Raw genomic sequence first — 57,671 nt, 5'->3', positions numbered from 1 at the left:
TCCGTTCGTATCCGCGGTGATGACATGGACAGTCAGCTCCTTGCTTAAAAAGCGGACCCTTTCCTCTACACCTTGGATCAGCTCGCCATCCACAGCGATCGTCCCATTAAAATCCAGCACAAGATGTTCAATGGCAAACCTGCCACGTCCCGGTACAGCGATAGTCAGCATGATGGGTTCCTCCGATAAATTAGTCAGGATAAAGGCGCCCAGCCTCTTTTTTAAAGGTGTACCACAATGGGCTCAAAGTCAACCTTTCCGTTTTCCCCTTTGTATAATATCGGCTGGATTTTGATGAAATTCCCTTCCAATGACCAGGGAATCGTCAGCCTTCTTCTTTCCAAAACCATGCCATTCTCCGTTTTCTTGCCAATTTTAGAATCCGATGTGCCGCCAATCAGCTGCTTGCCCTTGTCATTAAACAATTCCAATCGGACAGAATCGTGTTTCCCTGCTGCCGGATAGGATATGGAATATTCCAAAGCTGAAGATGATTTCCCGTCAATCCGCTTTTCCAGCTTCACCTTATAGCCATCCATCCTGCTTTCCTCCCCAAGCAGGATTGTTTCATGCGGCAATTGCTTGAGTGGGACATCGAAATTCCACTTCCCTTCTGCCTCTTTCCATCTGGCCCCGATTTTACCGATCTCGAGGAATTTCAACGGCAGGGTGGTTTCGGCTGGCAGCCCGCCCCTTGGATAGCTTAACTGGATATGTCCCTTATAGCCGCCATCGATTGGCAGCAGCTTGACCAATTCCTTCGTTTCCTGGATATGTGGATCGGCATGGAAAATTTCATAGAACGCATACATCTCTTTGCTGTCCCCCATGTCTCCTTTTACATCAAAGGTGACACCGATCATGGCACCGTCATAATAAGCATCCGTGACTGTAACATCCACACCGCCATAGCTTGCTTTTTCGTCCAGTTTTGTAATCAGCCTTTGGGACTCAAGGCTTGTTGCTACCTGATCGTGTTCATACAACTTTGCCAAAAACGGAATGTCAGCCATTACATGTGATACCACAGGAAAAATGAATCCTGAGAAAAACAAGGCGATAATGGCAGCTGCAGATATCGAGAAAACTTTGATACGCTTTTTGCGTTTTGCCCGCCATGAGCTGGCCGCTCCCTTCCTGATCCCGGTCTGGATGGCTTTCATGACATCTTCTTTTGGAACGTCAATTTTTCCGGCCTCTTCATGAAACGCATTCTTTTCCATTGCCGTCCTTCCCTTCCAATTTACTTTTCAATTCCTTCCTGCCCCGCTGCAGATACGTTTTAACAGTATTTTCTGGCACTCCCATCACACCTGCGATTTCGCAGATTGGCAGATCCTGATAGTAGAACAGGATAATCGCAGTACGGTGCTGCTCCTTCAACCCGGCGACCGCCTCGAGCAAATCAAGATTTTCAGCGATCAAGTTTTTATCATCGCAAGGAAAATCGCTCAATTTTTCCACCGGCAGCTCATGTTTCCGTTTCTTCAGCACATCATACGCAGAATGAATCATGATCCGTGTCAGCCATGTCAAAAAGTACTGTTCATTCTTTAACTGTCCAATCGCCATAAAACCTTTACAGGCCGTTTCCTGAACGATATCGAGGGCATCCTCCCTGTTTCCTGCATACAAAAAAGCAGTCCGGTACAGCCGGTCACTATGTAAAACCAACAGCTGCTCAAATGCCCTGCCATTTCCTTTCATCGCTCTCCTTACAAGCTTTATTTCATCCATTCGCTGCCCCCCTTTCATCCCTTAGAGAAACGCCATGATGAAAAAGTTTCATGTTGCCGCCAAAAAATTCATCTGATCCATACCACAACCCAATGAAAAGGATACTGCCATCTGCTGCAGTATCCTTTTCATTGGGTTGCTTTCAATTCGCTTTTTTTCAGGAAAAGCTCGATTTGGCGGGCTGCTTTCATCCCTGCGATGCTATTCAGATGGATGCCATCGGTCAGCAGCAGGTAGCCGTTCCCGCGTGAAATCCGGTCAAGGCTGTGGCCGTAGACGAAATGCTGGACAACCGCTTTCTTGTATAGCTTCAAGTCCTCCGGAAGTGGCCGGCCTCTTGTATGCCTCTTGCCCTTCAAGTGGGCCTTCAGCTTTTCATTGAGCGGCAGGTAGGAAACATTGTTCGTTTCAGCCACCTTTTTGATGACTTCGTTGTACTGGTCAATTTCTCTATTAGCTTTGGAAAATAGGTTTTCCCCGGCAATCGGGAGGGACAGCAAAGCGATGCGGGCAGACGTTTCCGTCTTCAAACGGCTCACGATCCGGGCAAGGTCTTGTTCATAGGCAATCAGCGGAGGCAATTCCTTTGGTTCATGATTCTGTTTCTTCGCCATATAAGGCGCTATTTTCACTGCCGCATCGTTCATACCGACCAGGATAATGGCGGCTTCAGGCTGAGCCATGATGACCGCATCCAAGCGCGCCAGCACATCGCGGACCGTGCTGCCATTGATGCCGGCGTTCATGAATTGATAGTGCTGGCAATCCTTCCTCCTGGCAGCGTCCTCGACAAAATTGTAGCTGATCGTTCCATGCACGAAATCTCCGCCAATAACCGCGACTAGCCTCTTCCCTTCCTGGCGGAGCCCATCCTGTAAAAAAGCTTCCGGATTAGTGGCTGTCAGCTCATTCATTCTTCTCTTCCGCTTGTGGAATAACCCTATGCCGGCCAGCATGACCAGCAAAAATACAGCGGACACGCCATAAAGCAGTTCCATACTCCAGCCCCCTTCCTTATTTTTGTCTCTGTTCAAAGGGGTTCCGCGACGGGCGTATCCCTTATGCTATAAAAAGGCTGCCATGCTCCTATAAAGGAGATTCGACGTTTACTAAAGAATATTCGACATTAACACATTAATTTCCTTTTCTGTTTTCCTGAAAAAACTTTTGTAAAGAGCCCAGTACTTATCATACGCCGCCAATTAGTGGGATGATACGAAAAATTCTAAAAATTGCTTTGCCACATGCCGTGATTTTAGGATAATATTAACGGTAGAGATTGGGAAAGGGGAATAAATACCTATGCTGAAAGCTAGGCTTTTTGATTTTTCATTGTTTTTCGCATCGATTGCTGTGGCTTTTGGATCAGGCGCTTTACCCATCGAGAAAAAAATCTTATTCACCGCTTTGTTCATCTATTGGTTCTTTTCATTGCTGTATAACCATTTGAGGATCACCGCGCAAAGCGGGACGGTGAAATTTGATTATGGAATCAATTACAGTTTGTCTTTTGGGATATTTGCCGGCCCTCTGGGGCTGTTTATTTTCGAGGCCGTTTTCCGTTTCATGGTTTATTTTTCACGGAAAAAGTCCAAAACAGCCGATAATGATGAATTTTTCGATACTTTTTATAATATAGGTGCCCATGCACTGATCTACTCTGCGGCGTTTTTCTTATACGGCCTGTTACACCCTTTTTTCGATCGCTTCCCTTTTGGATTCTGGGTGCTGATATTCCTGTTGGCTGTCGCCACGATGATGATTTCCTATACCTTCCTGTCCACAGCTTTTTACATCATGGGAGAAATCAAGACGGTCCGCCAGGCGATTCGGTTTTTCAAGGAAAGCAACAACATCCTTGACCTTGGCAAGACCGCTTTCACGAACGGCCTTCTTCTGCTTTTCCTCCAGGAGCAGAAATGGGAAATGATGATCAGCCTGTTCATCTTGAATTATCTCGTCAGCCGTTCCTTCCATTCTAAATCACAGTCTATCCAGCACAAAATCGAACGGGACAAGTTCGAGCAAATGGCCTATACAGACTTCCTGACAGGTGTCGCGAACCGAGCCCTCATGGACTTGAAAATGTCGGAACTGAATCAATCCGGCGAGAGACTCGGCATTGCCGTTATTGATATCGACGATTTCAAAAGCATCAATGATTCCTATAATCATGCTGTCGGCGACAGAGTGATCCAGCATTTCGCAGAAACCTTGAAGGCTTATTTATCAAAGGATGATTATATATTCCGCAGCGGAGGGGAAGAATTCACACTATTCCTTAGGAATAAGTCCGTCGATGAAACAATCGATCTCGTGGAAAGGATCCGCCTTGGAATCGAACAGAGCGCCGCTGTAGTGGATTATCAGTCAAGGAGCCACTCCGTATCGGTCACTGCCTCCTTCGGACTTTATTTCTTCAAAGTCAACGAGCAGATTACAATGGATAAAGGATATATCTATGCAGACCAGCTGCTGCTCCAATCGAAGGATCTGGGAAAGAACAAACTGACGTTCATAGAAGAAACAGCCATCCAGATTGGATAGACAGTCCCCTGTCTCTTCTTTTTATTGGGCTGTGTTCGATTTGATTGGTGATTTCTAGCGGTCGTTACAGGGAGTCTGCTGGGCGCTTGGAGCCTGCTGGGCGCTTGGCGCCTCCTAGGCCTCCCCGCTGCCTCTTACTTCCCCCCGGTGTCTTAGCCCCTTCCGCTCTAAACCAACAAATAGCCACAAATCAACACTGTTCTGTCAAGTAGCCTTTTATTAAAAATGCATGAACAAGTCTGCTGCCGCTGCTTCATTCAGGATCCATTTAGTTGGAACCTGTTCGGCAGGGTATAAAAAATCGATTGTGCCTTCCTTTTCAATGTCGACAGCATACAGCTCGACACCAAGCTCCACTGCCAGGCCAAGCATTTCATGGACAGTTGCGACCCCAAACTTCTCAAGGGCACCCGATAAGTATTCAATGTCCCTTGATGGGACGGGGACATACCTCCTATCCAGGATGTTTACCCCTTTGCCCGAGAATGCGAGGATGACTTCCGCCCCTGAGGATGCAGCGCCAACTGCAATATTCAGCGGAGGATACGCTGATTCCATTTCATCATGAAGAGCAAGGACAACCACTTTTCTTCCAGCCATGAACAAACCACCTCCATCAATAGCTTAAGACGGCATCTGCGCCATATGCTTCGGCCAGGAATGTCGCAACGCCTGCCAATTCCGCTCCTTCTACCATTTCAAGGCCATCAGCGATCAGGACATTCATCTGGCAGCCATAAAATCTGATGCCGATCTCGAGTGCCTTCCTCATCCATTCAGCCAGATCCATGTTATGGGTCCGCTCCATCACCTTCAAATACCTTTTATCGAGCACCCTTGCGCCGTCAAGGTCGAAGAAAATCGATACTTCCTCTTGCTGTTCGGCATTTTCGATCGCTTTTTTCAGCACGTATGGCACGTTGGAACTCAAGGTAACAAAATAGACGATCTTCTTTCTTGCCATTGCCATCCCTCCTTTTGCGAGGTATACAACTAAACAGTTTTTCCAGCACGGAATATATCCATTCCATTCTTCTTTCATTATATACCTATATGGGTATTTTTTAAAACAAAAAATAAACGGTTGAAATCTCAACCGCCACTCTCTTTTCCATTACATTTCAACCTGGGTCCCTGCTCCAGCTTTGACTGCTTTTTCATATACGGAAGCTGCCACAGCCAAGTCGAAATAAGCTGTTCCAACCGATTTAAAAAAGGTGATTTCCGTTTCATCCTCCCTGCCCGGAATTTGCCTGGATACCATTTCTCCAAGCTCTCCGTGCAGGCTGGAAAAATCCCACCTTCCAGCATTGGCTGGAACAAGGAGGTCACCTGCTTCTTCCTTTGCTCCCTGGACAGTATCCACAACAATCTTTCCAGCTTTCAACACTGTCGTTTCATCTACCTCTTGCATATGGGGCAAGTAGGATCCCACGCCGTTAATATGTGCACCTTGCTTCAGTGCTTCACCTGAGAAGACAGGAGTTTCCGAGCGTGTGCTGCAAATGACCATATCCGCTTTTGAAACAGCGTCATTCGCGTCCTTTTCAATTGTTATTTCCCCGCTGAATTCTGGATGCCATTGTCCAATTTTCCCAGCGAAGTTCCTTGCTTTTGCCTCTGTCCTGTTATAGAGCAAGATGGAATCGATTTTCCTCACCTCCATTACTCCCTTGAGCTGTTCCTCAGCCATGGCCCCGCAGCCAATCACCGCCACGGATGAAGCTGCTTTCCTTGCGAGATAGTCGGCCGCGATGGCGCTGGCTGCCCCGGTCCTCAGCCTCGTCAGGTAGGAAGCATTGATGCATGCGAGGTGGTCTCCATTTTCCGTATCCGTTAATAATATGACCCCCTGGGTTGTTTTCTTCCCATAAGAAGGGTTCTCTGGAAAAATCGTCACTACCTTGACGGCCGATTTCCGTATGGGTCCGATTGAGCTCGGCATGTATAAGGCCGAGGCTTTTTTCGCTGGATAATCGAAGACGGTACGGTGCGGATTGGCAATTTCCCCTTCAGTATTCCAAACAAGGGCTTTTTCCAAATCCTCGATTGCGTCCTTCATAGAGTAAATTTCTTTTATCTGGTTTTCTGATAGGATGATCATCATTTATTGCCTCCCGACAAAAAGGAATCGCAAGGCGCGATCCCTTTATTGGTTTCTTTCTTATTTCTTTCAGGCCGCTTCTGTATCAAGCTCCTCATTTTTACGATCGCGGACTGCTGCGACTGCAATCAACGATACAAAGGAGGTCAGGATGATATACAATGCCACCGGTACATAGGAATCATCATACGCGGTTAAAAGGGCCGTGGCGACTAGCGGTGCTGTTCCGCCTGCCAGGGCGGCGCCAATTTGATAGCCTAATGAAATTCCTGTATAGCGTACATTCGATTTGAAGATTTCCGAGAACATCGTTCCCAGAACGGCTGTAATCGGTGCCCAGATGATGCCGAGTCCAATGATCGTTGCCACAATCAGCAATGCTTCCGATTTTTGATCCAGCAGCCAGAAATAAGGGAAGGCATACAGGATCATCAGGAACGTGCCGCCGACATACAATTTTTTGCGGCCTATTTTGTCAGAAAGATTGCCCATGACGGGAATGAGAATGGTCGTGATGACCGTCGCAAGTGTGACGGCGTTCAATGTGACCGTCCGGGAGAAACCAAGCTGTGTCGTGGCATAGGAAACGATGAAGGTTGAAAATATGTAGAATGGTGCCGTCTCGACCACTTTCGCTCCCACGGCAATCAAGACTTCCTTCCAATGCGTCCGCATAGTTTCAAGGAAAGGAATTTTCGCGATTTCCCCTTTTTCCTGGGCTTTCTTGAAGGATGGGGTTTCGTCGATGCCTTTGCGGACCCATAATCCGAATAAAACCAGGAACGCGCTCAGGATGAATGGCACACGCCAGCCCCACGTCATGAATTGCTCATCCGGCAGCAGCGTCATGAGCGACAATGCCAGCGTCCCAAGCAGCATCCCAATGGTTACGCCCATTTGCGGGATGCTTCCAAATAAACCCCTCTTTTCCTTCGGAGCGTATTCAACCGCTAACAGAAGTGCCCCGCCCCATTCTCCGCCAAGCCCTACCCCCCTGGACCAGCCGCAACGTGATCAATAGGATAGGGGCAGCGATGCCAATCGCTTCATACGTAGGCAGGAAACCCATCAAGACAGTCGCTCCTCCCATGAGGGTCAAAGTGAGGACGAGTGTCTTCTTCCTGCCGATCCGATCCCCGATATGGCTGAAAATCACGCCGCCAATAGGACGGATGAAAAATGCCAATGCAAAAGAAGCATAGGCAAGCATCAGCCCGACTGCGGGATCATCACTAGGGAAAATAACCTGGTTGAATACTAACGCCGCCACAGTACCATAAAGGAAATAGTCGAACCATTCGATTGAACTTCCAATAAGGCTGGCAATAAGCACTTTTTTCGATAATTTCTCCATCATTCCCCCCCTTTGTCCTTGCCCCATATGATAGCAAACAAGGGAACAATCACACAATCATACTTTTTGATTATTTAGATATTTCTGCATAATCCGCACAAAAAAAAAGACAGGTATGTTTCTGCATCCCTGTCTGTCAGTCATTTTTTTACCCATTTGTGAAGCAATGGCCCATCTTCCCCATAGACAGGGTCAGTGTTCGGAACAGGTACATTCTGGATTTGATTCACTGCCTGTGCCCGCTTGCCAGGATCTTTTTCCTTCAAGTCTGGTGTCCTTCCATCCGGATAAGCCCCTACAACTTCGAAATCCTGGCTGCTATCAAGCTTTTTGTGTCCTGTTCCCGCAGGGAAGACAACAACGTCCCCGGCCCTCAGTTCTAACCGCTGTCCATCGTCCCCACCGACAAGGACCGTGACTGACCCTGCTTTTACACCCAAGACTTCATGGGTATTGGTGTGGTAATGGTGGTAGTCATAGATATCTCCCGTCCAGATTCCGGTCCAGTTGTGCTGCTCAAATTGCGGTTCCATATCCAGTTGATCTCTGAACACGCCTTCGTATACGATGACCGGCAAATCAGGATTATTCGGGATATCTCCTCTGTCATCAAGAAAAAATGATCGGATTTGCGTTCCCATTGCGAATCTGCTCCTTTCCTCTTGCATAATAGAAATGGTACCATCCCCAAATTCATTTAAGATGGCAAAGCCTAAAAGCTCCTACTTACCTGTACCTCAAAATCCGCTTGAATTAAACGTATCTCCCTCTTTTAAATTTCCGGCTTTAAATCCTTTGTAAAACCAGTTCTTCCTTTGTTCTGACGTTCCATGTGTAAAGCTTTCGGGCAAGACATAACCCTGGGTCCGTTTCTGGATTGTATCATCGCCTACAGCGCTCGCCGCATTCAAGGCCTCTTCAAGGTCTCCTTCTTCAACGACACCCATTCCCTGGGCATGATGCGCCCAGACACCGGCAAGGTAATCTGCCTGTAATTCGAAGCGCACCTGGTATTTATTGTATTCTGTTTCACTCAGCCGCTGCCTCATCGAGTGCAATTTATCGCTTGTCCCAAGCAACGTCTGCACGTGGTGGCCTACTTCATGCGCCACCACATACGCCATCGCAAAATCGCCTGGCGCCTTGAATTTATTTTTCAGCTCTTCATAGAAGCTTAAATCAATATAAAGCTTCTGGTCACCCGGGCAATAAAATGGACCGACCGACGATCCCGCAACCCCACAGGCCGATTGGACACTGCCAGAGTATAAAACAAGGGTTGGCTCTTTGTACTCCAGCCCTTCCTCCTCAAAGACCTTTGTCCAGACTTCCTCTGTATCCGCCAGGACAACTGACACAAATTCCGCAAGTTCTTTTTCCCGCCCGGTCTCTTCATAAGGAGCCACTGTCTCGCTGCCCATGTTTGACATATTATTCACTACATCCCCCAGGTCACCACCGCCAAGGAATGTCATAATCACAATCAAGAGGATCCCGCCAATTCCTCCGCCTGCAAGCATGCCCTTGCTCATCCCCCTGCGGTCTTCAACATTGCTGCTGCCTCTTCTTCCCTTCCATTGCATACTGGTTCCTCCCTGAAATATATTAAGCATAACACCAGCTGTTTCATGTTTAGTCTTATACCCATACATTCCGCTAAGCATGCCTCTAATATTTGTCAGGGAATCTTGCACTCTCCAGAAAAAAGTGCATGCTGTGAACTACAGCATGCACTTTCATTATCTATTACCTGGGAAATATCCCTTTCCGATTGCTTCTGTTACCTGATATAACGCTAGGTCGATGTCTGCTCCCTCGCCAAGAGCAAGCTTGGCGAGCTGCAAGCCAAGAAAAGGGCCTGCCGTCAATCCTGATGCCCCCAAACCATTTGCGAGAAAAAGATTTTCGAAGCCAGGGACGTGTCCAATGATTGGCAGGAAATTTGGAGCGACAGGGCGGAAGCCAGTCCGGGCTTCAATAAATGTGGCATCTGCCAAACCTGGAGCAACCTTTAACGCCTTGTCGAGTACTTCGTACAGACCGCCAGCTGTGATCCGCTGATCAAAACCTTTACCGTCCTCGTGTGTAGCGCCAATGACCACCCTGCCGCCCTCGAAGGCCACAATGTACTGGTTGCCAGGGGGCATGACGACAGGCCAGTTGTCCGTTTCCACCCCTTCAAGCTGGAGATGGGCGATTTGCGCTTTCTGGGGCACAATTTTCAGTTCAACGCCGAGGTGCGCAAGAAGTTCAGGCGCCCAGGCACCAGCCGTGACAAGGATGCAATCCGCCTGAAAAGTTGTTTCACCGGCCATTACAACAATAGGTATATTTTTTTCCTTCCCCAAATCATCACTGCTTTCATCCCCTGCCTCGGCACGGACTAGCCTTGCATCGCCATGAATCACTTTTGCGCCATGCCGCCTCGCCGCATTCAGGAGGGCAAGGCGCAGTTTTCGGCCGTTGACTCGTGCCGCCCCAGTGATATGAACCGAAGCAAACTCTTCCGCCAGCACAGGAAAGAGTTTGCGTGTCCCTGTTTCCGTCAATCTGCTGATCTCGCCAATCTCCGGAGCATCCTCAAGCCTCTGGAAAGCTCGTTCTTCCATTCTATTAAGCTTCAGTTCATCCGTTTGGAGGCTGATCGCTCCTACCTGCTGATAACCCGTGTCCCTTTCACCATCTTCTTCCAATTCCTTGATGAGCATGGGATAATATGCGGCTCCCCCCTTCGCGAGCGCATACCAGGCCTTATTCCTGCGCTGGCTCAGCCATGGGCCAATGATTCCCGCTGCCGCGTCAGTCGCCTGGCCCTTATCGTGGCGGTCGATGATGGCTACCTCAGCCCCGGACTTTGCCAAATGATAGGCGGCTGAAGCACCTAAAATACCAGCCCCGATCACAACGAACTTTTTCATGTAAACACCTTTTCCGCAAAAGATTTCTTGCTGTCTATTTTACCGAACTTCTGACGCAGACTCAAAAGAACAAAGAGCGCAATCGCCTTGATCAGCCCCGACAGGCATAAGGTGAACTGCTAGGAGGAGGGTCACCAGGCCGCCACAGCAGGACGGCTTATGACTCGAGGGGCCAGGCACTTTAACTTGATCAGGAAAACAGGGTCAGGTATCGACCCTTGGTTGACATTATAAACAGACACACCTAAGCCAAATCATCCATCATGGCATTTGGGTCGCCCGGCTTGGCCTGATGGATTTGCAGGAGGTGGTGTTTAATGAATCCCTCAACGCCCGTTGCCCAGTAAAAATCTCCCAACCAGCAGCTTGATGCCCCTGGATAGATCGGCCGGGTTCCAAGCAAGCCATAAAAATATCCTGCCAACGGCCAGCGTAATCGTGACACCAAAATGGAACATTCCATCACTTACGATTTGCCCGTCCCTGTCCGTCTGCATGATAACACTGTGCCATTGAAGCAGCCGATGGAAAATGATGCCGTCCATGGCGCCATGAAGCCGAATCCGAAAACAATGCTGCCTGTATTGACAAAATTCCGCTTTATTCCTGGACTCCTTTCAAAACTTCTCCCGCATTTCTATTATTTTTGAGTATTACCGCATCGATGGCACACTAAGCTTTTTAACGGGAATATAGGAGAAAAGCTTTAAGACAGTTTTTTTCAGGATTCTCTTTTAGGTATAAGGAGGAAGTTTCTGATATAATTTTTATTATTTAGTCAGAATCTGGAGTGAAAAAAATGGATAGAAAGAAGGCATTGCCTGTTTTATTTTTAGTCATGTTTCTTGTGATGGTTGGATTCGGGATCATCATCCCTGTCATGCCCTTTTACGCCGAGGAACTCGGAGCGTCCCCTACTGAATTAGGACTTTTAATGGCGGTATATTCCCTGATGCAGCTCTTATTCGCCCCAATGTGGGGACGTATTTCCGATCGGGTCGGCAGAAAACCGATCATCATGACCGGTATTTTGGGATTGGCCATCTCCTTTTTCCTGATGGCTATGTCTACAGAACTTTGGATGCTGTTCGCCGCAAGGGTCATTGGAGGATTCCTATCAGCTGCTAATATGCCTACCGTCATGGCATACGTGGCAGATATCACATCTGACGAAGATCGCGGGAAAGGAATGGGAATCATCGGAGCTTCCGTCGGACTCGGTTTTATTTTCGGTCCGGCGATTGGAGGGATCTTCGCCAAATCGAACTTGAACACACCATTCTATCTTGCCGGCGCAGTTTCCTTGATCACTTTTTTACTCGTCCTGTTCGTATTGAAGGAATCGCTTACTGCTGAACAACGTGGCGCCAGCCGCGGAGAAGGAAGCCCTTCTTTACTGAAAGCATTCAGCGGCCCTGTTACAGCCTTGTTCATCCTCCAATTATTCGTTTCACTGTCCCTCGCCGGACTTGAAGCAACCTTTGCCTATTTTGCGGCTGAAAAAGCACGTCTGGGCACCGTAGAGCTCGGCTATATCTTCATGATCATGGGGCTAGCTGGGGCTATTGTCCAAGGCGGACTTGTCGGCAGACTGACTCATAAATTGGGGGAAGGCGCCGTGATCCAGCTGGGCATTGTCATTTCGGCCATTGGCTTCGCTCTCATTTTAATGACCAGCGGGTTCACAACAGCCGCCTTATTCCTGACGGTCTTCGGGATAGGGAACGGCCTCATCAGGCCAAGCGTCTCTTCCCTATTAACGAAAAAATCGGCCGCTGGCCACGGAAGCACGACCGGTCTGCTGTCATCATTCGATTCCCTTGGCAGGATCGCCGGACCTCCGTTAGGCGGATGGCTGTTCTCGATTGCAATTGGGCTTCCGTACATTTCAGGAATCATCCTTTCAGGAATTGCCCTTATTTTGTATCGCGTCTATAGAGCACGTTCCTTCGAGACAGCCTAAATAGGATGGAACATCAGAAGACCAGGCTTTTCCTTATGCTTGTTGTGATCTTTTTAGTCACATGATAAAAGGAAAGTGGGTTAACGGTGCATTTGAACATATAGTTTTTATACAACATGAAAAGGCCCCTTGGAACTCCAAGGGGCCTTGTTTATGAATTGAGAAAGTTCGGCAGCAGGCGCCGCCAATTTCATGTTTGAAGTGTCAAGAACAATTATGCCTCAATCTTCGTATCCGGCTATCCAATCGGCTTATTTATTCATGCTAGCCAGGAAGTCGCCAAGAAGGCTGTCGAGATCCTCTTCTTTTTCTTCTTCCGGTCCTTCTCCTGCCATCGATTGTTTTGCTGATTCCCAGTCAAGTGAATCGAGGTCGTCGTCCAAGGACTGCGCTGCTGGTAGGACTGTCTCTTCAACCGGGTCATCTGCCTCCTGTAGGTCCATTCCTTCTCCTGGCAAGTCCTCTTGCAGGTACAGCGCGTCATCGATTTCAACTGCTTTGCTGTTTAGTGATGCAAGCAGCGCCGTCGAACGGATAGGGTCTGTCAGCAGATGATGGACAATGCTTCCGAGCAGTGCTTCGGAATGCTCATGCTTGAGCCAGTCACGCTGTGATTTTGTCAATTTATGCGGAAGGGGGATTGTGACGGTTTCCCGTTCCCTTTTATAGGAACTGCCCACGCCTTCCATCACGAATTCGGCTATCTTGCTGGAAAAATTCCTGCGCTCTGTTTCCTTGAGCTTTTGCAAGTGCTTTAAAATATGATCCGGTGTATCTGAAGGAACACGGAATGAAATCGCCTGCCCTCGCTTGATTCCACCTGTTTCCGATCTGCTCATATCATCACCTTAATCAGTTTTTGACAGGTTCTGCATTTGACTTTGGCTTCTCTGTTTTCTTCACATAATCCATGATCAGCTTGTAATATGCATTCGCCATCATCCAGATGCTCTCTTTTTCATCTTCAAAGAACTCGATATTGTACCCATCGAGATTATTGTTGATTGTCTTGATGTATTCCTTCAATACTGTAGATCCACCGCCGACAAAGTAGCAAATTTCTGTCTGGGAATTCTTCTGCCATACATTCCTTAGCAGCCTGTATTGCTTCTTGGCCAATTCGAGAAGGATACGGTCAGTGATATCATGGACGCTTGTCCTGCTTCCTTTGACCATGATATGGTTGCGGTCATTTTTACGAGTGATGACTTCCACGACATCCCGTCTGCTATCAAGCTCTACACCGTGTTTGCTGCGGATTTCTTCGCGGATCGCTTCAAGCGCTTCGGAAACTCCAAGATTGAAGCCTTGCGCCTTGTCATCATCCACATTCCGGTTTTTGATGACGGCAATATCGGTCGATAAGCCGCCAATATCCTGGATCAGGATTCGCCTATCAATTAAATCTTTATTAATGATTTTCAGGTTGTTATCCATTACCAGGTTGATGAATGCCGCAAAGCCTTCAGGATAGACTTTTACATCATCAAACTTGATGTTTACTTTCAAGCCTTGATATTTTGGTGTGACCAGGAATTCAACCTGATGGACAGACCCAATCAATTTTGAACGATAACCTGCATCTTTTCCTTCCTTCACTTCCCGAAGAGGGAGGCCAGTGCCAAGTGTGTAGTTCGCATCCACTACATTCTTCGATTTGGGAAAAAGTTTCGCATTCTTTTCATTAACGGCATCAAGCGCAAGGGTAGCGAAAAGCATGACCAATGTCTGGTCCTCTTCTGATTTGCTGCTTCCCGGATCCAACTCTGTCGCATGGTCGCTCTTTGTTGCCAGGCTTCCAATACGATAGATAACATTGTTCTCTTTTAATGCAGGGGAATGCACACGGACATGGATTCCATCAAGCGGATCTTTTTCATCCAACTCTTCAATTCCGATTACCGGGCGGTCCTCCGTATCCCGAGCAACGATATTCGGGATATTCAACTCGTTGTCCAATTCTCCAAATAAGGCTTTAACGGAATCGTTTCCTACATCAATTGCTGCGATTCTGGATTTCGTCATTATGTACCATCCTTTTCTCAAGTTTAATAGTATGTATTGCCGTTTCTTCTAATATAAGGTTAAAGGGGAATGAGAGATTCTTCAATAACCTAGCGTAAAAAAACATCAAACCGTAAATCTGTAAACAATTTGTAAACAAAATAAGGCTTGTAAACAAATCCGTTTACAACGATTACATTTTTGTTTACATTCCTATAATACAGCATGTGTACGAGTTTGTACACATGTATACATTTTTGTTTACAATCGTTTACAATTTGTAAACATGTAAACGAAAAATGTATACACAGTTTTTCGGAGTCTTTTTCTGGAAAAACCATTAGGCTTTTCTATCATTTATTCAAGACAAAAAATGGATTAGCAGGAGGAATATCGGGAATAAGAAAGCGAGAGGAGGCATAACATGAAACAACGTACTTATCCAGAAACCCATTCTCGTAAATGGGCAATTGGTTTGATGGGGGTTTTCCTGGCATTCATGACAATCGGAAAGCTGATTTCTGGTGTCCAACTGCCATTCGTAAATGAAGGATTGAGCCTCGCAGAGGATAGTATATTTACTTCCATTATCATTTTTGCAGGGGTGAATGTCGTCACCTTTGCTCTCATTTTAATTAAAAAGGTTAAAGATCGCGCTGTATCCGTTCTCCTTGTAACCTATATCGGACTGGTACTGGTCATTTTGCTAGTAGGAGAGTTAGCAGTCCCAAACTAAGGAAAACTGGATTTAAGAATTAAATCAAAAAAAGTTGGCCATCCCGAAGAATCGGGGATGGCCCTATCTATATGCTCGGATTCTTTTCAATGCTGAACTGCTGGGTGATTTTAGAGAGTGATTTCGCTAAAAGGTTTAAATGGAAACCTATTTCGTCAGTGGCTGCCATTTGCCTGCTTTGAATCTTGCTTACATCCATCATCTCTTCTGTGCTGGCCAGAGTTTCCTGGGATACAGAAGAAAATTGATCCGCACCCTGCTCTAGCAGAGGGAGGATCTGTTCAAGGCTAGTCAGTTCATCCTGCATGGAATGCAACTGATCGCTCACGATGGATATTTCGCCTTTCATCACATCGAACGAAATCTTTGCATTGTTCGCCATGGTCAAGTTTGCCTTGATTTTCGAATTCAGCTGTTCGAATTCATCGGCGGCTGCAGTTGAAATGCTCTCCATGTTCTTGATGGCGACAGTAATCTCTTCTGTTGTCTTTTCTGACTGTTCGGCAAGATTGCGCACTTCATTAGCGACGATATCGAATCCCTTCCCTGCTTCACCCGCGTGTGCAGCCTCAATCGAAGCATTCAGCGAGAGCAGCTTTGTCTGCTCGGCTATCACTTTTACCAATCCTGCAAGATTGGTGATTGACCTGGAAAAATCCTTCACATTTTGCATTGTATTTTTTAGATTTTCAAAATCCTTTCCGAGCAGATGGGTGGCTGCGATTAACTCCCCGATATTTTTATCCCCGTCAACTGTCGATTCATTCATGGTTGCAGAACTCTGAAAAACACTCTCCATATTTTCAAATATTCCTTCTGTCATCTTTTTCATATCTCTGAAGTTGTTCACGCTGACCTCCGAACTGGAAGCCGTCTGTTCAGCCCCTTCTTTAACAAGGCAAATGGCATCAACCAGCTGCTTGCTGCTGGCAAGCGCATTTTGCGAAGAAGCCTTTAAGGCATCTCCCCTAGTTTCCAATTCTCCCGTTGTAACAGCCATTTCATGCACGATCTTCATCATTTGTCCAATCATGCTATTATAGCTTTTATGCAAAGAGGAGATTTCAGGAATGCTTGTATTGATTTCCTGGGCATATTCAAGTCTTCCCTCGCGGACGTTCCTCATTGTATGGCGCAGGAGGTTCAACGGTTTCGTCACCTTCCCCACAAAATGGAGGATCAGGAATGCAGCGGCAATCATACTTATGACCATGACAAGAATCGTAAAATAGCCCATTTCGTCGATTGGCTGCAAATAGGATGAAGCAGGAACGAGAAGTAAATAAATCCCCTCCACCTCCTTCATTTCCTGGAAGGCAAACGTGTAATCCTTTCCCTCTATTGTTTGATGAATGACCCCCCTCTTTTTTTCCTTGATCGCTGAAATCGTTTTGCGGGGAACAGTGATGCCAGATTTCTTTGTTATGTTAAAAGGAATGGCCTGATTATTTTGTATGTAAAAAAAATGTGAAATGACCCCATCTTTCGAAAGCTTTCCATGCTGAGTGCGAACATTGGATTGCAGTTGCTGCATGAAATATTCATCATCACTCACATAGACAAATTTCAAATTTTCCGCTATGTATCCCATCAATTCAACTTCTCTTAATAATCTGTCCTCTATTGTTTGAACCGCCATTTCTTTCGCTTTCATATAAGAACTGGCTCCAACCGCAACAATTGATAAAACCAGCAAGGAAACAAATAATAGAAACAGCCTTGTGCCTAAATTAAACCTTCCTTGCATACTGATTCTTCCAAAAAAGCCTTTTAAAAGACGTAAAGAATACCTTTCATTCATGAAACACCAGTACCTCCATATCCTACTAATTACCTATACGATATATTATAGAGAAGAAATGTAAACTGGATGTTAACGTTCGGCAAATTTTTCAATATTCCCCTCCCCTTCTGAAGATTGTACACGCCGTCTTCATTCGCTACCAGGATTCACACTAAGACAAAAATTGTAAGAAAAAATGCCGATTCTTAGCTATATATAAGGGAATTTGATTGATGATTCTTTGAATATCAGGCTTTTCGCTATGTTAAAATGAATGCAAATCAGGAGCAATTATAGAGGAGTGGGTGCAATTGGTTATGAATGGATCTACGAAAAAGAGGTCAGGATTCAAAGTATTTTTCTATCTAACTGGAAGTCTCATCTTGCCTTATTCTGTTTTTGCCTATTCGAATGCCAATCTATGGATGATCGAGTTCAATCCGGTCGATTATGTCCTTAAGCCTTTCATGGCGATTCCTTTCGCTTTTCTCCTATTGAAGAGCCTCATAAGCTGGACAAGCTATGCCTGCAAACTGCTGCTACTAGCCCAACGGAACACGATATTCAGGTACATTGCTGCATCCTCTGTCTTGACCTTCTTGATTTACTCCTTAATGAACCATTATTATTATCATTTATCGTTCAACCCCGTCTACTTTATCATCAAGCCCTTTTTAATCATCCCGGCAGCATGCATGCTGCTGCCCTTACTAGCGGAATGGGCGGGTCTTGCCATCCATTATAGGAAAATGCTCCGGTTGAGGATCGAACACTCGGGCGGCAAATTGTCCCTCAAGCTGATTGAAAAGCCCTTGCCCATTTACATAGTCGATGAGGATCATTTTACTGGAGCGCACACGAATCATCGCCTCATTGTCGACATGCGGATAAAAGACCAACGCCATTTGCCCTTAGCTGAAACTATGGAAATCATCAAACTTACCCACTTTCAACATCCAGTCAATATCCCTGATCTGGCAGAGAAAGCGAATCAGATCATCAAAGATACCGCCATGAAAAATAAGCCCATTACCTTCATTGTCGACAGCCAGAAGAACAGGAGCAGGACAATTTCAAAAATATGGCTGAGGCTGATCCGCAATCCAAGGTCGAGGTCAGCAACCTCAGATATTGATGCTATTTTACAGCTTGTATATTGATGTTTCCGGCCGGAATCATTTTCTGTAAAGCGGAGACTGAGAAAAAGCCACCACCTCTATAACCCGAAAAGCATGTGTTTTCGGGGAAATGGAGATGAACACAAGTTTGAAATCCAAAAAACCCTGGAATCTTTTCCAGGGTTTGCTTTTTAACCTTTTGACAGAACGGTTACTGCTGAATCTTCCAGCATTGTCCCCTTTTCTGCCAAATTGATATGCCAGGAGAGCGCTTTTTCCAAGACATGCGGCGTTTGTCCGCCTCTCATTTTCGCTTCTTCGTAATAGGCCCTTAGCTGCCCGCGGTACATCGGATGGGCACAGTTTTCGATAATCTTCTCCACCCTTTCCCTTGGAGCCAAACCCCTTAAGTCGGCATATCCTTGTTCGGTCACGATCACATCGACATCGTGCTCCGTATGGTCTGTATGCGAAACGAATGGAACAACGCTTGAAATGCTGCCGCCTTTAGCAATCGACTTCGTAACAAATATCGCAAGCCTTGCATTCCTTGCAAAATCACCGGAACCGCCAATGCCATTCATCATCTTAGTACCTGACACATGGGTAGAATTGACATTCCCGTACAGATCAAGCTCCAGAGCTGTATTGATCGAAATCAGCCCGAGGCGGCGAATGATCTCTGGATGGTTTGAAATTTCCTGTGGACGCATGATCAATTTATCACGGTACTTCTCGAAGTTTGAAAAAACTTGAGTCATTTTTTCCTCCGAGAGCGTAATCGAGCAGCACGAAGCAAAACGCACTTTTCCCGCATCCATCAAATCAAACACGGCATCCTGCAGGACCTCGGAATACACCTCCAAATCTGTGAATTCCGAGTCCAGAAGCCCATGTAAAACAGCATTTGCGACAGAACCGATCCCTGACTGCAGCGGTGCCAGCCGCTCGGTCAATCTGCCTGCCTGCACTTCTTTTCGCAGGAAATCAAGGAGATGCTGGGCCATAAGGACGGTTTCTTCATCTGGCGAAACAATTGTCGATGGTGAATCGAGCTGGTCGGTAAAGACGATTCCCTTTACTTTTTCGATATCCACCGGTATCCCGATTGTCCCGATCCGGTCATCCGGTTTGACAAGCGGGATTGGCTGACGCTCACCCTGTTTACCAGGCTCATATAAGTCATGAAGCCCCTCCAGCTGCGGTGATTGCGCGCTATTCATTTCAATGATGATCGACTTTGCATTCAGCGCAAATGACAGGGAGTTCCCGATTGAAGTCGTAGGAATGACCATCCCGTCCTCTGTGATTGCAACCGCTTCCAAAATAGCGATGTCGATATCCATTACACCTGAACGGATCGATTCTGCTGTATGCGATAAATGCTGGTCAACGAACAAGAAATCCCCCTCGTTGATTCCTTTCCTCATGGTCGGATCAGCCTGGAACGGCAATCTTTTTGCTAGAATCCCCGCTTCCGCAAATAATTTATCTACGTCAGAACCTAAGGAAGCCCCAGTATAGACATTCACTTTAAAGGATTTGCCTTCTTTGACGCGATTAACCAGCGCGAATGGAACCGCTTTCACGTCGCCTGCGCGTGTAAAGCCGCTCAAGCCTAAAGTCATCCCGCTTTCAATCCAGGAAGCTGCTTCTTCGGGAGAGACAATCCGGTCCCTCAGACGGTGATCCCTGATACGGTCCAAATGATTTTCCATAACATGATCCCTCTCTTAACGAATGAATATAATCATTTTACCCATTACAAACATTAAGATAGGGTTTTTTGTGTACAAAACCGAAAATTCTGATAAGATAGCAAATTCAATGGCTAAAACAGAAACTTAGAACCCTAGCAGTTTGCGGAAATAACTCGAATACGACTGGCTGACCGGAACCTGTTCCCCATTATCCATCGACAGCAGAAAAGTTGAATGGGTATCAGGGTAAATCATCTGTATATGGTTAACGTTAACGATGAATGATCGGTGGCACCTGATGAACGAATCCTTTGGCAGCAAATATTCAAACTCCTGCAGGGTGTATTTATGCGTCCCTGAAGCTACTTCCGAGTAAACGTGCGTCTTCTTGTCCTTCGCCTCGATATAGATGACCTTTGAAAAGGGAATCGGGAGCCACCCATCCGTGGTTTTCAGCGTCACAACAGACTTTCCATCCGTCAAAGCGGGATAAATCGCAGTGACACACCCTTCAAGCTCTCCATTATGCATGAATGGAACCGACATTCCGTGATAAGGTATGCCAAAAACGTCACGGTTGATGAATTCGGACACCTTCTGTCTGGAATCAAGGGCTTTATATGCGATTGTCCCCTCCTTTACTGGATCGCCGACGCTGATTTTCAAATCCACCCGTTTACTTGGCCGGTAATACACATATTCTTTTGTATTTGAAACAGCGATTGATATCTCATCGGAAAATAGTTCTCCTATTACATCCAGGAGTGAGCCTAACGTAATATCCTCCATCAATTTAACACCTCAAAAATATTATACTACGATTGTAAAAATATAACCCGTTTTTAAAAAAGTATGCTTTACGAAAGGAAAAGAGCAATGGAATCAAGGGCAAGCCCGCGGACCATCCACGAGAACACGTTGTCAGTCAGGATGAGTCCAGCGATTTGCTGGCTTTGGAATCCTGCGGACGAAACACGGAGGAAAATGGTGAAAGAATCTGGGTTCCAAAAAAACTTGCGGCACTATTTTAGTGCCGATCATCCGATAAAAGGCAAGGAAACCCTAATTATACCGGGTTTCCTTGCCAATCCACATAAAACTAGTTTATCTTCTCTTGATTCTCGAGGATTTTTTTCAGTAATCTATTTGTTTCCGATGCATCGATTCCTCGTTTTACTGCTGTTTCTATGATGGCAAAAAGTATAAGGATTCCTATTATACAAAAAAATACAAGCGGGAATAGTTCCAAAAATCTTCATCTCCTGTAAATTCATCAACTGTCGGTAAAAACCAAGATCCTTCAGGCCCTTAAAAAACCATTGTTTATTTAGGCTGTTTTCGTTGCTCTTCAATAAACGGTTGATTTACAATCCAGGCTCCCTGCTTTCCGCGGGGCGCGAGTTGAGCCTTCTCGGCGCAAAAGTGCCTGTGGGGTCTCAACTTTCCCGCTGATCCCGCTGGCGTCTGCGTGCCTTCCACTCCAATCAACAGGTTTTAAAAACAACACTGGTCTTTAACATAGCCTAATGAAAAGAGGATATATGCTTAAATATTGAACCTGTATCCTCCGGCGTTTTTGTTTCCATCACTGCCGCACAATGATGCTGCTTCCTGTGAAAGGGAATCAGCTTTGGACCTCACTTTTGGCCGAGCCTACTGCCTTGCTTCTCATGATTGGCAGCAGGACAATGATCCCTATAACAAGGAGCAAGGCTGAAATCTCATATAAGTAAACGATCGATAAGTGGGTCTTCAACCAGCCGGCAGCCGACATCGTAATCACCATTGCTCCCATGAACAGCGGGTTCAAAATGCCATTCACCCTTCCAATGAATGATTCTTCTGTGTTTTGCAGGATCATGGTGTTGATGCCAATTTGGATGCTCGGCATGAACAGCCCGGAGAAGAACTCTGCAGCCAAAGTAAGCCAGAAGGCTGTCGACAGGCCCATCGTGACAAAACCGATGGCACTTGCTGCAAGGCCGGCAGCCAAGAGGACTTGCGGCGATATTTTTCTTGCCATCCCGACTGTCATTCCACCGCCAAGGATCATGCCGGCGCCGAATGCTGCCATCAGCCATTGTAAATCTTCCTTTGGCAGCCCGAGCCTTTCCGTGACCAGGAAGACTCCGAGAGGCTGTGTCAAGCCAATCGCCAGGCCGGCAGCCGCAAAGCAGCCTCCCAGCAATGACAAGATCCGGCTGTTCAACACATAGCGGAAGCCTTCCTTCATTTCATGGACCAGAGTCGTTGCAGGCCCTTCCGCTTCTGGTTCCGGATCCGCAGGGAGCATCAGCAGGACGGCAGCCGAACATATGAAAGCAACACCCATCACAGCAATCGCTGCCATGATGCCAAAGTGCTGGTAGACAAAGGTTCCTAGTACCGGCCCAAGGATCATGAAAAGGGCGAAAATCGTCTGGTACATGGACATCCCCATCTGGACAAGTTCAATCGGGACATGCAGCTTAAACAGCTTCATGCCAGATGGCTGCGAAAATTGAGAGAGAATCGCTGAAACGAGCGTTGCGAAGAAGATTACCTTCCAGCTGGCAAAAAACAACGTGATCAGCACGATAAAAACGGATACAGCACTTAAAACATCACACCATATCATGGTCTTCTTCGGCCGCCATCTGTCCGCGAACGTTCCCCCTATGAAAGAAAATAAAAAGATTGGAGCGAACTCGGCAACTGAAATCATCGACACAGCGACCGGATTCCCATCCGTTTTTTCAATAACGTATAACAAAATCGAAAAGTTCCTTACCCAGATCCCGACCTGAAGGAATAGAATTGAAAGCAAAATCGTCCGGATCACCTGGTTGCGGAACAATTCCCCTATCCCGCTATTTTTGGTTGACTCACCCATTTGATTGTCTCCTTTATAAGTCTTTTATAAAAACGAGGTTGTTTATCAGAGGATTTCTGATCAAGCCGCCTATTTTCCAGCCCTGCTTTAGCAGCAATCAGCTCAATTGCAAGCAAGCTTGCTGCCGCTTTTTCCTTTTAGCCCGGCTCCAAACGATTGCATCGGCGGCACAGCCTCTTGCTGGAAAATGACGATTCCTTTCCCTACGGTTTGTCGTACGTTCACCACCGGGGAATCTATACCTATTCATTTTATTTCAATGGCTTCCCAATTATTTCACGCAATCTCATTAAAACCATCTCCTTATAAGGCTTATAGGTTCTTTCTGATTTCTTGGCATACAAAAAGCACAGACCCCGCCTGTGCCGCAAAGTAAATGATGATGGCAAAATGGCCAAATTCCAGTTCCCGAGCGATTCCCGTTTCCTGAAAATAGCCAGTAAAAAAGAGGGCAGATTCGCCCCCTCATTTTTATATATCCGCAAAATAAAGGTTCCCTGATGGCAGGCAGCCAATCCCATTTACCCTGCACGGCGGCAGAGCCTTTGAACGTATTCAATTAACGGTTCAAAGTTTTGGATTGCATGAAAGGAAACCTCCATTTCCATAAAGTTGATTTCAATTTAGCATACAGATGAACCATATTCAAGGACTTTTTTCAAAAAATGGAACATCCCTGACCTACTTGCCTTCCACCCAGACAGAAAAAAGGCCATTTCTTCAATTGTCCTGATAAAGGTCGGCCATCTCCCAGTTGAAAACGCCTTAAGGATTGCTGAAGGTCTGATTGGCTTCAAGCAGGAGATCAAGTGGATGAGTGTAAGCAAATGGGCTCTTTCTTGCGGCAGCAATCATGATTGCCTATTATTTTGCAAAAATCGGATATCATTGCTTGACAAAGCAAATCGTTTTATATGATAATCAATATTGAATTATAATTATTATAGTTTAATAAATAGTTTTGTTTTTTCTTGAAACAAGCTATTTATACTATAAAATAATACATTTTAGGAGGAATTCGATTATGTCTCTAATCGGAAAAGAAGTACTACCATTCTCAGCTAAGGCCTACCATAACGGTGATTTTATCGATGTTAACGAAGAAAACTTCAAAGGCAAATGGAGCGTTGTTTGCTTCTACCCAGCAGACTTCACTTTCGTATGCCCTACTGAATTGGAAGATCTTCAAAATGAATATGCTACTTTAAAAGAGCTTGGAGCGGAAGTCTATTCTGTCTCTACCGACACTCATTTTACCCATAAAGCATGGCACGATCACTCTGAAGCCATCAGCAAAATCGAATATGTCATGATTGGCGACCCTTCACAGAGGCTTACCCGCAACTTCGACGTTCTCAACGAAGAAGAAGGACTTGCTGACCGCGGCACATTCATCATCGATCCAGACGGCATCATCCAGGCTGTTGAAATCAACGCAGGCGGCATCGGCCGTGACGCAAGCACAGTCGTAAGCAAACTTAAAGCTGCACAATATGTACGTAACAATCCTGGCGAGGTCTGCCCAGCAAAATGGCAGGAAGGTGCCGCAACACTTAAGCCAAGCCTTGACCTTGTAGGTAAAATCTAAGGAGCTGCCTAAATGATACTAGATGCAGAAATCAAGGCACAATTAGCCCAATACCTTCAATTGATGGAGGGCGATGTGCTGCTTAAAGTAAGTGCTGGATCAGATGAAGTATCCCGCGACACGCTGGCTTTAGTAGATGAACTAGCCAAGATGTCACAGAGAATCAAAGTAGAACATGCGGAATTGCAAAGAACGCCAAGCTTCAGCGTGAATCGGATCGGCGAAGATACAGGTGTCGTCTTTGCCGGTGTCCCTCTAGGCCATGAGTTCACATCTTTGGTGCTTGCCCTGCTCCAAGTGAGCGGACGGGCTCCGAAGGTTGACCAGAAAGTGATTGACCAGATCAAGAGCATCGAAGGGGAGTATCACTTTGAATCTTATATCAGCCTGACCTGCCACAACTGCCCTGATGTTGTCCAGGCGCTGAACTTGATGAGCATCCTGAACCCTGGCATTTCCCATACTATGATTGATGGCGCCGCTTTTAAAGAAGAAGTAGAGCAAAAAGAAGTCATGGCTGTGCCAACTGTATTCTTGAATGGCGAGCCTTTCAGCAGCGGCCGGATGTCGCTTGAGGAAATCCTCGCAAAGATGGGCAGCGCACCTGATGCTTCCGAGTTCTCCGATAAAGAACCTTTTGATGTCCTCGTTATCGGCGGCGGACCCGCTGGCGCCAGCGCGGCGATCTATGCTGCGCGCAAAGGCATCCGCACAGGAATCGTGGCAGAGCGCTTCGGCGGCCAGGTCATGGATACGATGGGCATTGAGAACTTCATCAGCGTGAAATACACGGAAGGTCCTAAGCTCGTTGCCAGCCTTGAGGAACATGTCAAGGAGTATGGCATCGATGTGATGAACCTCCAGCGTGCCAAACGGCTGGAGAAAAAGGACCTGATTGAAGTTGAACTCGAAAACGGCGCAGTGCTGAAGAGCAAGACCGTTATCCTTTCAACTGGTGCCCGCTGGCGGAACATCGGTGTCCCTGGAGAAGCCGAATTCAAGAACAAAGGTGTCGCCTACTGCCCTCACTGTGATGGCCCGATTTTTGAAGGGAAAGACATCGCGGTCATTGGCGGTGGCAACTCCGGCATCGAAGCGGCAATCGACCTTGCCGGCATCGTCAAGCATGTCACAGTGCTTGAGTTCATGCCTGAGCTGAAAGCCGATTCTGTCCTTCAGGAGCGTCTTTACAGCCTTCCGAACGTAACAGTGCTGAAGAACGTCCAGACAAAGGAAATCACCGGCACAGACAAGGTGGACGGCATTTCTTACATTGACCGTGAGACTGGCGAAGAACATCACGTTGAATTGCAGGGTGTATTCGTCCAGATCGGCCTTGTGCCGAACACCGACTGGCTCGGCGATACAATCGAACGCACCCGCTTCGGCGAAATCATCGTCGACAAGCACGGCGCGACCAGCATCCCTGGCGTATTCGCTGCAGGCGACTGCACCGACAGCGCCTATAAGCAAATCATCATTTCCATGGGATCCGGTGCGACCGCAGCGCTGGGCGCATTCGATTACCTTATCCGGAATTAACTTTTATAAAAAAGACCTGAATTCATTTTCGGATCTAGGCTTCATCAGACAAGACTGCAGGCAAATGCGATTGCCTGCAGTCTTTTTTTACACCGAATTGTTTAGGAATCTTTTTTAGCATTGCGGAACTGGTACCAGTTCGCTATGAGAATTAAAAATTCGTTATGAAAAAGAGATTCGCTCTGAAAACTGTAATTTCGCTATTAAAATGAATTTTTTCCTATGAAAAATTTTTCAAACAGATTTTTCCTGCTTGATGTGCCCCTGAGTGCTCCTGAAATTTGCAGTCATGTAATCCAAAGAAGATCTCTATTGATTTACGGAGAAGATTCAATTTAAGAATCTTGAGCCATTTTTATGCATCGACTCGAATGGACTCTCCCCGGAGTTTGAAAAAGATTATTTTCGCATCGTTTTCATCACATTGCCAAGCCTTTTGACTCCTTCGATGATCTCCTCTTTTTCCACATAGCTGAAAGAAATGCGCAGGAACTCGCTCCCTTTTGCCTGGTCCAGGAAAAAGTACTTGCCGGGGACATAGGAAACACCCAAATCAAGCGCTTTTTCCAGCATCTCCGCGGTATCCACTCCCGGAACCTTGAGCCAAACGAAATATCCCCCTTCCGGCATGTACCAGGAGACCTCTTCAGGAAGATTCTTTTTCATTGAAACGATCATCTCTTTTGCTTTTTGCCGATACGTATCCGTCAACAACTCCAGTCTTTTGCCAAAGTCAGTCCCCTCCAAAAAGGCAGCCATCGACGCTTGTGCAAACGGGTGGTCAAGATCTTTTTTAAACCATGCGGCTGCTTTGGTCACATCGCCCGGTCCAGCTAACCAGCCCACCCTAAGACCAGGAGCGACTACCTTTGAAAATGAACCGATATGGATGACCCGTCCCTCTTTGTCCAGCGCTTTTATAGGAACCGGCTTTTCTTTGAAACCCAACTCGCCATAGGCATCATCCTCAATGATCAGGAAATCGTATTTCGAAGCAAGGGACAGCAAATGCTCCCTCCGTTTTGCCGACATGGTTGTGCCTGTTGGATTTTGGAAGCTTGGAATCGTATAAAGGAACCGAGGCAAGGCTCTTCCCGTTTTTTTCCTTTCGGCGAGCGCCTTTTCAAACAAGGTGGTGTCGAGTCCGTGCTCATCGACCGCTAGGCTGATGAAACGTTCGGTGTAGTTTTTAAAGATCTCCAGCGCCTCCATATAAGTAGGCGATTCAAGCGCTACAACCGTATCGCGGTCAACGAGGACGCGCGCAAGCAGGTCGATTGCCTGGCAGGCACCGGACGTTATCAGCAGTTCCTCTTCCCCGACAGCCATACCTCGAACCGCCAGCCGCTCTCTGATTTGTTCCTTTAGCCTTGGAATCCCGGGGCTCCCAATATAGTGGAAGGGCAAATCCTCCTCCACATCAAGCATGCCAGCTATAGCGGCTTTGAACTCCTTCACTGGGACAAGATGCGGTGCCGGATAGCCGGAGCTCAAGCGGATGCACCCTGCTGGAATGTCCGGCAGCCATTCACCAGGAGGAGTGTTCTTCAATGCAGTTTTTATGTGTTCAGGAAAAAATGCAGTACCCTTCAAAACGTCTATGCTCCCCTCCTTTTTATCTGACTGTATTAAATGGTGTGTATATTCCCTTACCTTAACTTCCAAATCTTAGCCTGTCAAACAGGAGAGGGAATATTCAAATTATTTGTTTTGAGGATCATACCCATTGAAAAGAGACCATGAAACCCTGTCTAACAAGCATTATATTCTCTCCAACTAGCATCATATTCTCTCCAACTAGCATTATATTGCTTTCAACAAGCATTAAATTCTCTTCAGCCAAAAAATGGTCCAGCGGTAGATTCATTTGGCAGCATTTCTTTGAACCTTTGGAAAGTTCGCAAAAGTTCCTTCGAGCGATTCGTTCCTTCGAGCGATTCGTTCCTTCGATTCATTTCGACATTTCCCGGGGAATAAAATCCGTGCAGAGAGTCGGAGTGTTTGTCTTTCTGGCAACAAGTTATATATGATAGAAGTAGAATATTGAGAATTTGGAGGGATACCAGGATGGAATTGACCGTTTACTTAGCAGGACAAATTCATGATGACTGGAGAGAAGAATTCGCAAAAAAAGCAAAGGAGAAAAATCTCCCGCTAACATTTGTCGGTCCGCAAACGAACCACGACAAATCGGACAATATTGGCGAGGATATTTTAGGAAAACAGCCAGGGAACCTGTATAAGGACGACGCTGCTTCCGATATCAACAACTTCCGGACACAGGTTTTGATGCAAAAATCAGATATTGTCATTGCGTTATTCGGTGAAAAGTACAAACAATGGAATACGGCGATGGATGCAAGTGCGGCCATTACACTGAACAAACCAACAATCATCATCAGGCCTGAATCATTGATCCACCCATTAAAGGAACTCTCAAACAAGGCGAATGTAACGGTGGAAACGGTAGACCAGGCATTGGATGTCATCCGTTATATTTTTGAATAAGTTTTCCGAGGGGCCAGTGTGAGCGCGCATGGCCTCTTTTCTATTTTAGGCATGCGGCAAGCCACCCCCTCTGTCGGCATTGCCTCATGGGTCATAAATCCCGCTTCTTGCACCTGGAACATCCATCCAGGTCCACGGCTCCTTTCCTATTCTTCGTCCTGTTCAATCAATCTGTTTTTTGCCACACCACCGACGCCTGATTCCCCGTTTCCCCAGCAACATGGGCTATTTTCGGCACACTCTGGTTAACACGGATGCTATTGCCATGCCCTTACACTTTCGATCAGCAAATAGATTCCTGTAAATAGCAAAAGGATATACGTGAATAGGCGAAAAACGTGGTGGTTCATCCTTTTGAACAGAAGCTGGCCCAAATACAGGCCGATCAGCACCAGCGGCAACGCAGCCCCACTGAAAATCCAGACGGTCTTGCTTGTTCCCGCAAAAATCACCTGGATCAGTAAGCTGATGAAATAGATAACCAGATAGAATCCAAGTGTCGTGCCCCTGACCTTTTCCTTTTGCGCATCGGTTCCGGAAAAATATAGCAATAAAGGCGGCCCGGGCATCCCGATGCTTGTTGTAAGGGACCCCGAGAAGCCGCCAATCAGGAAATCCCGCCGTTTATTTTGCTTGATCCTGAATTTAAGGATCAGCATGATCGTCAGGCCGATGATGATCATGCTGATTGCCAGCTTTAGTTTCAATAGATCAATGAACAGGAAGATGGAGATGCCGATTGGGAGTCCTGCTATACTCCCTAAAAGGAATCTTTTCAGGACAGCATAATCAATATCTTTTCTGATGGTCCTTATCAATGCGATTGAAATGACAAGGGACAATACGAGATTAATTTGGATCGCCGCACGCGGTTCAAACAGCAAAAGAAGAAATGGGGTTGCCAAAATGGAAAAACCGAAGCCTGTACTCGTTTGAAGGATGGAAGCTGCCAAAATGATCACAATGAACAGAAAAATATCCATTACGAACCCCCTTTCCCGGCGTGAACAGGAATAACCGCTACGTGCACGAAAATGTCCTTATCCCTGTCCGAACTGCCAAAAGCATTGGATGACACTAGCACTTTAGCAAAAATGGCATCAAAAGTAAAAGGATACCCATAAAGATAGGTATCCTTCCATTACGCGCTATAAAAACGATCTTCCCAGGCTCCAGCCTGCGGGGCATCGGCTGGTGACAACGCCCCCTATCCACCGAGGATAACAACAATCCCAAGCGCGGATAGGATCAGGGACAGCAGGTAAATCCAATCCCTTGCAGCTACTTCCGTTGTTTGGTAATAAGTCCTGTCCCTTGTACCCGTGAATCCCCGGGCCTCCATCGCGACCGCAATCCGTTCTGATTTCCGGATTCCCTGGGTAAATAGCGGCAGCGAATACCTCATGAATGCTTTCCAGCTGTTCTTTTGCCTGTAGCCCCTGATTTTATGGGCCGTTTTCATCTGGCTTAGTTCGGTTTGGAATAACGGGATGAAGCGGATTCCGGCCAATAGTCCGTATGCCCATTTAGGCGAAAGCCGGCATTGGTGGACTAGACTCATAATGAAGGATGTCAAGTCAGTCGTGGAAGTGAATAATAATCCGTATGTGACAAACCCTAGCATCCGCAAAGCGATTGTGAGTCCATGATTGACACTCTCCTCTGTCACATGGAACCAGGCCCATTTCCAAATCGTTTCTTCCCCTTTTCCAAAGGCCGCCAACATCCAAAATACAAGCAGAAAAAATCCCAGATAAGGCAATAGCCTTTTCAAAAGATACGTCATTCTCCATCCGCCTAAAAAAATCCCAATGGACACAGCAAGCAGCCAGATGAACAAAGTCACCTTCGGATCCGATATGGCCATCAATAAAAACATCACCAAAAAGTGGGCGAACAGCTTGCAGGAAGGATTCAAGGCAGAAAGAAAGGAATGGTTAGCCTTCATACTACAACGCTCTCCTTCTGGCCATGCAGCAATTCGTAATGGAGCGGCGGGATCAACTTGCTTTCGCGCAAAAGCTTCCGGTCGGAAAATAATCCATATGGCGTCCCCTGATAAGCTGCCCTGCCCTTGCTGAAGAGTATGACCTGATCTGATAAATCATCCACCAAATCCATATCATGGGTAACCATGACTATTGTCGTTCCCTGTTCCTGTCTCTCTTTTAAACGTTTGATCAGTTCCCGGGCAGTTTTTTCATCCTGGCCGAATGTCGGTTCGTCAAGCAGCAATAAAGCCTGATCAAACAAGAGCATCGTCGCCACACTTAACCGCCGTTTTTGCCCTAAGCTTAATGTGAATGGATGGGTATCGCGATGAGCCTCCAATCCGAATTCCCGGAGCAATTGGTTTGTTTTCGTATCGATCTGCTTTTCTGGCCAATTTCTTTGCCGCCCGCCAAAAGCAATTTCTTCAAAAACCGTATTCGCGATGAATTGAAGCTCTGGATTCTGGAATACAAAGCCTGCTTCTTCATATAATTCCCGATCCGGCCATTTTCTTAGCTCAGTACCTTGGAAGTAGATCTTCCCTTTTTTTATCTGTTCGAGGCGGATCAGACTTTTCAGGAAGGTGCTTTTCCCGCTGCCATTCTCCCCGACGATGGATACCCATTCCCCTTTGTGGATCTTGATATCCAAGTTGGTCACGATCGGTTTCTTGCCATAGCCGATGTCTAGATTCTCGGTCCTGATCACGATGTCCCTGTCACTGTATCCTTCTGTTGCTGATTGCCGCTTCCCTTTGATCCTCTCGGAAAGCCTGACCGAGAGAGGGTGCGCAGGATTCCGGATGACATCCGACCATTTTTCGGGAAAGAGTTTCGGGCGCCAAATCCCGGCTTCTTCAAGTTCATGATGGAAGTACCTCAGGATGTCCTCCGGCTTCCCATCTCCGATGATGCTTCCCGTTTCGTTCATGACAATGACCCGGTCCATCCATTCAATACAGCCATCCAGGATATGTTCGACAAACACCATCGTCTGGTTTGTTTTTTCGGCAAGGTGATTCAATAACTCGAAGATCTCTTTCCGGCCAGCCGGATCCAGCTGGGCTGTAGGCTCATCGAAAAATAGCACTTCCGGCTCCAATGCTAATAAACAGGCTAACGCCAATCTCTGTTTCATGCCTCCTGACAGTGTTTCAATGGGCGTCCGCTTATCGACCTTCAGCCCTGCTTGATCCATGAAAGCAGAGATGAGGCTGTCCATATCGCTTCTCGGGATACATCGATTCTCAAGACTGAAGGCGATTTCCTCGTCCACATGCAGCATGCAGAATTGTGTATCAGGATCCTGGAACATGACTCCAGCGTTCTTATTCTTGAATACTTTCCCGCATACCTCTGCTTCGATATGCTCGGGGATGATGCCCGCGAGCACAGAAATGAGCGTGGACTTCCCGCTCCCGCTTGGGCCAAGGATCAGGACCTTCTCTCCTTTATTGATCGATAAAGAAATATTATTGAGTATTTTTTCGGAACGGTTGAAAAAACGTACTGAAAGATTTTCACATCCCAGTTGCATGTATGTTTTCCCTCTTCCTTTTTTCCTTCATGATTTCATATTGTTCCAACACACCTGTTTTAGCGAGTGAATCCACGATCACTTTCGCCAGCCAGCCGCCAAGGATGATCCCGCTTATGACATGGATGCCCAGCGTCATGTAAAATACTTCCTGCGTATAGTAACCAAACCCGTTTGCGATGAGGTTATATATCATCCCTCCAACCGCCGCCAGAGCCCCGGATAGCATCAATGTAAATAAGTTGTATTGTTTATACCTGAATAGGGCGAATGCGATTTCTGAACCAATCCCCTGGAAAACGCCAATCAAAAGTGCAGATAATCCAAAGTGGCTGCCAGTCAAAAGCTCTACGGCTGCCGCGACTACTTCTGCGATAAGTGCTGCTCCAGGTTTGCGGATAATATAGGCTACGATTGGACTGGCAATCACCCAAATGCCAAACATAAAGCCTGCACCCACCGGGCCGACAAGAGCGGAAATCGGGATCCAAAGCGTAGACCAGCCTAAATAGATCACTCCGCAAGCCACAGACAGGATCACGGCCAGGACTACTTCATTCATCTTCCAGTTCATCAGCGCACGACCTCCATGTTCACTGGCCAATCCTCGAGTCTATACGCCATATCCCAAAACATGTATTCAAGCTGGCAGCTTAATAAGAAATGTTCTTTCATCTTTTCCTTTTCTTTCTCTGTCGCATCCAGGGCCCACTGATCAAGACGCTCACAATAGTTGATTGTGATCGAGTCCGTGCGATTCCCATAAAAACAGATCCAGTCGAAAAATGGATGGATGCTCTCTATCTTCACTTCACTTAATATCTTTTTTCCGATTTCCCAATAGGTCCAGGGGCATGGCAATAAGACCGCTAAAATTTCACCCAGGGTTCCTTCGTGCGCAACGGTAAGCATATGGCGGATATACTGGTGGGCCGATGGGGATAATGGATAGCCCTGTAATTCTTCAAATCGAACCCCCGCAACCTGGCAAAAATTATGATGGGGGTGCGTTTCGCTGTTGATGATAAAGGAAATCTGCTGGTTGAACAGTTCCATATCATCCCGACTCTCACACTTTGAAATCGCTATTCCATAAATTCTGATGAATGAATTCAAATACTCAAAGTCCTGTTTCACATAGTGGATCAATTGTTCCCTTGTTAAATCTCCTTTGGCTATCCCCTGTACAAACGGATGCTCGAAAATCGCCTGGAAAATCGGGTCGGCTTCTTTCCTTAGTTCTGCTGAAAAACTCATCGTGATTCCTCCTCATTTGTTAAGATGGGAAGACACTGAATGGAGCGGCCCTTCCGTTAAAATGAAAAAACCGCCCCAAAAATGGAGCGGCAGAATAATCGTCAATCATATACCCATGCACAGACTCCACTTTCCTACGCTAGTATGAACTAGATCAGGTTCAAAGGGTCCAGGATCCTTCCTGTCTCAGCCATTCAATGGCTCCCCTAGTGGTCTTCCTATTAATTTACTATTTACTCTACACACGCTTTTCAATAAAGTCAATCAACTTTATATGCTTTCTATAAAGATAAACCGAAGGTACTACCCGGATTGTATCGACAAAATCCTTAAAAAGTTTCATGAATGACCTTTCCCGTCTGGGAAGTATCATAGTCGCCAATGGCGTTGATTTCTGATTGGAACTGCCCGGATGTCAAAATCTGTTTTACAGCACGGATGAACTTTTCATTTTCCTGTTTTTTGATGACGACTATGTCATAATGCTCCGTTATAAGCGGGATAAAATCGACACCAACAACCTTGGCTGCCTTTTCAATTCCCACGCCCACATCCGCCTTGCCTGCAAAAATAGCAGAGGCTACGCTTAGATGATTGCTTTCCTCTTGATGATATCCCTGGACTTGGCTTGAAGGGACGTCATGGATCCTCAACTGTTCATCGAGCAGAATCCTTGCGCCTGAACCTTTTTCCCGGTTGACGATCGAAACATCTTCCCTCGCCAAATCAGTCCACGATTGGATGTTCAGCGGATTTCCAGCTTTGACGTAGAGGCCTGCTTTTCTCAACAGCAGGTTCATTAAAATATATGGATACCCAACCAATATTTTTTTGATATAGGGAAGATTGTATTCGCCTGTATCCCCGTCAAACATATGGAGGCTGACGATATCGCACTCGCCGTTATACATGGAAATCAAGCCGTTCAAGCTTCCGGCATGCGACCTCAATGCCTTGAATGGATGATCCTTCTCCAAATATTTCCCAAGTATATCCAAAACCATGTCCTGGCCGCTGATGACCAGCCGTGACGGTTCCTTGCTGGCAGGCTGAGCAGGTTCTTCGATGACTGGAACATGCGAACCGGCCGTTTTATGATTGTTAATATATTGATCCAGATCTCTGGCATGCATCCTCATTTGCCTTCCCACCCGGAATACTGGAAGCTCGCCTTTTTTGACAAGATCGTATATGGTCAATTTTGATACTTTCAACAGCTGTGATACTTCTTCAATCGTATAGGAAAGCTCTTTTGGCATGATTGCATCCCTCCATCCTCAATTCTATCCCATAATCTCCAATAAAACATTGACATTTAGATGTGATATTTTTAACTTTATAACACGTTATAATTAGTTATAATCAATTATAATTAGATATAACATATTATATTTCAGGAGGATGAAAATGAGAAAGATTTGTTTTCTATTCATCACCATCATGATCCTATCAGCCATGACGGTTGGCTGTTCAAACAAAGAACAGGAGAAGGGGCCTGCCAAGGAGGCAGAATTGACTGTTTCCGCTGCTGCAAGCCTGAAGGATGCGTTGTCCGACATCACGGCTGACTTCAACAAGAAGCATCCAAACATAAAGATCCATTACAATTTCGGCGGATCGGGAGCCCTTCAACAACAAATCGCCCAAGGCGCTCCAGTCGATCTTTTCCTGTCAGCAGCCGAGGACAAATTCGATCAATTAGTCGCTGATGGCTTCATAGATAAAAATAATCAAATCGACCTCGTTGGCAATGAGATTGTCCTTGTTGTTCCTAAAGATGGAGATAAAGGGATCAATGGTTTTAAAGACCTGGCCAAAGCAGATAAAATTTCCATTGGCACCCCGGAAGCTGTCCCGGCGGGCAAGTATGCGAAGGAGACATTCGATCATCTGGATTTATGGAAAGCAATCGAAAGCAAAACGGTTTATGCGAAGGATGTCCGCCAAGTCCTTACATACGTGGAAACCGGCAATGTCGATGCGGGCGTCGTATATAAAACCGATGCCCAAGGTTCCCAAAAAGTGAAGATTGTCGAGACTGCGGACAAAGACAGCCACGGCCCCATCATCTATCCAGCAGGAATCGTCAAGAACAGTAAACAGATGGAAGAAGCCCAGTTATTCTATGAGTATCTTCAAAATGAAAAATCGATGGCGACCTTTGAAAAGTTTGGATTCAAAGGACTAAAGGAGTGACATGTCTACTGACTTCTGGTCCCCCATCAGACTGTCGGTCGAGGTCGCTTCATTATCCTGTCTCTTCGTCCTGGTCATCGGGGTCTGGCTGGGCAAGGCCATGGCCAATCGAAGCTTCAAAGGCAAAGCCATCGCAGAAACCATCTTTCTATTGCCTTTGGTTTTGCCTCCCACTGTTGTTGGCTTTTTATTGATTATCCTGTTTGGGAGCAGCAGTCCTGTAGGGCAATTCATCGAGTGGCTCTTCCATCAGCCTGTGATGTTCACGCCATGGGCAGCTGTCATTGCTTCCACCGTTGTCGCCTTCCCGCTTATGTATCAGTCCTCCAAGACCGGATTCGAAGCAATTGATGCGGATATCGAAAATGCCGCGCGCGTGGATGGCGCAAATGAATGGCGTGTGTTCCTTGCCGTATCTGTACCCCTTGCAGGCAAATCGTTGATCTCAGGAAGCATTTTAAGTTTTGCGCGGGCTTTAGGTGAATTCGGAGCCACCCTCATGTTCGCGGGGAATATTCCTGGCAAAACCCAGACTGCGCCTACGGCGATTTATGTTGCCATCGATTCAGGGGATATGGGGACTGCCTCCCTCCTGGCAGCAAGCATGGTCGGGATTTCCTTTTTCATGTTGCTGTTCCTCAATTCCTTGAAAAAATAAAATTTCCGCGCCAATGAGCAAAGAAGCTGTCCCATACCTCAAGGGACAGCTTCTCTCATTCTCCATCAAATCATTTTTGCCGACAGAAAAAGAACCTTCGATCCCGAATCAGATCAAAGGTTCCGAGGAATCATAGCTCATTGGTGAAAAGGCTGCTTAGCGTTTTCCTTTCCTGGATCCAAAGGATTAACTGTATGCCGGTGCTTTTTCCTCCAGACCAAGCGTCTGTGCAGTGGAAGAATGGATTTCCTGGAAAAGCTCCGGATTTTCCACTAATGAAACGCCATAGGATGGGATCATTTCATTGATTTTCGATTTCCATTCAAACATCCGCTCTGGGAAACATTTTTCCAATACCTCCAGCATGACATGGACAGCAGTAGATGCACCCGGAGATGCGCCGAGCAATGCGGCGATCGAACCGTCCGCTGCACTGACGACTTCCGTTCCAAATTGGAGTGTACCTTTGCCGCCGGCTTCGGTATCTTTGATCACTTGCACACGCTGGCCGGCTACTACTGTATCCCAATCCTCGCTTTTGGCGTTCGGGATGAACTCACGCAATTCCTCCATCCGCTTTTCGTGTGATAGCATCAGCTGCTCGATCAGGTATTTTGTCAATGCCATCTCTTTTACCCCTGCCGCAAGCATGGTGATGACGTTGTCCGGTTTTACAGACGTAATCAAATCCATATTCGAACCTGTTTTCAAGAACTTTGGCGAGAACCCGGCGAACGGTCCGAACAGAAGGGCTTTCCTGCCATCGATGTATCTTGTATCAAGGTGCGGCACAGACATTGGCGGAGCACCAACCTTCGCTTTGCCGTATACTTTTCCATGATGCTGCTCTACCACTTCAGGGTTGTTGCATACCATGAAGAGTCCGCTTACCGGGAATCCGCCAATATGCTTCGATTCAGGAATGCCGGTTTTTTGCAGTAAAGGCAGGCTTCCGCCCCCGCCGCCGATAAAGACGAATTTCGCAGTATGATACTCGATTTTACCGCCATCGAGGTCTCGCACCTTCACTTCCCATAATCCATCGCTTGTGCGTTTGATATCGTTGACACTGTGCTTATAGTTAATCTGGACGTTTTGATCCTTCAAATGATCAAACAACGTGCGTGTCAATGCGCCAAAGTTGACATCCGTTCCAGATTCAATTTTTGTTGCCGCAATCGGTTCATCGGAAGTACGGCCTTCCATGACCAACGGAATCCATTCTTTCAGTTTCACAGGATCTTCGGTATATTCCATCCCCTCGAACAGAGGATTAGTTGAAAGCGCTTTAAAACGTTTTTTCAAAAACTCAACATTTTGTTCACCCTGCACCAAGCTCATATGCGGGATTGGCCTGATGAATTCCTGAGGGTTGTGAATCAGTTTGCTCTTTACAAGATAAGACCAAAACTGTCTTGATAGTTGGAACTGTTCATTGATTGTTATCGCTTTCCTAACATCTATAGATCCGTCCGGTTTTTCTTTTGTGTAGTTCAGCTCGCAAAGTGCAGAATGGCCAGTCCCCGCATTATTCCACTCATTCGAGCTTTCCTCTCCTGGGCCAGCGAGCTTCTCGAACACTTTGATATCCCATTCTGGCGCTAATTGCTTCAATAAGGACCCCAAAGTCGCACTCATGATACCGGCACCAATTAATATAACGTCTGTTTTTTCCTGTACGCTGCTCATTATAACCATCCTTATCCCCTAAATTTGCAAAAAGGAGTAGGCTCCTGCTTAGGTGTCATAAAAAGCAAGGGGCGCTACCTAGGCACACCTTTTTTGATTTCTACCATTACCATACTATATTCTATTATAATGATTAATTGCCCAAAATATCTAGTAAAATGTACTAATTCTAAGCCTTTTACTTATGGTAAAAAATAGGGTATGCACTGCAGCATATGGGGGACATGATTTACCGGGATTTCACCTCCGCTAGTTTTGGAAAAAAGAACCTTCCATCAAAAAGATGGATATTCGGCAAAGTATGCCAAAAATTGTTCGCACCTACACAATATTCCTTTTTCAAGGAAAAATTGTCGTGTCTTCCTAGTCAGTGAGGGTCCAGAACCTTCCCCATCATTTCGGACGCTTCCCTTTTCTTTGGCCATGCCCAAAAACAGCCCTCCTTTATTCCTTGGGTCTACCCCATACGTCATTAGCCGGTTTGAATCATTAACGGCCAGATCCCGTTCTATCCTCACCCAAATCGCAAAGCTGAATAATGTGTCATTAGCAGAGAAATTGAGGAGTGAAGAGAATGACAAACCATCCACTAAGCATACATCCCTATTCTGTCCAACCAGGTGACAGCGTCTGGCAGCTGGCCCAGAGATTCGGGATTTCCTTGCACGACATTTTCGCCCTTAATCCGGGAATGGATCCAAACTGCCTTTATGTCGGCCAAAGGATTGCCATCCCGCTAAAAACAGAAGCCAGATCCACTAAATGCATCACCTCGCAAGAAGTTGAATTGAAAAGTGATATGCGCGGTTTATGGGAACAGCATATCGCCTGGACAAGGATGACCATCATCAGTTTGACCTTTAAATTGCCTGATGTCGATCCTGTGGTCACACGCCTGCTCCAAAATGCCACAGACATGGGGGATGTCCTGAAACCATGGTATGGAAATGAGTTGGGTGACATGTATGCCAGCTTAATAAGGGAGCATCTCACATTGGCTGCTGAGCTGGTGAAAGCTGCTCTCGCCGGGAATCAGCAGGCAGCAGCGGAAGCGGAGAGAAAATGGTATGCCAATGCCGACAAGATCTCAGTATTCCTTGGGAAGATAAATCCGTTCCTAACCGTTGAAGAGGTCCGGAAAATGTTCTACAAACATTTAGATTTAACAAAAACAGAGGCTGTCTTAATGATCAACATGGATTATCAAAAGGATATCCAAGTGTATGATGAAATACAGAAACAGGCCATCGGCATGTCAGACGCCATCACAGATGCTATCGTGAAACAATTTCAGACTAAGTTCCGGTAAGAGATGATCAAAGGGCAGGCTTTCCGAAAAAATCCAGGGCATTTCTTCAGGAATGCCCTGGATTTGCTTAAAAGCATGGAGCAGGAAGAAGAGTGACTGACATTCAGTCATTTTCCTTTGACTTTTATCCCTTCGTTCTGTAACATACTCACTAAGCAGTCAAAAAGTGAGGAAGGTCAAATGTCTAAGGAAGAAAAAATCATTCAAGCCGCTATTGAGGTGTTTTGTGAAAAGGGAATCGAAAAGACAAAAGTCTCCGATATCGTAAAGGCTGCCGGCATCGCACAAGGCACATTTTATCTTTATTTCCCATCCCGCCTGTCTGTATTTCCGGCTATCGCAAAAGTGATGGTCGAGAAAATCATTGAAACAATTGAAGACGGTGTCCCGGTTGGACTCCCATTTGAACAGCAGCTCGAAAAAGTAGTCGACATTGTTTTTTCTTTGACCGAACAATACCGTGATGTATTCGCGCTCATTTACGCCGGCATCACCCAGACAGAGCATATGAAAGAATGGGAAAGGATCTATGCTCCGTATTATAAGTGGATGAACCAGTTCCTATCAGAGGCACAGCAGCAAGGAACGATCCGCCCTTCTTTGAATACAATGCGTTCTTCAAAACTAATCATTGGTTTGGTGGAATCTGCGGCTGAACAAATTTACTTGTACGATGATAGTGAAGAAGAAGCCATCAGGCTTCAAAAACGGGAACTCCTCGATTTTTTACATCATGCACTCGGTTTGCGTCACTCATAAGTGGCGTTTTATTTCATTCAAGAAATGACTGATTGTCAGTCATGATAATCAACAAGAAAGGATTTTCGCTATGCAAAAAGATTGGATTTACGTTGGCCTGACAAGCCTGTTCGAATTGTTTTGGATTTACGGCTTCAATGTCGCCAATACATGGTGGCACTGGATCATCATCGTCCTCATGATCGCCACCGACTTTCATTTTTTATCAAAAGCTTGCAGGAACTTGCCTACTGGAACGGTTTACGCCATTTTTGCGGGCATCGGTACCATTGGCACGACCTTGATGGATATTTTCATTTTTGGCGGGGAATTCAATATGCTGAAAGCTGTTTTCATGTTTATTTTATTGCTTGGGGTAATCGGACTTAAGCTCGCCGATAACAATCCAGGAAGTGAAGGGAAAGAGAAAGGAGTTCATGCATAATGGGTTGGCTACTTGTTTTTTCCGCATCGGTAGCCGAAATTGTCGGTGTCATTGGATTGCGTTTTTACAGCCAGAAGAAAACAATCCGTGATTTTATCTTGTATGTAGGCGGTTTTGGATTGTCATTCGCTCTTTTATATGCCTCATTCAATTATTTGCAGTTAAGCATCGCCTATGTCGTATGGATTGGCATTGGTACAGTTGGTGCCGTACTCGTCAATATCATTTTCTTCGGAGAGGCGAAAAACCCCCTGAGAATCATCAGCATGATTGCCATCATCATTGGCGTCATGGGATTGAAGGCAGTGACGTGATTTTTGAAAAATGGAACAGCTTGCTGCCCCCGCAAGCTGTTCTTCTTCCTTCAGGAAAATGTTTCACATGGAACATCGAAGGAGAGAACATAGGGTCTAATCTTCCCATCCGGCCGTTTCATTTTCTGTGGCTCGTTTTTAAAACTTTTTTACCTCCTCCCTCCCCTCCTAGCGACCATTCCGAAAGATTCTTAACAACACTTTTGTAATGCCAATCCCAACTGAAGTTTGAACGCCCCACTGTGGAATTGAATTGGAAAGGTATGGATTGAACATTCGGATTATTTTATACTGTTAGTATACCTGTCCAAACAAGGATGGAACATTCATCAAGATAGCTTCGGAAGACGACTGTATGAATCGCTATCCTGAAATGTTTAGACAGGGAGGTGCATCAAAAAATCTGGACACAAGGTGGGATTAAGCTTGAAAAAATCGCTGCTGCCTTTCTTGATTGGACTAACGGCTATTTTATACATATTTTTCATTCCTGAAGAGCCGCTGGCATTAAAAATCATCTTCAAATTGCTTCCGATGATGCTGATCATCCTCTATGCCTATCGCCGGCTGGCTGTGAAACCATCCGCCGCCAGGCGCCTCATCCTCATTGGCCTCTTTTTCTGTATGCTAGGGGATGCGTTTATTGCTGTCTCCTTTATTGCTGGGCTCGGAGCGTTTCTGATTGGCCATCTTTTTTATCTCAGCGGTTTTTTCAAGTCATCCCGCAGCAGCATGATCCGCCTGGCTTCCATAATCCCTATAGCCCTTTACACCCTATTCTTTGGCCGCCAATTGCTTGCTTCCCTGCTGAACAGCGGAAATGATGCGCTGATGATCCCTGTTATAGCCTATATACTGATCATTTCCCTGATGGCCCTGTCTTCCATCTTGACAGGAAACAAGTGGGCAAGTATCGGCAGCATCCTGTTCGTCATTTCCGATTCCATTTTATCCTGGAATTTGTTTGTCTCTGACATTTCTTATTCGGATGCGCTGATCATGGGAACTTATTACACCGCCCAATTCCTGATCGCCACCAGTATTGCCACACTCGGTGCCCACTCAAGTCCTGGAATGGAATCGAAATATAGCATCTAGGAAAGAACCTCATCCGGCAAAAAGAGCGAGGCCCACGGAAACATGCGGACCTCGCTCTTTACAATTCATGCTTTAGTTTTGATTGGCTGAAAATCATAAAACAGAATCCTAAGTAAAGTCGCCAGTTTCAGAATGGGCAGACATTCCAGCTGGAAAACAGGCAGACATTCCCATTATCCATAATAGGGTCCAGCCTATAGCATTGTCTATTTAACCAGCCAGCCGCCGTCAATCGGCATTATAGCCCCATGGATAAAGTCTGAATCTTCACTCGCCAAAAACAGAGCTAGCTGTGCAACTTCCTCAGGTTGGCCATATCTGCCTGCAGGAACAGAATTAACTGCTTCCATCACCTCTGCCGATCCTTCTTCAAATATTTGTTTAGTCATACCAGTCTCAATAGCACCTGGAGCTATTGCGTTTACTTTGATTCCCTTATGTCCGTAATCAAAAGATAATTGTTTCGTATATCCAGCGATACCATGTTTAGCAGCAGTATACGCCGCACCGCCGCCTCCAGCAACAAAAGCAGCAATCGAAGCAATGTTAATGACAGTCCCTTTTCCTCTCTCTATCATTTGAGGAAGAACTTGATTTGTTACACGATAAACGCCTTTGAGGTTGACATTCATAATTCTATCCCATAACTCTTCGGACGTTTCAAGAGTGGGCGCATATGCGTCCAGGATACCTGCAGTATTACTCAAAATATCAATTTTACCATACTTGTCTAAACCGGCTTTAACAGCAGCCTTGACACTATCAAGATTTCCCACATCGATCTCAACACCGAAAACATCAAGATTTTGAGATGCAAGATTTTCAGTAACTCTGGTCACACCTTCAAAGTTGAGATCGGCTGCAATTACCTTCGCACCTTCTTTTGCGAAGAGTTCTGCTTGGGCTTGTCCCATTCCTGATGCAGCACCCGTAATAAACGCTACTTTACCATCCAGTTTTCCCATGATAAAATCGACCTCCAAAGTTTTTAATGTCTTTTTTAGATAAAACTGTGATGTTGGAACTAGGATAGAATATTCAAATTATATATAAATAGTATAACACTTTGTCTAATTAATCACAATTTATTGAATATACGGTGTTCCAGCCAAGGATGTATGGGCCTTTTTATTTAGCAGATTTTTATCCAGTTAGAAAAACCTAAAATGAAGCTTTTTCCGCCTGGAATGGCAGCCGGAATCATCTTAAAGGAGGCGCTGCTTACGTTTTGCCATCTTTCTTATTGCAAAGAAAATAACAATCACAGCAATCCCTGAGAGCAGCAGGATTGTATAAAAAATATAGGTTGGATTTTTATTGATATCTTCTGGAATCAATCGATTCGCAAGAGGTCCCAACGATATAAACAATGGAACTAAAATGGTAAACCAGGTTCTTGTATAGAGTGCAGAAGCAATAAAAATGACAATACAAATCAAGATGATCAAGTTATTTTGAAATGGCGTCGCCACATAAAAGGGCTTAAAACCTTGCTCTCTATACCAGAGTAGAACGACAACCCCTATTCCAGTAACGAAAAAACTTGTGCCAATGACCAGGGCGTAACTCCATTTTGACTGCAGGAATTTAGGCAATATTTTGAATAACAGGCAGCTATATATCAAGATTCCGATCAATCCCGCAATGGATGCTATCAATAGAATACCTTCCGACAATGAAAACTCACCTTCGATTGCGGGTCCAATGCTGAAATAGGAGGCCAATAAAAGGATCATCATTGGTACTAATCCTGCAAATTGGCGATAGTCGGTTTTCATTGATTCCCCGATACTCCTCATATATTGATCAGGACTTTCCCCAATTATATGTTTTACATCCTTCCCATCCGCCTCCGCTTCAAGTAAATGGACTTCAAGCTCTTCTGCAATTTCATTTATTTCTTTGTCATTCTTTCCTTTGGAAACTAAATACAATCGAAGTTCTGCCAGGAATTGTTGTGATTCTTTTGTTAGCATCCCTTATTACACCTCACTTTTATTCAACACATTATTAACCGTAAAACTTAACTGCTCCCAGCGTTCGATGAATAACTTCAGCTCATGTTCTCCTTTTTCAGTTAGCGAATAGTATTTTCTTTTAGGTCCTGCAGTTGACTTCCTTAAAGTAGCACTAATGAATCCTTCCTTTTGCATTCGAAGCAGCAATGGATAAATGGTGCCTTCACTAAACGAGTGAAATCCATAAGACTCAAGCCTTGCCGCTAATTCGTACCCGTAGATTTCCCCATCTTTGATGATTGCTAAAAGACATCCATCTAAAATTCCTTTTAGCATTTGAGTTGTATCTGCCATAGAATTAACTCCTTCCAATACCTTGTTATACAAGACAAACAAACAAAGAATACCTTGTTATACATGATATATGGTTATTATACAACCACCTATCTTGTATTGCAAGATAGTGTTAAAATTCCATTCTCCTTTCACAAGCCTTGAGGATCAATGATTGGGTCCCTATCCTCGAGGTCCCGTATTCATTTGCTTACTCTTTCCCAGTTTCACTATTAAGGCAAGGTAAAGAGGGAACTTCCAAAAGCATAGTTTCTGGAAGTTCCCCCCTTTTTAGCGAGAAAGATTTTTTGATACAGAGCCATTCTTCTGGATCATTTCACAGATCTTGTTTCAATCAGCACGCATCCAATTATGCTGGCGTATAAATAAGGCCAACCTTTAATTTTGAAACTTATTCAGCATGGCAAAAAATTCGAGAATAAACTCATAGAAGAGTTTCTCTGTCGGCAGCAGCTGGCGTTCGCTGGGAATGATGACACCGACCGTACGGGTCACCTGGGGCTGGGTTACAGGAATCCTTACTGTTGAGCGCGGCAGGCTGTCAACCAGCGTAGCTTCTGGAATAAGCGTCACACCCAAACCAGCAGAGACCAAGCCTTTGATCGCATCAATGTCATCCCCTTCAAACGACACAGCAGGATGGAAACCAAGCTGGCTGCAAGCTTGATCGACTATTTCGCGTAGGATGAACCCTTTTGGAAACAAGATGAATGAATCATCTTTCAATTGATTCAGGTTCAGTATTGGTTTATCCGCAAGAGGATGGCTATCCGGAAGCAATGCAACAATGTTTTCCGTAAATAAAATGACCCCTTTAACCTTCTTCTCATGCTTAGGCAGCGGACCAAGCAATGCCATATCGATATCTCCCTTTACCACTCCATTAATCAGATCGTGGTAGGAACTCTGTTTCAGTTCAAACTTCACGTGAGGATAGCGTTTGCGAAAGGCAGAAATGACAGCAGGCAGTGTATAGGCAGCAAGGCTGCTTGGATAGCCGATCCGGATCCTGCCATGCTCCGGATCCAAATATTCCTGGATTTCCCGTCTTGCGTTATCGATGACCTTCATCGCTTCTTCCATCTGTTCAAGAAACATTTTCCCAATTTGCGTTAATTTCACATTTCTTCCTTCCCGAATAAAAAGATTCACCCCCAGTTCCGCCTCCAGATTGAAAATCTGCCGACTCACCGCAGATTGTGCCACATGCAGCGCCAAAGCAGCTTCTGTCACATGTTCCCTCTTCGCTACTTCAATGAAATATTGTATCTGTCTTAATTCCAATTTCTCTCCCCCTCGCTCCATTCATCTCATATTGGCATTATTATAATCTAATTTTCATATTGTTTAGATTGTTTTTCAATTATAAAATTAGGGAATCTTACAATTATTAAAGCATTAAAGCCTACATATGCTATCTCATTAATTTTCCATATATTCAGTTTTATCAATAAAGGGGGGTAATAACAGCATGACTACATTACTAGAACGTGAAGAAGCGGGGACAAAAATGGCGATGGATTATGTAAATGAAGTATTTGAAATGGTGAAAATGCGGAACCCTGACGAAAGTGAATTCCATCAGGTCGTTAAAGAAATTTTCGAATCGCTTATACCTGTCATTGCAAAACACCCAGAATACAAGGATCATAGTATACTTGAAAGAATTGTGGAACCGGAAAGGCTCATTACCTTCAGGGTCCCTTGGGTGGATGACCAAGGAAAAGTCCAGGTGAATCGCGGATTCCGCGTACAATTCAACAGCGCACTCGGTCCATACAAAGGCGGCTTGCGATTCCATCCTTCCGTAAATGCCAGCATCATCAAATTCCTGGGCTTTGAGCAGATTTTCAAAAATGCCCTCACATGCCAGCCAATTGGCGGAGGCAAGGGCGGCGCCGATTTCGATCCGAAAGGGAAATCCGACGGGGAAATCATGAGATTCACTCAAAGCTTCATGACAGAGCTCAGCAGGCACATCGGACCTGATATGGACGTCCCGGCTGGTGATATTGGAGTGGGCAAAAGGGAAATCGGGTATATGTTTGGACAGTATAAGAGGATCCGTGGAGGTTATGAAGCCGGGGTCCTGACTGGAAAAGGGCTTGGGTACGGCGGAAGCTTAACCCGGACCGAAGCGACAGGCTATGGCACAGTCTATTTTGTGCAAGAAATGCTCAAGGATAACGGACTTAGCTTTGAAGGCAGCACAGTCGTTGTATCCGGATCGGGCAATGTTTCCATCTATGCGATTGAAAAAGCTGCGCAGTTAGGGGCCAAAGTTGTGGCCTGCAGCGATTCTGACGGCTATGTTTATGATCCAAACGGCATCGACCTAGATACATTAAAACAGCTGAAAGAAGTCGAAAGAAAAAGGATCTGTGAATATGTAAAAGAACATCCTCAGGCAAAATACGTCGAAGGATGCTCAAAGATTTGGTCCGTCCCATGCGACATCGCCCTGCCATGCGCAACGCAAAACGAATTGGGTGGAGCATCAGCAGAGATCCTGGTTGCCAATGGAGTGAAAGCGATTGGTGAAGGAGCGAATATGCCATCCTCACGGGAAGCCATTGGTGTATTTTTGAAAAACAATGTCCTCTTTGCCCCCGCAAAAGCCGCCAACGCAGGTGGTGTAGCTGTGTCAGCATTGGAAATGGCCCAAAACAGCGCCCGTTTATCCTGGACATTCGAAGAAGTGGACGCAAAATTACAGCAAATCATGACAAACATTTATCAAAACAGCGTCAAAGCTGCCGAAGAATACGGATATCCAGGCAATCTGCCAGTCGGTGCCAATATCGCAGGATTCGTAAAAGTAGCCAATGCAATGATTGAACAGGGAGTCATTTAGAAAAATATCGGGTAATCCAAAAGCAAAAGGGTGAAAGCCATCGACCGGCATCACCCTTTTGTTTTGGTCATGATGAAATAACCTTTATGATTCCCAGCTATTCAAATACGAATCAATAACGTTCACTCTCGTCCAAACCAAACTGAAACTCTTATCCTTACGATCGACAGCAATCCGTGTGCCATGGATGCCGCACTTTCCATTTGAAGAATCAAGGAGAAAAGAAGTGGTTCTTCCAACTGAAATCCTACTATTTTCAGTTTTTTATCAGCAAATATATTGGTAAAATTACCATTGAAGCCGGCGCAACCAGATTGATTCAATAAACATTCGATTTGATTCGAAAAGTGACGGAATAAATCCATTAGGAGGCAGAAAATGAAACCGCGAATTTCAGTTCTGACGTTAGGTGTAGATGATTTGGAAAGGTCTTTAGAATTCTATCGGGATGGCCTTGGACTGCCAACAGAAGGAATAGTTGGCCAAGAATTCGAGCATGGTGCTGTTGCATTTTTCGATTTACAATCAGGATTGAAACTCGCCATTTGGAAACGTAAAGATCTTGCACATGACACAGGTATCAATCAGACACCACTAAGTCCAACTGAATTTACGATTGGGCATAATGTTGGGAATAAACAAGAGGTCGATATGGTAATGGAACAGGCTGAAAAAGCAGGAGCAACGATTACAGTTCCCCCTCACGATACCTTTTGGGGAGGATACTCCGGATACTTCCAAGACCCAGACGGACATTTGTGGGAGGTAGTGTGGAATCCAGCCTGGGAAATGACTGAATAAGTCTCTTGCGACCTATTTCCATGCTGGTAGCAAACGGGGTGTTATGACGATCTGCCATGGTTTTAATGATGGAATCAGAACCTTTCTGTCCCAGCCTTACATTCGAGAGCCTCAAGAGATTGAGGCTCAAAGTTCTTTAATTTGCCCTTGTTATTTAATTCAAGTTAAATAGAATGACTAGAACGTAACCTAAAATCGATAAGAGTATTGAACCAACGAATCCTGCCGCAAATGCTTTCATCCCCAACCTTCTAAAGGTCTTGATTTCAACACTTAACCCAAGTCCAGCCATGGCCATTCCTATCAATAGATAGGCTATATCCACAGTGTTGGCAGCGATGCTTCCAGAAACAATCCCTAAAGTATTGATCCCGCTCATGGCAATGAACCCTAAAATGAACCAGGGAATGATCGATAAGGAGATTCCCTTTTCACTGCTTTCCTTCTCTTGCCTTTGAAATATATATCCAATGATAAGGGCAACAGGAACTAATAAGGCTACGCGAGTAAGCTTCACTATCACTGCCAGGTCAACTGCAGTATCCCCACTTGCAGCCGCCGCTGCAATAACATGCGCGATTTCATGGAGTGTTCCACCGGCAAATATACCGTATCCTTTTTCAGTTAAATTCAGAGCAGTATATATTCCTGTATAGACTAACGTGAAAATCGTTCCCAGAACAGCAACTGTTGCCGCTCCTACTGCTGTTTCTTCTTCTTTCGCCTTTATTTGAGGAGCAATCGCAACGACTGCAGCTGCCCCGCAAATTGCAGTTCCACATGCAGTAAGGATACCAAGTCTTTTCTCCACACCAAACAAGCGAGTCAAGCCATAGACTACTAAAAGAGCGAACGCGATATTTATGACAGCAATGATCAATACACTTGTTCCCGCATGATAGATATCTGCCAAATTCAGCCTCATTCCTAAAAGGATGATTCCTACTCTAAGCAGTTTTTTACTTGAGAAAGTTACCCCTGGCTGGATCTTCTCCTGAAGACCCAAAATGGATCTCCACGCCATTCCAATTAAAATGGCAATGACTAACTGCCCCATAATTGACAGGAACGGAAAGCCCGACAAATACCTGGCAATTAATGCGATGATGAATGTAATGCCGATCCCTTTTAAAAAGTCCATTGTCAATGGTCGTTTGGACCTTCTTCCAATTGCCGTATTCAATTGTGTCACTTCCCTATCCTATTTGTTACTTATACTTTATAAAGAACTCAACAATTAGTAAAATACATATAAGTGATTAATGTTATTAACATTATTAATGATTGGGAGAGGATTCTTTTGTACTACGATGCTTTGAAAACTTTTGTTACACTTGCCGAACTAAAGAATTTTACAAAGGCTGCTGAGGTACTGCATATTTCGCAGCCAAGTGTAAGTTTACATATCAAAAATTTAGAAAAGGAATTTCACACGGAACTTTTTTTACGTTCTCCCAAACATGTTCAAATCACGCCGACCGGGGAAATCTTGTACAATCGCGCGAAACAAATAATTTCCATTTATGAACAAACAAAAGAAGAAATTTTGGAGCACCATCATTCGGTGCAAGGAGAATTAGTAATCGGGGCAAGTTTTACAATCGGCGAGTACATATTGCCATCCTTCCTATTCAAGCTGCAAAAAGAATTTCCCTTACTTAAACTAAAAGTAATAATTGGAAACACCGAAGAAATCGTTCAAAATGTCCGCCTGTTTCAAGTAGACATTGGTTTAATCGAGGGGCAGACAAATGACAAGGAATTGTCCATCCATCCTTTTATGCAAGATGAGCTGTTTATTATTTCTGCCCCTGGTCATTTCAGGGGAGACATTACATTCGATGATCTTCAGAATCATACGTGGATAACTAGAGAGGAAGGTTCGGGAACACGTGAATATTTAAATCATGTCATTCGGTCAAATGGTTTAAAAGTGAAATCGCTCCTCACGATCAGCAGTAATCAGGGAATAAAGGAAAGCGTTATTCAAGGAGTGGGACTATCACTGCTCTCCCATAGTGCTATAGAGAGGGAAGTACAATATGGGGAACTATCATTGGTCCGTTTAAAAAACCAATCATTCACGCGGACTTTTTCCTATGTGTTCTCTCCCGTCATGAAAAGCAAAAGAAGCGTTGAGGCCTTCATTCATCTGATTCGTTCTGAATAACTTGATTATCCACTGGGATTCATTGTTTCATAGTGAAATGTAATGATATCTGTTCCTCGTTCATTTTCGAAGGATTAAAAATAGGGATAGATCTTACATTACGATCCATCCCTACGACAATTCAAACCTGGACTCAATAAGGATTATTATAGAAATATATCCATACCGCAATAATCAAAATCAAAACAATTGCGGAAAGGACCCCTAAAGGTTTATTTTTGTTCATTATTCCATAGATAAGGCCTATGATTGCTGCGATTGCAAGAGCAATACCAAGTACCATACACCAGCACTCCTTAATTTTAATGTTATCATTTCGTTACATCTTATGATACGCCTTAAATGCCAGCCTATAGCAACTGCATTGCCCTGCTGATGGCACGGTTCACCGATTGATAGCTGCCTAGATCCTTCCGCTTTTGCACAGGCTGCCAAGGCTATATAATCAAAATGCCTGTCACCCACCGGGTTTTATCGATTCGAATCCTGATTTATGGTCAGTCGATGGACAGGCTCTTTATTGTGCTGATCATATCATCTTTTTCTCAAGGATGATTTTCGGTTCTCCTTCGTGATCAGTATAGGTACCAATGATGTCGAAGCCACTCTTGATATTCAATAGCAGCATACCGCGCCACTTATTTTTCGTTTGTGTCTGGACTGCTTTGTACCCGCTGTCTTTTGCGTGCCGGTGCTGCTGCCCCATTAACATGGAAGCAATGCCTTGATTCCTGTATCCAGCATCCACTCCCCCTAGCCAGCTATAAAACTTCTCACGATTCAATGCGTATCCGATCTTATATCCAACTACTTTTCCCCCTTCAAGTGCAACGTCAATTCGAAGTTTAGGTTTTTCTTTCATCCTTCCTTCCAAGTCGTCGGAAAGGCCAAAAGTATTTGTATGCAGCTCGATAATGCCCTCTAATACGTCATTTTCAGGCAGTTCATTAAAGTAAGTGTAAGTTATCGCCAACTCTTTCCCTCCGTTCCTATTTAGCTCTCCCTTAAACTTAGCCTGCCCCTCCAACTCTTATCCATTAGAAAAGCTTACTTCGTAAAGAAAGCCGCCTGGTTGGGCAGCTAATCAAGTTTCAAATACGTTTCATCTTAGGAATGGACGATAAGAATTCATTTACATGACTGAATACTCCATCTGGTTGAATACTAAACTCTATTGTCTGGTAATTCGGTAACCAATGTACTCCGATTGTGTGTACATTTGCTTGTTTACCTGCCATTATGTCGGCGTCGCTGTCCCCCAGGAAAACCGCCTCATTCGGTGATAAGTTTAGATATTCTAATGCTTTATTTATTCCCTCGGGATGAGGTTTTGGGAACTCCACATCATCGCCAGTAACAATGACATCAAAAAAGTTATTTAAGCCAAGATGTTCCAAAGAGATATCGAGACTTCTTCTTGCTTTTCCAGTCACGATGCCAAGCTTGTATCCACCTGTCTTTAAATATCCAAGTAATGTATTTATTTCTTCATTATTCTGGACAGTAGATTCATGTCGCTCGTTATAGATGTCATAATACAACTCAATGGCTTTGTCATAATTCCTATTCTTTAGATTTTCACGGATAATACCCGTCTCGGAGGGACCAAACATTGCCTTGATTTCTTCTGCTGTAACCGTGCGATTATCATATTTTTCAAACACGGATTCAAATGCCAGGAAACACACTGGCAATGTATCAGCAAGTGTACCATCAAAGTCAAAAATAACTGCTTTCATCCCAATCACATCCTTTTCATTTGTCCTCATCCGTAACTCTTCTACACGATGTAATAATATCCCTTCCATGACGGGTTAAAATGAATCTATCTATTTCCGGATTCCCCCTCTTGCATTTTTATCCCTTCAAGCGGAAGAAAAAGAGGAGAAGCTCTCCTCTTTTCCGATCATTCCAACAATCCCTCTTTAAACTGTTATTCTCAATCTATAGCCTGCTATCTTAAATACACAAGAAAAACAATCGAAACCATTACATTCATGATCCCGTTCAGCGTGATAAACCTAAATCAGGGTCTGCTTTTGATCCCTTCCATCCTAGGCTGAATCGGATACTTCCTCTTTTTCTGCCAGCTTCCCTCGTACTCTCTGTTCTAGAGCAGGAGCTATAAACAAGAGCATCAATATGCCGATCCCGCCAAAACTTGTTATTAAGATAGTCGTTTCGAAATTTGAAAGGAATGCACTGGCAGCTACGGTGATTGAGCAAATCAAACGAGATAAGTTATGCCTCATTTCGCTCAATGCCAAATATGAACTGCGGGAATGGTCAGGAGGAAGATTAGCTAAGTAACTTTGTTCAATAGGTACACGCGTCAACTCGGCAATTGAGGCCACAAACATGGTAATAAATAAAAGCCAAAGGTGATTAGTATATGAAATGACAGCATACGCCCCTACAAATATAGACCAACTCGCAAATAGCAAATATCGATCATTAAATCGTGAAATCATTTTTGTTATAAATAGTGCAAATATAACAACAAGAATGGTATTTTCTGCTCTCAATATTCCCGTTATTCCAATGCCATCAATACTTAACCCAAGAATATTCTGTTCGGGGAATTCCTTGGCAAGCCGAATGCTTATGTAGTTGCCCAATTGAAACTCCATCGACAGAATCAGCACACCAGCCAGTAAATATACAATAAAAATTTTATCCCGAAAAACGGCCAGATAATTAGAAAACATTTGGAATGATTGCCCCAGGAGTGTTGTCTTTTTGGTGTTAGCGGGCACAAAGCTTTCCTCAATGAAGAAGGTGATTAACATCAAAGCGATTAACGAGGTAGCAGACAAGGCAATGAATAGCTCAAATAAATGCTCCTTAAAGAGGAGACCGCCTAAAATCCCTCCTAAAGCAATGGACATATTGTTTGCCCAGTACATAATCGTATACATAAGCTTCCGTTCATCCGGTTTGCTGACGTCAATAAGCATGGCTTGATTCGCAGGTCCAATAAGTGCAGAGCAAATCGTATGGATTGTAAACATCAAAAAGGTAATAAGGGGTGAATGAAACCAAGGGGAATTAAAAACCATCATCGTCATGAAAGCTAAAAAACGCAAAAGTTCTGCCACAACAATCAGTTTTTTCCTTCCAAAGCGATCTGAAAAATAACCGCCATAAAGGTTCATGGCAATTCCAATAAATCCATTTATCAATAATAATAAACCCGTTGTATTCACGCTAAAATAGCCCGAAAAATAAATGGCCATAAAGGGAAAAACCATACTTCCTATCGCCGTGCTCAAAAAGGATTCGATTATCCTTATTTTGATCGTTCTATGAAACTGTAAAAACCCCATTATGCTTCCCCCTTCATTGATCATCAAGATCTATCCAAAAAGAATGAGAGATGAACAATGTTAATTATTTCAAGCATAATGGGGAGATTTATATAAAACAAATATATCTTTCAAGCTATTTCATAAAATAAATTTATGATTTAAACATGATTAATCCTCCTTGATTTCATCCTATTACCGTCCTATATTTGTCTGAGGACACTTCCGCTTTTATAAATGAAATAAAGTTTGCCGCAGAAGATAGAGGCTCTTCTTGTTTTCTTTTACAAAGTTTGATGGGGTGCTTTATATGAATACCTTTGACATAAACCCTTCCAAGCTCTTTTTTAAAAAGTTCATTTTCTACCGCCAATGCAGGCACAAGCGCAACACCATAGCCCGCTTTTACTGCTTCAATCGATTCGTTCATCCCTTCCATACAGATTGGAGACTGCGGGATATCCATTCCAGCTGCCCTGCATAAAGAAAAGAGTTTCCTTCTTGTATAGCTTCCTTTTTCACGGACGACAAAAGGCTCCATCATAAGTTCCTCCAATGAAACCTCTTTCCCCTCATATTGATGATTCTTCGGAACGATAAAAATAAGCTCATCTTCAAGGAGAGTGTAATATTCAATTCCCTCTGCTTCTTGAACATCACCGCACACAAAGGCCACCTGAACAGAGTGATCCAGTAAACGCTGGAACGCCGTAGAAGAACTCCCCTTTGAAAGCTGGATATCTACAAAAGGATACAACTTCTTATATTGAACAATCCATTTCGGAAGCACCGTTTTCCCAGGGAGGTCTGTTGCACAAATCCGCAAACTTCCTTTGGCACCAGTCAATAAAGCATGCATTTCTTTTTCAATCTCAGCCTCCAGTGAAAAAAGCTGCTTTGAATACGTGGCCAGTATTTCACCGGCTTCAGTTAATTGAATCGATCGACCTTTTGCTGTAATTAATTTCAAACCAAATTCCTTTTCAAGGTTCCGAATCTGAGCCGTTACAGCAGGCTGACTGATTAACAGCTTTTTTGCCGAAAGAGTTACACTTCCACATTTGGCCACTTCCGTAAAAATACGCAGCGCATGCAGATTCAACATGATCCCCCCTTTAAAATTTTGGCGTTCTTAGTCCATATCATATCGGAAACACTGTTAAAAGGAATAGGATTATTGTTCATCCTTTTTCATTTTTGCGATATAAATGATTTGGCCTAAATGTTCAGAGTAATGTTCCAAACATCTTAGGATGATTTCCAAATTCGATTGGACTCTGTTTCCACTAAGGATTTGCGTATTCAACAGGTCTTTTTCTGATAAAGATTCAACAGCTTGTGAAAATCGTGAAAAGGAGGAATGGACAGTATCGATTATTTCTTCTTTTTCAACGTATAACTCCTGTGAAAATTCAGCATCCCGATCCCTATGATCTGTCTCGTTCATCATGCCTGCACCAATCCTTTGATGGATATGGCCTGACATATGCATGGCTAAGTTTGCAATGCTATTGCTCTCTTTGTTCGGTCTCCAATTAAGGTCTTCATCCTGTAAATCGATAATCACATTGGTCAACCGCTGGTCTAACTCGGTAATTTTAGTCTTTATATGCTCTTTTATTAAATCCATCATTCTGCCTTTGTCTCTCCCTTCCCTTTTATTATTATTGTATAGATTTCAGGTTTTTCTTTCTAATATCGTTTTGTTCCCCATTCATCAATTATTTTTATAAGTTATTAAATGATCGTTTACAATGATCAACATTCGTACATTATATCCAAATCCATATCCCATAAAAAACTCCTTTATTTATGGTAGGGTTCACCTTGAGATATTTATATGTGGTTATTTTTAAACTTCCATTCCTTTGATTTACTGGATTGATATTCATTCGCCTTTTTCTATGGCAACTTCTTAATAAACACAACCTTAAGATAGTTGCCCTCTGGGAATTCTTTTATTGTTTTAAAGTCCTTAGGAAGGGAAAATTCCTCAACGAGCTGATATTTTCTGTTTGTCTCTTTAAATGCCTGATCAATAAAACTTTTAAATTTTTTCATATTAAAAGAGCTGGAATTGGTGGACGCTACGATAATCCCCTCATCTTCTGTTATAGAAATAGCTTCTTTTAAAAGATTTTTGTAGTCCTTTTCAGCGCTGAATACCAATTTTTTTGACCTTGCGAAGCTTGGGGGATCCAGTATAACCAAATCAAACGTTAGCTGCTTTTTCACCGCAAACTTAAAGTAATGGAAAACGTCTTCAACAATTATATCCTGTGAGTCATGATCCAGCCCGTTCAAACTAAACTGCTCAATGGTTTTGTTTAAGCTTCTGTTTGCTAAATCCACACTTGTCGTTTTAACTGCGCCTCCCACAGCAGCAAATACTGAAAACGCGCCTGTGTAGGAAAAAGTGTTCAGTACGTTCTTTCCTTCCGCATAAGCATCCCGGATTGTTTTTCTTACATCTCTTTGATCTAAAAATACACCAACCATCGCACCTTCATTTAAGTAAACAGCGAAGCTCACTCCATTTTCCTTTACGATAATCGGGAAGGTTCCTCTTTCTCCCGCTACGAAATCATCTTCTTCAATATATTTCCCGCTGATATCAAATCTTTTCTTTTGATAAATGGCTTTAAACTCCACTAATTCCTTCAACGCATTTATAATATACTCTCGAAAGCGGTAAATCCCTTTGCTATACCAGTTGATTAAATAGTAGCCATCAAAATACTCGATGGTTAATCCACCTAAACCATCGCCTTCGCCATTTACGATTCTGAAGCAATTGGTATCCGGACTATTAAAAAAGAGTTCTCGATAGTTGATCGCATCTTTCAATTTATTTACAAAAAACCTTTGATCGATCTGTTGATTCTCGTTTCGGCTAAGAATCCACCCGTACCCTTTGTTTTGTTTGCCAAAATAGCCTTTTGCTATGAACTTATTCTTGTCATCAACGAGACGGATAATAGTTCCTTCTTTAATATCTTCGTTGAAATGAAGTATGGCTTCCTTTGAGATGAGCGGATAACCGCTTCTATATTTATTTGCAAACTTGCCCTTTACCGTTAAAGTAACCTCTTTTTTCATATTGTCATCCTATCAATAATTTTTTATCACACTCAATATTTTATACAATCATTTCGCGAGTCATCCATGCTGAACATACTAGATAATCATATCATTTATAGTATTCTAAATCATTTACCTATACATTTGTATGTATTTACCTACTTATAATTCTTTAAGCATAGTAACCATTTTTATTTTTTTCACTCTGCTATTTATGGTAATCCATTAACCAATGGATTGAGTGGAAAAAAGTGGACTGCCAACACTAAACTACACAGTTTTTTTAAGGTGTCCAAGTTTGTATTCTACTGGGCTTAAATAGCCAAGGGTTCCGTGAATTCGAATGTGGTTGAACCAATGAATATAGTCATTTAGTTCTCTCGTTAACTCTTCTCTTCTAAACTCGTAAAATGTCTTCCTCTGGCAAACTCTGTCTTGATGATTTTAAATGTTGCTTCAGCTACTGCATTATCATAGGGGCAGCCTTTCTTGCTTAAGGATCTATTGATATCAAAGGTCTTCAATGCTTCATCTATCAGCGTGTTCTTAAACTCGCTTCCACGATCGGTATGAAGATATTCAATTTTTCTCAGGTCCTTTTTAATGGACGCAAAAGCCCGATAGACCAATGCTGCATCTTTGTTTGGCCCTGTACTGGACCCAACAATTTCACGGTTGAAGAGATCGACAAAGACACATGTGTAATGCCATCTTCCTGGTCAAACTCACGGTTTAATTCGTTCCTTTGATTGGAATCGTTTCAGCCTTTTGACTGTGGCTTAAACTGAGCGACTGTATAACTTGACACCAATCCTTGTTCATTCATACACTAAGAAAAACATCAAGAAATTTCTGTAATTCATTATCTTTTGTAATATTTCTCTCAAAAGTAGCGGTATTACCATTTGCATCTTCCTCAAAGTACATCTTAAAGGTGTATATACGTTCTGAGTTCTGAGGAGTACTTATTAATAGATATTATAAAAGTATAACGCTCCACTGATGCTACCACTGAATCAAGTATGTCTGAAACGAAAAACAACTGGTCCTTCATTTAGATTATCCTCGCTCTCATTAGACTATTATTTTCTCATGAGTCTATTGGACAACCATTATATGATTCCTTTAATTCATGCCTTAATCTCCATAAATTCCCTAGAAGAGGATTAATTTTTGGTTTAAAAGATCGAATATAATCAAAATACTAAATTTCATAATATAATCGAGTAGGAGGGGATGACTAACCCCCGACCTCTCACACCACCGTACGTACCGTTCGGTATACGGCGGTTCAATTAAGTGTGACGTAGAAATTCATATCTTTGATATAGACTTTTGAGCCCTCGATGACTCCAATAGGAGTTATCGAGGGTTTTGTGTAAGATTGGACTTGAGGCGATTCTCCAAAATTTCTTTCTGGAATTTCCCCATTCGTATGCCTT

The 57,671-nt window shown here is 44.5% G+C and carries 55 protein-coding genes, 3 pseudogenes and 1 riboswitch (1 of these 59 running past the window's edge); of the genes and pseudogenes, 17 read left to right on the top strand and 41 right to left on the bottom strand.

Features of this window, described 5'->3' with window-relative positions; genetic code table 11:
- From JJQ88_RS03230 to JJQ88_RS03215, 4 genes are all read right to left on the bottom strand, one after another.
- On the bottom strand, positions 1-171 hold the beginning of the coding sequence (locus JJQ88_RS03230; protein ID WP_210364305.1) for an HAD family hydrolase. Its footprint begins 294 nt before the window's first position; the window shows 171 of its 465 coding nt (coding positions 1-171); the start codon lies at positions 169-171; its stop codon lies off the left edge, out of view.
- A gap of 50 nt (positions 172-221) precedes the next feature.
- Positions 222-1,223: a DUF4179 domain-containing protein gene (locus JJQ88_RS03225; protein WP_210364304.1), complete on the bottom strand. Its 1,002-nt coding sequence runs from the start codon at positions 1,221-1,223 to the stop codon at positions 222-224.
- Positions 1,201-1,737, bottom strand: coding sequence for a sigma-70 family RNA polymerase sigma factor (locus JJQ88_RS03220; protein ID WP_210364303.1), 537 nt, complete (start codon positions 1,735-1,737; stop codon positions 1,201-1,203). The genes JJQ88_RS03225 and JJQ88_RS03220 overlap by 23 nt, the downstream gene beginning before the upstream one ends.
- A gap of 128 nt (positions 1,738-1,865) precedes the next feature.
- On the bottom strand, positions 1,866-2,735 hold the full coding sequence (locus JJQ88_RS03215; protein ID WP_210364302.1) for an SGNH/GDSL hydrolase family protein: 870 nt from the start codon (positions 2,733-2,735) through the stop codon (positions 1,866-1,868).
- 304 nt (positions 2,736-3,039) lie between these two features.
- Between JJQ88_RS03215 and JJQ88_RS03210 the strand changes: the two genes are divergently transcribed.
- Positions 3,040-4,284, top strand: coding sequence for a GGDEF domain-containing protein (locus JJQ88_RS03210; RefSeq protein ID WP_210364301.1), 1,245 nt, complete (start codon positions 3,040-3,042; stop codon positions 4,282-4,284).
- A gap of 219 nt (positions 4,285-4,503) precedes the next feature.
- Here JJQ88_RS03210 and JJQ88_RS03205 read toward each other — a convergent pair whose 3' ends face one another.
- The 8 genes and pseudogenes from JJQ88_RS03205 to JJQ88_RS03170 form a co-directional block, all read right to left on the bottom strand.
- Positions 4,504-4,884 (bottom strand): peroxiredoxin family protein, encoded by a 381-nt coding sequence (locus tag JJQ88_RS03205; protein WP_210364300.1) that lies wholly within the window; start codon positions 4,882-4,884, stop codon positions 4,504-4,506.
- Between the two features lie 16 nt (positions 4,885-4,900).
- The gene (locus JJQ88_RS03200) at positions 4,901-5,248 is read right to left on the bottom strand and encodes a DsrE/DsrF/DrsH-like family protein (RefSeq protein ID WP_210364299.1); all 348 of its coding nucleotides are present in this window, start codon (positions 5,246-5,248) and stop codon (positions 4,901-4,903) included.
- 150 nt (positions 5,249-5,398) lie between these two features.
- Positions 5,399-6,388: an ornithine cyclodeaminase family protein gene (locus JJQ88_RS03195; protein ID WP_210364298.1), complete on the bottom strand. Its 990-nt coding sequence runs from the start codon at positions 6,386-6,388 to the stop codon at positions 5,399-5,401.
- Positions 6,389-6,457: 69 nt separating this feature from the next.
- A pseudogene (locus JJQ88_RS03190) lies at positions 6,458-7,745 on the bottom strand (MFS transporter).
- Between the two features lie 137 nt (positions 7,746-7,882).
- A complete protein-coding gene (locus JJQ88_RS03185; protein WP_210364297.1) occupies positions 7,883-8,383 on the bottom strand; it encodes a cupin domain-containing protein in 501 nt (166 codons plus the stop codon).
- 96 nt (positions 8,384-8,479) lie between these two features.
- On the bottom strand, positions 8,480-9,325 hold the full coding sequence (gene ypfJ, locus JJQ88_RS03180) for a KPN_02809 family neutral zinc metallopeptidase (RefSeq protein WP_210364296.1): 846 nt from the start codon (positions 9,323-9,325) through the stop codon (positions 8,480-8,482).
- A 156-nt stretch (positions 9,326-9,481) separates the two neighbouring features.
- Positions 9,482-10,660: an NAD(P)/FAD-dependent oxidoreductase gene (locus JJQ88_RS03175; RefSeq protein WP_210364295.1), complete on the bottom strand. Its 1,179-nt coding sequence runs from the start codon at positions 10,658-10,660 to the stop codon at positions 9,482-9,484.
- A gap of 326 nt (positions 10,661-10,986) precedes the next feature.
- Positions 10,987-11,223, bottom strand: a complete 237-nt coding sequence (locus tag JJQ88_RS03170; RefSeq protein ID WP_349237095.1) for a DUF2243 domain-containing protein — start codon at positions 11,221-11,223, stop codon at positions 10,987-10,989.
- Positions 11,224-11,459: 236 nt separating this feature from the next.
- Between JJQ88_RS03170 and JJQ88_RS03165 the strand changes: the two genes are divergently transcribed.
- Positions 11,460-12,623, top strand: coding sequence for an MFS transporter (locus JJQ88_RS03165; protein ID WP_210364293.1), 1,164 nt, complete (start codon positions 11,460-11,462; stop codon positions 12,621-12,623).
- Positions 12,624-12,874: 251 nt separating this feature from the next.
- On the opposite strand, the gene JJQ88_RS03160 is transcribed toward JJQ88_RS03165, so the two are convergent.
- A complete protein-coding gene (locus JJQ88_RS03160) occupies positions 12,875-13,462 on the bottom strand; it encodes a hypothetical protein (protein ID WP_210364292.1) in 588 nt (195 codons plus the stop codon).
- A gap of 13 nt (positions 13,463-13,475) precedes the next feature.
- The gene (locus JJQ88_RS03155) at positions 13,476-14,648 is read right to left on the bottom strand and encodes a ParM/StbA family protein (protein WP_210364291.1); all 1,173 of its coding nucleotides are present in this window, start codon (positions 14,646-14,648) and stop codon (positions 13,476-13,478) included.
- A 403-nt stretch (positions 14,649-15,051) separates the two neighbouring features.
- On the opposite strand from JJQ88_RS03155, the gene JJQ88_RS03150 reads away from it, so the two are divergent.
- Positions 15,052-15,363: a hypothetical protein gene (locus tag JJQ88_RS03150; protein WP_210364290.1), complete on the top strand. Its 312-nt coding sequence runs from the start codon at positions 15,052-15,054 to the stop codon at positions 15,361-15,363.
- A gap of 67 nt (positions 15,364-15,430) precedes the next feature.
- On the opposite strand, the gene JJQ88_RS03145 is transcribed toward JJQ88_RS03150, so the two are convergent.
- Positions 15,431-17,110 carry a methyl-accepting chemotaxis protein gene (locus tag JJQ88_RS03145; RefSeq protein ID WP_210364289.1) on the bottom strand — a complete coding sequence of 560 codons (1,680 nt, stop codon included), beginning with the start codon at positions 17,108-17,110 and terminating at the stop codon, positions 15,431-15,433.
- 347 nt (positions 17,111-17,457) lie between these two features.
- On the opposite strand from JJQ88_RS03145, the gene JJQ88_RS03140 reads away from it, so the two are divergent.
- Entirely contained in the window at positions 17,458-18,306 is an 849-nt protein-coding gene (locus JJQ88_RS03140) for a hypothetical protein (RefSeq protein WP_210364288.1), read from the top strand.
- Between the two features lie 149 nt (positions 18,307-18,455).
- On the opposite strand, the gene JJQ88_RS03135 is transcribed toward JJQ88_RS03140, so the two are convergent.
- The 4 genes from JJQ88_RS03135 to JJQ88_RS21430 form a co-directional block, all read right to left on the bottom strand.
- Positions 18,456-19,982 (bottom strand): acetyl-CoA hydrolase/transferase family protein, encoded by a 1,527-nt coding sequence (locus tag JJQ88_RS03135; protein WP_210364287.1) that lies wholly within the window; start codon positions 19,980-19,982, stop codon positions 18,456-18,458.
- A gap of 126 nt (positions 19,983-20,108) precedes the next feature.
- On the bottom strand, positions 20,109-20,753 hold the full coding sequence (locus JJQ88_RS03130; protein WP_210364286.1) for a LytTR family DNA-binding domain-containing protein: 645 nt from the start codon (positions 20,751-20,753) through the stop codon (positions 20,109-20,111).
- 835 nt (positions 20,754-21,588) lie between these two features.
- Positions 21,589-22,836 (bottom strand): MFS transporter, encoded by a 1,248-nt coding sequence (locus tag JJQ88_RS03125; RefSeq protein WP_210364285.1) that lies wholly within the window; start codon positions 22,834-22,836, stop codon positions 21,589-21,591.
- Between the two features lie 102 nt (positions 22,837-22,938).
- Positions 22,939-23,061, bottom strand: coding sequence for a hypothetical protein (locus JJQ88_RS21430; RefSeq protein ID WP_282597654.1), 123 nt, complete (start codon positions 23,059-23,061; stop codon positions 22,939-22,941).
- Between the two features lie 799 nt (positions 23,062-23,860).
- Here JJQ88_RS21430 and ahpC point away from each other — a divergent pair.
- On the top strand, positions 23,861-24,424 hold the full coding sequence (ahpC, locus tag JJQ88_RS03120) for an alkyl hydroperoxide reductase subunit C (protein ID WP_210364284.1): 564 nt from the start codon (positions 23,861-23,863) through the stop codon (positions 24,422-24,424).
- Positions 24,425-24,436: 12 nt separating this feature from the next.
- Positions 24,437-25,966 carry an alkyl hydroperoxide reductase subunit F gene (gene ahpF / locus JJQ88_RS03115; RefSeq protein ID WP_210364283.1) on the top strand — a complete coding sequence of 510 codons (1,530 nt, stop codon included), beginning with the start codon at positions 24,437-24,439 and terminating at the stop codon, positions 25,964-25,966.
- 399 nt (positions 25,967-26,365) lie between these two features.
- Here ahpF and JJQ88_RS03110 read toward each other — a convergent pair whose 3' ends face one another.
- The gene (locus tag JJQ88_RS03110) at positions 26,366-27,559 is read right to left on the bottom strand and encodes an aminotransferase-like domain-containing protein (protein ID WP_210364282.1); all 1,194 of its coding nucleotides are present in this window, start codon (positions 27,557-27,559) and stop codon (positions 26,366-26,368) included.
- A gap of 474 nt (positions 27,560-28,033) precedes the next feature.
- Here JJQ88_RS03110 and JJQ88_RS03105 point away from each other — a divergent pair, with 474 nt between their 5' ends.
- On the top strand, positions 28,034-28,474 hold the full coding sequence (locus JJQ88_RS03105) for a YtoQ family protein (RefSeq protein WP_210364281.1): 441 nt from the start codon (positions 28,034-28,036) through the stop codon (positions 28,472-28,474).
- 257 nt (positions 28,475-28,731) lie between these two features.
- Here JJQ88_RS03105 and JJQ88_RS03100 read toward each other — a convergent pair whose 3' ends face one another.
- The 6 genes from JJQ88_RS03100 to JJQ88_RS03075 all read right to left on the bottom strand — a co-directional run bounded on the left by JJQ88_RS03100 (position 28,732) and on the right by JJQ88_RS03075 (position 34,518).
- On the bottom strand, positions 28,732-29,457 hold the full coding sequence (locus JJQ88_RS03100; RefSeq protein WP_210364280.1) for a sulfite exporter TauE/SafE family protein: 726 nt from the start codon (positions 29,455-29,457) through the stop codon (positions 28,732-28,734).
- A gap of 224 nt (positions 29,458-29,681) precedes the next feature.
- A complete protein-coding gene (locus tag JJQ88_RS03095; RefSeq protein WP_210364279.1) occupies positions 29,682-30,422 on the bottom strand; it encodes an energy-coupling factor transporter transmembrane component T family protein in 741 nt (246 codons plus the stop codon).
- Positions 30,419-32,002, bottom strand: a complete 1,584-nt coding sequence (locus tag JJQ88_RS03090; RefSeq protein ID WP_210364278.1) for an ABC transporter ATP-binding protein — start codon at positions 32,000-32,002, stop codon at positions 30,419-30,421. Before JJQ88_RS03090 ends, JJQ88_RS03095 begins: the two co-directional genes overlap by 4 nt.
- Entirely contained in the window at positions 31,986-32,576 is a 591-nt protein-coding gene (locus JJQ88_RS03085; protein ID WP_210364277.1) for an ECF transporter S component, read from the bottom strand. Before JJQ88_RS03085 ends, JJQ88_RS03090 begins: the two co-directional genes overlap by 17 nt.
- Positions 32,576-33,259, bottom strand: a complete 684-nt coding sequence (gene tenA, locus JJQ88_RS03080) for a thiaminase II (RefSeq protein ID WP_210364276.1) — start codon at positions 33,257-33,259, stop codon at positions 32,576-32,578. Before tenA ends, JJQ88_RS03085 begins: the two co-directional genes overlap by 1 nt.
- 114 nt (positions 33,260-33,373) lie before the next feature.
- Positions 33,374-33,477, bottom strand: a riboswitch (TPP riboswitch).
- Positions 33,478-33,588: 111 nt separating this feature from the next.
- Complete coding sequence (locus JJQ88_RS03075) at positions 33,589-34,518, bottom strand: substrate-binding domain-containing protein (RefSeq protein WP_210364275.1); 930 nt, start codon at positions 34,516-34,518, stop codon at positions 33,589-33,591.
- 148 nt (positions 34,519-34,666) lie between these two features.
- Between JJQ88_RS03075 and modA the strand changes: the two genes are divergently transcribed.
- Entirely contained in the window at positions 34,667-35,455 is a 789-nt protein-coding gene (gene modA, locus JJQ88_RS03070; protein WP_210364274.1) for a molybdate ABC transporter substrate-binding protein, read from the top strand.
- Position 35,456: 1 nt separating this feature from the next.
- The gene (gene modB, locus JJQ88_RS03065; protein WP_210364273.1) at positions 35,457-36,113 is read left to right on the top strand and encodes a molybdate ABC transporter permease subunit; all 657 of its coding nucleotides are present in this window, start codon (positions 35,457-35,459) and stop codon (positions 36,111-36,113) included.
- Positions 36,114-36,299: 186 nt separating this feature from the next.
- On the opposite strand, the gene JJQ88_RS03060 is transcribed toward modB, so the two are convergent.
- Positions 36,300-37,802: a malate:quinone oxidoreductase gene (locus JJQ88_RS03060; protein ID WP_210364272.1), complete on the bottom strand. Its 1,503-nt coding sequence runs from the start codon at positions 37,800-37,802 to the stop codon at positions 36,300-36,302.
- A 574-nt stretch (positions 37,803-38,376) separates the two neighbouring features.
- Here JJQ88_RS03060 and JJQ88_RS03055 point away from each other — a divergent pair.
- From JJQ88_RS03055 to JJQ88_RS03035, 5 genes are all read left to right on the top strand, one after another.
- Positions 38,377-39,111, top strand: coding sequence for a LysM peptidoglycan-binding domain-containing protein (locus tag JJQ88_RS03055; protein WP_210364271.1), 735 nt, complete (start codon positions 38,377-38,379; stop codon positions 39,109-39,111).
- Between the two features lie 180 nt (positions 39,112-39,291).
- On the top strand, positions 39,292-39,870 hold the full coding sequence (locus JJQ88_RS03050; RefSeq protein WP_210364270.1) for a TetR/AcrR family transcriptional regulator: 579 nt from the start codon (positions 39,292-39,294) through the stop codon (positions 39,868-39,870).
- Between the two features lie 70 nt (positions 39,871-39,940).
- Positions 39,941-40,294 carry a DMT family transporter gene (locus JJQ88_RS03045; RefSeq protein ID WP_210364269.1) on the top strand — a complete coding sequence of 118 codons (354 nt, stop codon included), beginning with the start codon at positions 39,941-39,943 and terminating at the stop codon, positions 40,292-40,294.
- A complete protein-coding gene (locus JJQ88_RS03040) occupies positions 40,294-40,608 on the top strand; it encodes a DMT family transporter (protein WP_210364268.1) in 315 nt (104 codons plus the stop codon). The genes JJQ88_RS03045 and JJQ88_RS03040 overlap by 1 nt, the downstream gene beginning before the upstream one ends.
- Before the next feature lie 426 nt (positions 40,609-41,034).
- The gene (locus JJQ88_RS03035) at positions 41,035-41,706 is read left to right on the top strand and encodes a lysoplasmalogenase (RefSeq protein ID WP_210364267.1); all 672 of its coding nucleotides are present in this window, start codon (positions 41,035-41,037) and stop codon (positions 41,704-41,706) included.
- Between the two features lie 206 nt (positions 41,707-41,912).
- On the opposite strand, the gene JJQ88_RS03030 is transcribed toward JJQ88_RS03035, so the two are convergent.
- From JJQ88_RS03030 to gltC, 4 genes are all read right to left on the bottom strand, one after another.
- Positions 41,913-42,671 (bottom strand): 3-oxoacyl-ACP reductase, encoded by a 759-nt coding sequence (locus JJQ88_RS03030; protein WP_210364266.1) that lies wholly within the window; start codon positions 42,669-42,671, stop codon positions 41,913-41,915.
- A 240-nt stretch (positions 42,672-42,911) separates the two neighbouring features.
- The gene (locus JJQ88_RS03025; protein ID WP_210364265.1) at positions 42,912-43,682 is read right to left on the bottom strand and encodes a DUF1129 family protein; all 771 of its coding nucleotides are present in this window, start codon (positions 43,680-43,682) and stop codon (positions 42,912-42,914) included.
- 6 nt (positions 43,683-43,688) lie between these two features.
- Positions 43,689-44,018 carry a PadR family transcriptional regulator gene (locus JJQ88_RS03020; RefSeq protein WP_210364264.1) on the bottom strand — a complete coding sequence of 110 codons (330 nt, stop codon included), beginning with the start codon at positions 44,016-44,018 and terminating at the stop codon, positions 43,689-43,691.
- 378 nt (positions 44,019-44,396) lie between these two features.
- The gene (gene gltC / locus JJQ88_RS03015) at positions 44,397-45,302 is read right to left on the bottom strand and encodes a glutamate biosynthesis transcriptional regulator GltC (protein ID WP_210364263.1); all 906 of its coding nucleotides are present in this window, start codon (positions 45,300-45,302) and stop codon (positions 44,397-44,399) included.
- A 187-nt stretch (positions 45,303-45,489) separates the two neighbouring features.
- Between gltC and gdhA the strand changes: the two genes are divergently transcribed.
- Positions 45,490-46,872: an NADP-specific glutamate dehydrogenase gene (gene gdhA / locus JJQ88_RS03010; protein ID WP_210364262.1), complete on the top strand. Its 1,383-nt coding sequence runs from the start codon at positions 45,490-45,492 to the stop codon at positions 46,870-46,872.
- A gap of 378 nt (positions 46,873-47,250) precedes the next feature.
- The gene (locus JJQ88_RS03005; RefSeq protein WP_210364261.1) at positions 47,251-47,673 is read left to right on the top strand and encodes a VOC family protein; all 423 of its coding nucleotides are present in this window, start codon (positions 47,251-47,253) and stop codon (positions 47,671-47,673) included.
- 154 nt (positions 47,674-47,827) lie between these two features.
- On the opposite strand, the gene JJQ88_RS03000 is transcribed toward JJQ88_RS03005, so the two are convergent.
- Positions 47,828-48,814, bottom strand: coding sequence for a YeiH family protein (locus JJQ88_RS03000; protein ID WP_210364509.1), 987 nt, complete (start codon positions 48,812-48,814; stop codon positions 47,828-47,830).
- 159 nt (positions 48,815-48,973) lie between these two features.
- Here JJQ88_RS03000 and JJQ88_RS02995 point away from each other — a divergent pair, with 159 nt between their 5' ends.
- Positions 48,974-49,843, top strand: a complete 870-nt coding sequence (locus JJQ88_RS02995; RefSeq protein WP_210364260.1) for a LysR family transcriptional regulator — start codon at positions 48,974-48,976, stop codon at positions 49,841-49,843.
- Positions 49,844-49,976: 133 nt separating this feature from the next.
- On the opposite strand, the gene JJQ88_RS02990 is transcribed toward JJQ88_RS02995, so the two are convergent.
- The 9 genes and pseudogenes from JJQ88_RS02990 to JJQ88_RS21165 all read right to left on the bottom strand — a co-directional run.
- Positions 49,977-50,126: a hypothetical protein gene (locus JJQ88_RS02990; RefSeq protein ID WP_210364259.1), complete on the bottom strand. Its 150-nt coding sequence runs from the start codon at positions 50,124-50,126 to the stop codon at positions 49,977-49,979.
- 246 nt (positions 50,127-50,372) lie between these two features.
- Positions 50,373-50,816: a GNAT family N-acetyltransferase gene (locus tag JJQ88_RS02985; RefSeq protein WP_246860911.1), complete on the bottom strand. Its 444-nt coding sequence runs from the start codon at positions 50,814-50,816 to the stop codon at positions 50,373-50,375.
- A 118-nt stretch (positions 50,817-50,934) separates the two neighbouring features.
- On the bottom strand, positions 50,935-51,582 hold the full coding sequence (locus tag JJQ88_RS02980) for an HAD family hydrolase (protein WP_210364258.1): 648 nt from the start codon (positions 51,580-51,582) through the stop codon (positions 50,935-50,937).
- A 315-nt stretch (positions 51,583-51,897) separates the two neighbouring features.
- Positions 51,898-53,169 (bottom strand): MFS transporter, encoded by a 1,272-nt coding sequence (locus JJQ88_RS02975; RefSeq protein WP_210364257.1) that lies wholly within the window; start codon positions 53,167-53,169, stop codon positions 51,898-51,900.
- 166 nt (positions 53,170-53,335) lie between these two features.
- Positions 53,336-54,253: a LysR family transcriptional regulator gene (locus JJQ88_RS02970; protein WP_246860910.1), complete on the bottom strand. Its 918-nt coding sequence runs from the start codon at positions 54,251-54,253 to the stop codon at positions 53,336-53,338.
- A gap of 69 nt (positions 54,254-54,322) precedes the next feature.
- Positions 54,323-54,781, bottom strand: a complete 459-nt coding sequence (locus JJQ88_RS02965; protein ID WP_210364255.1) for a DinB family protein — start codon at positions 54,779-54,781, stop codon at positions 54,323-54,325.
- 269 nt (positions 54,782-55,050) lie between these two features.
- Positions 55,051-56,247, bottom strand: coding sequence for a class I SAM-dependent rRNA methyltransferase (locus tag JJQ88_RS02960; RefSeq protein ID WP_210364254.1), 1,197 nt, complete (start codon positions 56,245-56,247; stop codon positions 55,051-55,053).
- Positions 56,248-56,499: 252 nt separating this feature from the next.
- A pseudogene (locus tag JJQ88_RS21170) lies at positions 56,500-56,945 on the bottom strand (IS3 family transposase); the annotation flags it as partial.
- 579 nt (positions 56,946-57,524) lie between these two features.
- Positions 57,525-57,671 (bottom strand): annotated as a pseudogene (locus JJQ88_RS21165) (group II intron reverse transcriptase/maturase); the annotation flags it as partial.

Origin of the sequence: Bacillus sp. REN3 (genome assembly GCF_017912555.1) — a bacterium.
Classification (GTDB): Bacteria; Bacillota; Bacilli; order Bacillales; family Cytobacillaceae; genus Mesobacillus.
This window is presented reverse-complemented; position numbering and strand designations above follow the sequence as displayed.

What these genes read in the sequence shown, in the direction of transcription:
- JJQ88_RS03225 (WP_210364304.1), bottom strand. Translation starts at nt 1,223, where the DNA reads ATGGAAAAGAATGCGTTTCATGAAGAGGCCGGAAAAATTGACGTTCCA.
- JJQ88_RS03220 (WP_210364303.1), bottom strand. Translation starts at nt 1,737, where the DNA reads ATGGATGAAATAAAGCTTGTAAGGAGAGCGATGAAAGGAAATGGCAGG.
- JJQ88_RS03215 (WP_210364302.1), bottom strand. Translation starts at nt 2,735, where the DNA reads ATGGAACTGCTTTATGGCGTGTCCGCTGTATTTTTGCTGGTCATGCTG.
- JJQ88_RS03210 (WP_210364301.1), top strand. Translation starts at nt 3,040, where the DNA reads ATGCTGAAAGCTAGGCTTTTTGATTTTTCATTGTTTTTCGCATCGATT.
- JJQ88_RS03205 (WP_210364300.1), bottom strand. Translation starts at nt 4,884, where the DNA reads ATGGCTGGAAGAAAAGTGGTTGTCCTTGCTCTTCATGATGAAATGGAA.
- JJQ88_RS03200 (WP_210364299.1), bottom strand. Translation starts at nt 5,248, where the DNA reads ATGGCAAGAAAGAAGATCGTCTATTTTGTTACCTTGAGTTCCAACGTG.
- JJQ88_RS03195 (WP_210364298.1), bottom strand. Translation starts at nt 6,388, where the DNA reads ATGATCATCCTATCAGAAAACCAGATAAAAGAAATTTACTCTATGAAG.
- JJQ88_RS03185 (WP_210364297.1), bottom strand. Translation starts at nt 8,383, where the DNA reads ATGGGAACGCAAATCCGATCATTTTTTCTTGATGACAGAGGAGATATC.
- ypfJ (WP_210364296.1), bottom strand. Translation starts at nt 9,325, where the DNA reads ATGCAATGGAAGGGAAGAAGAGGCAGCAGCAATGTTGAAGACCGCAGG.
- JJQ88_RS03175 (WP_210364295.1), bottom strand. Translation starts at nt 10,660, where the DNA reads ATGAAAAAGTTCGTTGTGATCGGGGCTGGTATTTTAGGTGCTTCAGCC.
- JJQ88_RS03165 (WP_210364293.1), top strand. Translation starts at nt 11,460, where the DNA reads ATGGATAGAAAGAAGGCATTGCCTGTTTTATTTTTAGTCATGTTTCTT.
- JJQ88_RS03160 (WP_210364292.1), bottom strand. Translation starts at nt 13,462, where the DNA reads ATGAGCAGATCGGAAACAGGTGGAATCAAGCGAGGGCAGGCGATTTCA.
- JJQ88_RS03155 (WP_210364291.1), bottom strand. Translation starts at nt 14,648, where the DNA reads ATGACGAAATCCAGAATCGCAGCAATTGATGTAGGAAACGATTCCGTT.
- JJQ88_RS03150 (WP_210364290.1), top strand. Translation starts at nt 15,052, where the DNA reads ATGAAACAACGTACTTATCCAGAAACCCATTCTCGTAAATGGGCAATT.
- JJQ88_RS03145 (WP_210364289.1), bottom strand. Translation starts at nt 17,110, where the DNA reads ATGCAAGGAAGGTTTAATTTAGGCACAAGGCTGTTTCTATTATTTGTT.
- JJQ88_RS03135 (WP_210364287.1), bottom strand. Translation starts at nt 19,982, where the DNA reads ATGGAAAATCATTTGGACCGTATCAGGGATCACCGTCTGAGGGACCGG.
- JJQ88_RS03130 (WP_210364286.1), bottom strand. Translation starts at nt 20,753, where the DNA reads ATGGAGGATATTACGTTAGGCTCACTCCTGGATGTAATAGGAGAACTA.
- JJQ88_RS03125 (WP_210364285.1), bottom strand. Translation starts at nt 22,836, where the DNA reads ATGGGTGAGTCAACCAAAAATAGCGGGATAGGGGAATTGTTCCGCAAC.
- ahpC (WP_210364284.1), top strand. Translation starts at nt 23,861, where the DNA reads ATGTCTCTAATCGGAAAAGAAGTACTACCATTCTCAGCTAAGGCCTAC.
- ahpF (WP_210364283.1), top strand. Translation starts at nt 24,437, where the DNA reads ATGATACTAGATGCAGAAATCAAGGCACAATTAGCCCAATACCTTCAA.
- JJQ88_RS03105 (WP_210364281.1), top strand. Translation starts at nt 28,034, where the DNA reads ATGGAATTGACCGTTTACTTAGCAGGACAAATTCATGATGACTGGAGA.
- JJQ88_RS03100 (WP_210364280.1), bottom strand. Translation starts at nt 29,457, where the DNA reads ATGGATATTTTTCTGTTCATTGTGATCATTTTGGCAGCTTCCATCCTT.
- JJQ88_RS03095 (WP_210364279.1), bottom strand. Translation starts at nt 30,422, where the DNA reads ATGAAGGCTAACCATTCCTTTCTTTCTGCCTTGAATCCTTCCTGCAAG.
- JJQ88_RS03090 (WP_210364278.1), bottom strand. Translation starts at nt 32,002, where the DNA reads ATGCAACTGGGATGTGAAAATCTTTCAGTACGTTTTTTCAACCGTTCC.
- JJQ88_RS03085 (WP_210364277.1), bottom strand. Translation starts at nt 32,576, where the DNA reads ATGAACTGGAAGATGAATGAAGTAGTCCTGGCCGTGATCCTGTCTGTG.
- tenA (WP_210364276.1), bottom strand. Translation starts at nt 33,259, where the DNA reads ATGAGTTTTTCAGCAGAACTAAGGAAAGAAGCCGACCCGATTTTCCAG.
- JJQ88_RS03075 (WP_210364275.1), bottom strand. Translation starts at nt 34,518, where the DNA reads ATGCCAAAAGAGCTTTCCTATACGATTGAAGAAGTATCACAGCTGTTG.
- modA (WP_210364274.1), top strand. Translation starts at nt 34,667, where the DNA reads ATGAGAAAGATTTGTTTTCTATTCATCACCATCATGATCCTATCAGCC.
- modB (WP_210364273.1), top strand. Translation starts at nt 35,457, where the DNA reads ATGTCTACTGACTTCTGGTCCCCCATCAGACTGTCGGTCGAGGTCGCT.
- JJQ88_RS03060 (WP_210364272.1), bottom strand. Translation starts at nt 37,802, where the DNA reads ATGAGCAGCGTACAGGAAAAAACAGACGTTATATTAATTGGTGCCGGT.
- JJQ88_RS03055 (WP_210364271.1), top strand. Translation starts at nt 38,377, where the DNA reads ATGACAAACCATCCACTAAGCATACATCCCTATTCTGTCCAACCAGGT.
- JJQ88_RS03050 (WP_210364270.1), top strand. Translation starts at nt 39,292, where the DNA reads ATGTCTAAGGAAGAAAAAATCATTCAAGCCGCTATTGAGGTGTTTTGT.
- JJQ88_RS03045 (WP_210364269.1), top strand. Translation starts at nt 39,941, where the DNA reads ATGCAAAAAGATTGGATTTACGTTGGCCTGACAAGCCTGTTCGAATTG.
- JJQ88_RS03040 (WP_210364268.1), top strand. Translation starts at nt 40,294, where the DNA reads ATGGGTTGGCTACTTGTTTTTTCCGCATCGGTAGCCGAAATTGTCGGT.
- JJQ88_RS03030 (WP_210364266.1), bottom strand. Translation starts at nt 42,671, where the DNA reads ATGGGAAAACTGGATGGTAAAGTAGCGTTTATTACGGGTGCTGCATCA.
- JJQ88_RS03025 (WP_210364265.1), bottom strand. Translation starts at nt 43,682, where the DNA reads ATGCTAACAAAAGAATCACAACAATTCCTGGCAGAACTTCGATTGTAT.
- JJQ88_RS03020 (WP_210364264.1), bottom strand. Translation starts at nt 44,018, where the DNA reads ATGGCAGATACAACTCAAATGCTAAAAGGAATTTTAGATGGATGTCTT.
- gdhA (WP_210364262.1), top strand. Translation starts at nt 45,490, where the DNA reads ATGACTACATTACTAGAACGTGAAGAAGCGGGGACAAAAATGGCGATG.
- JJQ88_RS03005 (WP_210364261.1), top strand. Translation starts at nt 47,251, where the DNA reads ATGAAACCGCGAATTTCAGTTCTGACGTTAGGTGTAGATGATTTGGAA.
- JJQ88_RS03000 (WP_210364509.1), bottom strand. Translation starts at nt 48,814, where the DNA reads ATGGACTTTTTAAAAGGGATCGGCATTACATTCATCATCGCATTAATT.
- JJQ88_RS02990 (WP_210364259.1), bottom strand. Translation starts at nt 50,126, where the DNA reads ATGGTACTTGGTATTGCTCTTGCAATCGCAGCAATCATAGGCCTTATC.
- JJQ88_RS02980 (WP_210364258.1), bottom strand. Translation starts at nt 51,582, where the DNA reads ATGAAAGCAGTTATTTTTGACTTTGATGGTACACTTGCTGATACATTG.
- JJQ88_RS02975 (WP_210364257.1), bottom strand. Translation starts at nt 53,169, where the DNA reads ATGGGGTTTTTACAGTTTCATAGAACGATCAAAATAAGGATAATCGAA.
- JJQ88_RS02970 (WP_246860910.1), bottom strand. Translation starts at nt 54,253, where the DNA reads ATGTTGAATCTGCATGCGCTGCGTATTTTTACGGAAGTGGCCAAATGT.
- JJQ88_RS02965 (WP_210364255.1), bottom strand. Translation starts at nt 54,781, where the DNA reads ATGATGGATTTAATAAAAGAGCATATAAAGACTAAAATTACCGAGTTA.
- JJQ88_RS02960 (WP_210364254.1), bottom strand. Translation starts at nt 56,247, where the DNA reads ATGAAAAAAGAGGTTACTTTAACGGTAAAGGGCAAGTTTGCAAATAAA.